The organism is Variovorax boronicumulans (genome assembly GCF_029892485.1).
Classification (GTDB): domain Bacteria; phylum Pseudomonadota; class Gammaproteobacteria; order Burkholderiales; family Burkholderiaceae_C; genus Variovorax; species Variovorax boronicumulans_B.
On sequence record NZ_JARXVG010000009.1, the window covers coordinates 57,672 to 113,176 of the forward strand.

Below are 55,505 nucleotides of genomic sequence, written 5' to 3' on the forward strand. Positions count from 1 at the left end.
CGCATCGAGGGCAGCGCGGTGCGCTGGCTGCAGACCACCTTTCTCGAAGACTGGACCTATGCCACCGGCGAAGACCCGCGCGGCATGGACGACACGATGGCCGCCATGCTGCCGCAACTCGAAGCCGGCGACATTCCCGTGCAGATCGTGACCAGCGGCCCGGACAACGCGCTCGAAGCCATCCACCGCATGCACGTCGAGGCGATCCATTCGGCCACGCACCGCGCCTGGCTCACCACGCCGTACTTCGTGCCGGGCGAGCCCGCGTTGATGGCACTGACGAGCGCTGCATTGCGGGGTGTAGACGTGCGCCTGCTCGTGCCGCGCCGCAGCGATTCGGCCATCGTGAGTGCCGCCGCGCGTTCGTACTTCGACGAGCTGATCGCCGCAGGCGTGAAGGTCTGGGAATACAAGGCGCGGATGCTGCACTCCAAGACCTTGGTGGTCGATGACCATTGCGCGATGATCGGCACCGCGAATTTCGACAACCGCAGCTTCCGGCTCAACTTCGAGGTCTGCGCGGTGGTCTACGGCCCCGCGCTGGCCCGGCCGCTGGCGGCGCAGTTCGAGACCGACCTGCACAGTTCCGGGGCGGTGCGCGCCAACCGGCCACAGAATTTCTGGCGTCGCCTCGGCGATTCCATTGCGCGCTTGTTTTCACCCTTGCTCTGAATGAACCACACCTTTCTCTGGCACGACTACGAAACCTTCGGCGCGGTGCCGCGCCGCGACCGGCCCTCGCAGTTCGCCGCCATCCGCACCGATGCCGAGCTGAACGAAGTCGGCGAGCCGCTGATGATCTATTGCAAGCCCGCGCCGGACTACCTGCCCAGCCCCGAGGCCTGCCTGATCACCGGCATCACGCCGCAGGTGTGCCTGGAGCGCGGCATTCCCGAGCACGACTTTGCCGCACAGATCGAGCGCGCGTTCTCGCAGCCCGGCACCATCGGCGTGGGCTACAACACCATCCGCTTCGACGATGAAGTCACGCGCTTCTTGTTCTGGCGCAACCTGATCGACCCATACGCGCGCGAGTGGCAGAACGACTGCGGCCGCTGGGACCTGCTCGACGTGGTGCGCCTCACTTACGCGCTGCGTCCCGATGGCATCGAGTGGCCGAAGAAGGAAGACGGCAAGCCCAGCTTCAAGCTCGAAGACCTGGCGCGTGCCAACGGCCTGCTGCACGAGTCGGCGCACGATGCGCTCTCCGACGTGCGCGCGACCATCGCGCTGGCCCGGCTGATCCGCGACAGGCAACCGAAGCTGTTCGACTTCGCTTTCGGCCTGCACAGGAAGGATCGCGTCGCGAGCGAGCTCGGCCTGCCCGCGATGCGCGAAACCGCCAAGCCCTTCCTGCACGTCTCGGGCATGTTCCCGGTCGAACGCGGCTGCCTTGCTGTGATGTGGCCGCTGGCGAGCCATCCGACCAACAAGAACGAGCTGCTTGCCTGGGACCTTGCTCATGACCCAAGCGAGCTGCGCGACCTCGATGTCGAGACGCTGCGCCTGCGGCTCTTCACCCGCACGGCCGATCTGCCCGAAGGCGTGGTGCGCCTGCCGGTGAAGGGCATCCACCTCAACAAGTCGCCGATGGTGGTGGGCAACCTGCGCACGCTCGCGCCGCCGATGGCCGAGCGCTGGGGCGTCGACCTCGACACCGCGATGCGCCACGCCGCCATCGCGCGCGACCTGCCCGACATGAGCGCGATCTGGTCGCAGGTGTATGCGCGGCCGAAGGAGGCCACGCCCGATGTGGACGAAGACCTCTACGGCGGCTTCGTCGGCAACGCCGACCGCCGGCGCCTGAATCAGTTGCGCGGACTCTCGGCCGGCGAACTCGCCAAGGACCGCACCGGCTTCGACGATGGCCGCCTCGAAGAAATCGTGTTCCGCTACCGCGCGCGCAACTGGCCCGAATCGCTGGCGCCCGAGGAGACCGAACGCTGGGAGGCGCTGCGCGTGGCGCGCCTGTTCCATGGCGAGGGCGGGGTGCGCACCATCGAGCAGCTGTTCAGCGAAGTCGATGCGCTGTCCGAAACGGCGGACGAACGCGGCGAGGAGATCCTCGGCGCGCTCTACGAATACGCGGAAGCCATCGCGCCCGAGGCCTGAACGTTCATGGCACACGCTGCTCCCCGTGTCCGTTCGATGCTGGTCGCGCTCATGCTGACCGCGCTCGCGGCCTGCAGCGCTTGCCTTCCGTGCCAACGGCTGGCGGAACCTGCGGCACCGGCTTCGATGCCTTCGAGCGCGATACGCTCTTCTTCGGCCGCGCCATCCCCGCCGGCGGTCAGGTATCGGATGCGCAGTGGGCCAGCTTTCTCGACACCACCGTGACCCCCGCGTTCCCGCAAGGCCTCACGGTGCTCGACGCCGTCGGCCAATGGCGTGGCGCCTCGGGCGGCGTGGTGCGTGAACCCTCGAAGCTCGTCGTTCTGCTGCATCCGCGCAATGCGAAGGACGACGCGGCCATCGCCAAGATCATCGACACGTACCGCAAGAATTTCGGCCAGGAGGCTGTGCTGCAGGAAAGGCAATCGGTCTGTGTCCGCTTCTGAAGAAAGCTCCATGAAGGACCACAACATTGTGCGCCGCCTGACAGCCGCGGATGCCGAGCCGCAGGCCATTGCGCTCGATGGCGCGCTGCTGCCCAAGGTGCACATGTGGTGCGACCTCGAGAATGGCGGATCGGCTTGCGCTACTCGGTCGGCTGCGCCGGCAGCCCGCTGAGGTCTTGCGACCAGCCGAGCGCTGACCGGCACCACTGCTGGCGGCGCGGCGGCAACCGGTCGCGCTCCGCCATGCTGCCGATGCGCAGCGAGTAGGTGGGTGGCGGGTCGATGTCGGGGCTCGAAGCAATCGGCGTTCCGCAGTTCTCGCAGAAGCTCTGGCGGCGGCGCGTTCCGCTCTCGGCCGTCTTGACATAGACCTTGGGCTGGCCGGTCAGCAGGTGGAAGCTCTCGGCCGGCACCGGCGCCGAGACACGATAGGCCGTGCCCGAGAGGACCTGGCAATCGGCGCAGTTGCAAAGGCTGACCTTGTCGGGATCGACTTCGGCCTCGTAGGTGATCCGGCCGCAATGGCAGGCGCCGTGGACTTTCATGTCGGGTCTCTCCAGGAATCGTTCATCGGGTTCGCACCATCATTTCGCCCCGTTCATCATGGGCTCAAGCCTTGGGAATCATCCAACTGCTCGAGGGCGCCCGACCCGGCAGGTGCAGCGCTGCCGTGGCGGCCGGCGTTTCCGCCAGCAGCTGGCCCTTGCGAAAGACCTTGAGCCGCGTCGCCCGCAGCCGGATCGCTTCGACGGGATCACGCGCCTGCAGCAGCACGAAGCTCGCGTCGCAGCCGGGCTCTATGCCGTAGCGCTCCAGGTGCATCACGCGCGCGGCGTTCGTCGTCACCGCCTCGAAGCACTGGCGGATGCCGGCCTGGCTCGTCATCTGCGCGACGTGCAGGCCCATGTGCGCCACTTCGAGCATGTCGCCCGAGCCCATGCCGTACCAGGGGTCCATCACGCAGTCGTGGCCGAAGGCGACGTTCACGCCGGCCGCCACCAGTTCGGGCACGCGCGTCATGCCGCGGCGCTTCGGATACGTGTCGTGGCGGCCCTGCAGCGTGATGTTGATGAGCGGGTTTGCGATGACGGCCACGCCGCTTTGCGCGATGAGCGGCAGCAGCTTGCTCACGTAGTAGTTGTCCATCGAATGCATCGAGGTGCAGTGCGAGCCGGTGACGCGGCCCTGCAGGCCCAGTCGCTGCGCCTCGAAAGCGAGCGTCTCGATGTGGCGCGAGAGCGGGTCGTCGGACTCGTCGCAGTGCATGTCCACCAGCTTGCCGCGCTCGGCGGCCAGCTCGCACAGCAGCTTCACGCTGGCAGCGCCGTCGGCCATGGTGCGCTCGAAATGCGGAATGCCGCCGACCACGTCCACGCCCTTGTCGAGCGCGCGCGTGAGGTTCTCGACGCCGCCTTGGGAGCGCAGCACGCCGTCCTGCGGAAAGGCGACCAGCTGCAGGTCGATGTAGGGCGCGACCTGGCGCTTGACCTCGAGCAGCGCATCGACGGCGAGCAGGCTCGCATCGCTGGTGTCCACGTGCGTGCGGATGGCCAGCAGGCCCTTGGCCACAGCCCAATCGCAATAAGCCAGTGCGCGCTCGATCAGCGCATCGGCAGTGAGCAGCGGCTTGAGCTCGCCCCACAGCGCAATGCCTTCGAGCAGCGTGCCGCTCTCGTTGACGCGCGGCAGGCCGTAGCTCAGCGTGGCGTCCATGTGGAAGTGCGGGTCGACGAAGTGAGGGGCGAGCAGCAGGCCCTCTGCGTCCAGCTTCTCGTGCGCCGGGGCGTCCAGGCCTTCGGTGACCTCGGCGATGAGGCCGTCCTGCACGGCGATCGACATGCCGGTGCGGCCGTCGGGGAGGGTGGCGTTGGTGACCAGAAGATTCAACATCGGAGGATCTGCGTGGGTGTGTATTCGGAGAGCGAGAGGGCTCTAATTTTCAGCTCAGAAATCTTTACGCCCGGGAGACAAAACGCAAGAACATGCTACCTATCCTCGGATGCTTTGGTACCCCTTGTTTATCACTTCATGCGAATTGACGGCAATCCGGTAGCGCTGCAAAGACCGCGGGGTTCCGGATCATGCGTCATCTGGTTGACGGGCCTGTCGGGCGCGGGCAAGTCCACCATCGCCAGCAGCCTGCGCGAGCGCGCAATGGCACAGGGCATGCCGGTGGCCATCCTCGACGGCGACGACGTTCGGCGCGGCTTGAGCCAGGGCCTGGGGTTCGGCCATGCGGACCGCCGCGAGAACATCCGGCGGATGGCCGAAGTCGCCCGCCTGCTGAGCGACCAGGGGCTGGTGGTCATCGTTGCGGCCGTGTCTCCGATGCGGGAGCAGCGCGCGATGGCGCGCAAAATCATCGGCACGGCCTTTCGCGAAGTCCATGTGCGCGCCTCCCTGGCCGTTTGCGAGCAGCGCGACGTCAAGGGCCTGTATGCGCGTGCGCGCCGCGGCGAGGTTGCCAAGTTCACCGGTATCTCGGACATCTACGAGCCGCCGCTCCAGCCCGACCTGGTCATCGACACCTCGAGCTGCGAAGTCGCCCAGGCCGCAAGCAGCCTGATGTCCGCCTTCGGCACATGGAGCCTGCGCGACGGGAGAAGATGAAGAACCATTTGCTCATAGCGGGGACGGGCCGCGCAGGCACCACATTCCTGGTGCAGTACCTGGCCGCATGCGGCCTGGACACCCAGCTCGCCCACCAACAGCGCCCTGGCTACGATGAGGACGCCAATGCGGGCCTGGAAGACCTGCTCGTGGGCAATGCCGATGCGCCCTACGTGGTCAAGTCGCCCTGGCTGTACGAGTTCGCGGAACGCCTGCTGGCTGACCCCGAGACCGTGGTGGACGCGGTCGTCATTCCCATGCGAAGCATCGTCGAAGCTGCGACCAGCCGCACGGTCAACGAGCTGCGCGCGCGGCATGGCAACGCAGCGCTGCCCGACGATTGCACGCGATGGGAGACCTGGGCGGCAACGCCGGGTGGCATCGTCTATTCGCTCAATCCGATCGACCAGGCAAGGCTTCTCGCGCTGGGGTTTCATGAGCTCCTGCATGCGCTCGTGAGGCGGAACATTCCGGTCGTGCTGCTCGATTTTCCGCGGTTCATCGAGGATCCGGACTATCTCTACGAGGCCTTGCGCCCGACCCTCGGCGACAGGCTCGATCGCACCTCGGCCTTGCGGGCGCACGTGCGGACGGCCGAGCCGTCGAAGGTGCGCATCGGCAAGGAGCTGGCGGCCGATGGCGCGCCGGGCCGTGGCGTCGATCCCGGTGCAAGGCTGGCGGGCATTGAATTCCCGAGCCATGCAACGCTCGACAGGACCGCATTGAAGCGGGCGCTCGACAAGACGGCCATACGCAACGCGCAACTCGAAGAACACCTCGCCGCGATGCAGGCATCGCGTTCATGGCGCATCACGGCACCGCTGCGCGGAATGACGCGGCTGATGCAGAGGTTGCGGCGAGCGGCGACGCCTTCGGTTCCATAGAAGCGGTCGGAACCGCAGCAGCGGGCCGTGCTTCAACGCGTGCGTTGCGCCCTGTAGCGGTATTGCCCCGCCGCAGGCCCGACCTCGATCGTCACGCGCCGCAGCTTGTCGTCATGCCCGGATGCCGCCTTCGCCGTCACCACGATGCCGCGCGGCGTGGCGCGGCAGGTGATGTCGGTGAGTGCGACCTCGGCGTGGTCGTTGTCGAGTTCGGCGATGGCGACCGTGTGCTCGGCATGCAGGCCGCCGTTGGCATCGCGCCCCATCCACTGCACATAGAGGAACGACTGCGCGTACTGGTCGGCATGGACCACGCGGTAGGTGCCTTGGTGATCTTTCCCCCAGGTGCCGCACAGCTGTACCCAGCTGACCGAATCGGGCGTCTTGAAGGTGTCGTAGCTGTAGTCGCTGCCCAGCGCATTCGCGCCGGTGCTGCCGAGCGCGAGCATCGTGGCGAGCAGGGTGGCAGCGGTGGTCTTCATCATCTCAACGTTCCCCTTTGCGATATGGCTTCATCAGCGCCTGCGGATAACTGGCCTTGCGCGCCACCAGCACCAGCGCGAGGATCGACAGCAGGTACGGCAGCATCAGGTAGAGCTGGTAGGGCAGCACGGCGTCGCCCGATTGTTGCAGCCGCAGTTGCAGCGCGTCGAAGAAGGCGAACAGCAGCGCGCCCAGCAGGGCCTTGCCGGGCCGCCACGAGGCGAACACCACCAGCGCCACGCAGATCCAGCCGCGGCCGTTCACCATGTTGAAGAAGAAGGCGTTGAAAGCCGAGAGCGTGAGGAACGAGCCCGCCATGCCCATCAGCGCCGAGCCCGCGACGATCGCCCCGGTGCGCGTGGCCGCGACCGACACGCCCTGGCTCTCGGCCGCCTGCGGGTTCTCGCCGACCATGCGCAGCGCGAGCCCGAGCGGCGTGCGGTACAGCACCCAACCGACCGCGGGCACGAGCAAGAGCGCGAACAGCGTGAGCGCGGTCTGTGCGTTGAGGATGGGCACGGGCAGCCAGTCCATCGGCGCAAAGGGTGTGATGGTCGGGGGCGTGTTCACCTTCGGAAAGCTCACGCGGTAGCCGAAGTAGCTGAGCGACGTCGCGAGCAGCGTGATGCCGAGGCCGGAGACATGCTGCGAGAGCGCAAGTCCCACGGTAAGAAAGGCATGCAGCAGCCCGAACACCATGCCCGTGAGTGCCGCCACGCCGACGCTGACCCACAGCGGCGCCCCGGCGTACACCGCGAGCCATCCGGTGAAGGCGCCCGCGACCATGATCCCTTCGATGCCGAGGTTGAGCACGCCCGCGCGTTCGCACAGCAGCACGCCAAGCGTGCCGAGGATGAGCGGCGTGGCGATGCGCAGCACCGCAACCCAGAAGGCGGGGTTGGAAAGAATGTCCAGCAGGTCCGTCATGGCGAATTTCTCCCTCCCCTCCCGGGGGAGGGTTGGGGTGGGGGCAAGCGGCGCTCGCATTGGAGTCCGATGCCCCCATCCCGGCCTTCCCCCGGGAGGGGAAGGAGCAAGACCGGGGAGAGGCGTGCCGTCATTTGAGTCGCACCCGGTACTGCGTCAGCAGCGTTGCCACCAGCACCGCGATCAGCGAGGCCGCGACGATCACGTCGGCGATGTAGGTCGGCACGCCCACCGCGCGGCTCATGGTGTCGGCGCCGACCAGCACGCCGGCCACGAACACGCCCGCAGCGATCACGCCCAGCGGGTGCAGGCCGGCCAGCATCGCGATCACGATGCCGGTGTAGCCATAGCCCGGCGACATGTCGAGCGTGACGTAGCTGGTGCGGCCCGCCACCTCGATGGCACCGGCCAGCCCGGCCAGCGCGCCCGAGAGCAGCGCCACCATCACCACGGTGCGCGTGACCGGCACGCCGGCGAACGCGGCGGCGCGTGCATTGGCGCCGACCGCGCGGATGTCGAAACCCAGCACCGTGTACTTGAAGATCGCCCACACGATCACCGCGAGCGACACCGCCCAGAGCAGCCCGGTGTGCACGCGCGTCTGGGCGATGAGCTTGCCGAGTTCTAGGTCTGGCTGCAGCGACACGCTCTGCGGCCAGCCCATGGCGGTCGGGTCTTTCATCGGCCCGTCGAGCAGGGCCGAGACGCCGAGCAGCACGATGAAGTTGATCAAGAGCGTGGTCACCACCTCGTCGACGCCGAGCTTGTTCTTCATGAGCGCCGGGCCGAGCAGCAGCAGGGCGCCGGCCACGGCGGCGGCCAGCATCATCAGCGGGAACAGCACCCACGGCGAGAGTTCGAAGCCCGTGCCGCCATGCATGCCGCCCACGGCCACGGCAGCGAGGGCGCCGGCGAACAGTTGCCCCTCCGCGCCGATATTGAAGAGCCGCGCCTTGAAGGCGACCGTCGCGGCCAGTCCGGTGAGGATCAGGGGGATCGCGCGCGTGAGCGTTTCGCTCCATGCGAACACAGAGCCGAAGCCGCCCTGCAGCAGCAGCGCGTAGGTGCGGCCGACCGGCGCGCCGGCCCACAGCACGAGCAATGCGCTCACGACCATGGTGAAGACGACGGCGCCGATGGGCGCCAGCACCAGTGCGGCGCGCGAGGTTTCGTGGCGTCGTTCGAGCCGCATCATGGCGCGCCTTTCGTGGTGGCGCCAGCCATCGCCAGCCCGATGGCTTCGCGCGTCCAGGCCGCGACCGGGCGCGCTTCGCCGAGATGGCCGCCATGCATCACGGCCACGCGGTCGCCAAGGGTGAGCACTTCGTCGAGATCGTCGGAAATCACCAGCACCGCCGCGCCGGCATCGCGCGCGGCGATGAGTTGCTGCTGCACATAGGCGACCGCGCCGATGTCCAGGCCCCACGTCGGCTGGTGCGCGACGATCAGGCGCGGCGCGCGGTTCGGGTACTTCTTGTTGTCGCTGCCTTTGGTTTCTTCCGCCTGCTCGGGCGCGAGCAGGGCGCGCCCCAGGATCAGTTTCTGCATGTTCCCACCGGAGAGCGAGCGGGCCGGTGCCATGAGCCCGGCGCCGCGCACGTCGAATGCCTTTTCGATGCGCCGGGCATGCAGCCGCGCGGCAGCACGCCGCACGAACACGGACCAGCGCGAGAACACCGGGCTGCGCAGCCGCTCCGACACTGCGTTCTCCCACACCGGCAGGTCGCCCACCACGCCGACCGCATGCCGGTCTTCGGGAATGCGCGCCACGCCGCGCTGCACCAGCCGGGCAGGCGAGGGTGGCAATGCGCGGCCCATCAATTGGGCCGTACCGGAGACGGCGCGGCGCGTGCCGCACAGCAATTCGGCCAGCGCCACCTGCCCGTTGCCCGAAACGCCCGCGATGGCGGTGATTTCACCGGCGCGCAGCGTGAGCGACACCTCGCGCAGCCGGTCCTGCCCACCGCCCTTGGCGGACGCGGTGCTCACATGGTCAAGCACGCAGACCGCGTCGCCCACTGTCTTGGCGGGCCGTCGCTGCGGCGCTTCGACCGCATGCCCGACCATCCACAGCGCGAGCTGCGCCTGCGTGGTGTCGGCCGTGCGCGCCTCGGCCACGAGCTTGCCGCCGCGCAGCACGGCGACGCGGTGCGACACGCGCAGCACTTCGCCCAGCTTGTGGCTGATGAAGATCACCGACAGGCCCTGCGCCACCATCTGCGCGAGCGTGGCGAAAAGCGCCTCGCTTTCCTGCGGCGTGAGCACGGCGGTCGGCTCGTCGAGGATCAGGATGCGCGCGCCGCGGTACAGCGCCTTGAGGATTTCCACGCGCTGGCGTTCGCCGACCGAGAGGCTGCCGATCTTCGCGTCGGGCTGTACCGGCAGGCCGAAGCGCTGTGCGACTTCGAGCAGCCGCGCGAGGGCTGCGGCGCGGCGCGACACCGGGCGCCACAGCGGCTCGGTCCCCATCATCACGTTGTCCAGCACGCTGAGGTTGTCGGCCAACGTGAAGTGCTGGTGCACCATGCCCACGCCCGCGGCGAGTGCGGCCTTGGGGTTGCCGGGCGGCAGCGGCGCGCCGAACGCCTCGATGCTGCCTTCGTCGGCGACGTAGTGGCCGAACAGGATCGACATCAGCGTCGACTTGCCCGCACCGTTCTCGCCGAGCAGCGCGAGCACTTCGCCGGCCTTCAGGTCGAGGGAGATGGCGTCGTTCGCGACGAGGGTGCCGAAGCGCTTGGTGATGCCCTGGAGGCGGAGGACGGTCGCGTGGGTCATGAAGGTCTTGCTCCTTCCCCTTCCGGGGGAAGGCTGGGATGGGGGCAAGCGGCGCCCGCAACACCACCGTGATCGATCGAGGGCCGCGGGCCCCCACCCCAACCCTCACCCGGAAGGGGAGGGAGAAAAACCAGCATCACTTCCACGCAGCCAGGAACGCCAGCATGACCTTGGCCGAGTTGTCGGCCGCGATGCCCATGAAGGTGCCCATCTCGTTCTCGCCGTCGCCGCCGCCCGCGAGGTCGCTGAGCGAGCGGAAGGCGATGTACGGCACGCCGTTGCTGTAGGCCACCATGCCCACGGCGGCGGTTTCCATGTCGAGCACGTTGGCCTGGAAGGTCTTGAAGGTGTATTCGCGGAAGGCCTTGTTGTCCATGAAGGCCTGGCCCGAGACGCCGTTGCCACCGATCACCAACTGGGGCTTGCGCGCGAGGCACTTGCCGGCGCTGCAGTTCGCCAGGTCGACGGTGCGGATGCTGCGGGCCGTCTCGAGCATCTTCGGATCGACCTCGAACCAGAACTTGCGCTCGATCTCCGGCCTGGCGGCCGAGCGGACCTCGACCGGACGCGGATGCACCATCCCGAAGTTGGGGAAGGTGGCGTCCTTGATGAAGGGCGGCGCGGTGTACTTGCCGGGCGCGGTTTCGCGCGCCATCAGCACCTCGAGGTACTGGCCCCATTGCGCGGGCACCGTCACGTCGCCGACGTGCAGCGACGGGTTCACGCCGCCCGCGATGCCGCTGAACACGATGCCGGCGACGCGAAAACGGTTGAGCACGAGCTGCGTGTTCATCGTCGCATTCGTCATGCTGATGCCCGAGAGGAACAGCACGACCGGCTTGCCTTCGAGCGTGCCGGTGGTGAACTCGACGCCGTTCACGCTGTGCTTCGCAGGCCCCTGCAGGCGCGCGAGCAGCAGCTTGAGCTCGGGCTCGAAAGCGGAGATCACCGCGATGCGCGGGGTGTCGTCCAGCCGGGTGCTGCTGTTGATGCTGACGCCGGTGCCCTTGTAGACACCGACGCAGCCCGCGAGCAGCACGCCGAGCACGGCGGCAAGAAGGGGGGCGCGGAGGCGCCGCAGAAAAGAGGTGTGGGTCATGAGTTGGGCGGTAGTTGAGGACGGTGCGCGGCGTCGGGTGCGGCAATCCACGCCTGCAGCGCCGCCACGCGCGGATGCCTGGGCGCGAGGCCGACGAAGGTCGTGTAGGCCGCAAGTGCCTTGGGGTCGTTGCCGGCCTGCAGGTGCGCATCGCCCAGGTTCAGGTAGGCGAGGGCGCGGCTGCCGTCCATGTCGATCGCCTGCTCGAACCAGCGCGCGGCCTCGGTCGGCTTGCCGCGCTTGAAGTACACGAAGCCCAGGTTGTTGGCCGCGAGCGCAAAGCGCGGCTGCAGCTTCAGCGCCTCGGTGAACGCGGCTTCGGCCTCGTCGTAGCGGCGCTCGCGGTACAACTGCAGGCCGCGGTCATTGGCGCGCTGGGCGGCCACGCGCGGTGCCAGCGGTGCCGCGGCCGGCATGGTCAGCTTGGCGTCGGTGCCGTCCAGGTTCTTCACCACCACTTCGACGGCAGCGGCCGCGCCGGGCTTGGGCGCCGCGGCGGCATGAACGGCCTGCTCGTTGGCCTCGTCGATGCGCTTGTTGACCCGGCTGGCGGCGGCATCGAGCTGCACGCTGTCGCCGCTGAGGCCTTCGCGCTCGACGGGCAGCGCGAACACGAATTCGCCGCCCTCCGAACCCGGCAGGCTGCCGAATGCCGGCGTCTGCCGCGCGATGGCCGAGACCGCAGGCGCCACATAGGCCGCGAGCTCGGTGCCGGTGATCACGCCGTCGCCGTTGAGGTCGGCCTTGCCCGACAGCGCCTGCAGCATCGTCCAGGTAAAGACCGAATGGCCGCCCGGGCCGTCGTCGGCCACCTGCTGGTCGGCGCCGCCGGCGGTGATCATCTGGCGGCCGATGCGGCGCGCGTTGTCGGTCAGGAAGTTCCTGCTGCCCTGCGGTGCACCGCCGCGCGTGAGGCCCAGGCCCGAGTAGCAGGCGTCCACCATGAACAGCACGTGCTTGGCCGACAGCGCCTCGGCCACCTCCTGCAGCTGCGGCATCGAGATGGCGTCGGCCGGCAGGTTGTCGAGCGCCGCATCGACCGGGACGATGTAGCCCACGTCGCGTCCGCTCGCGAGCTTGCGGGTGCTGCCGTGGCCGGCAAAGAACACCAGCACGCGGTCGTCGCGCTTCACGCGCTTGCCGTCGGTCAGCTTCTCGTTGAGCGTGCGCAGGATGTTGGCGCGCGTGGCCTCGCCGTCGTAGAGCGCCGTGACGTTCTCGGGCTTGAAGCCGAAGCGCGTGACCAGCATCTGCTCCATGGCCTTGGCGTCGAGCACCGCATGGTGCAGGCCGGGCCACTGGGCGTACTTGTCGATGCCGATCACCAGCGCGTGGCTCTCGCGGTAGAGCGTGTCGCCAGCGGCGGCAACGCCGTCGTCGGGTGGCAGCCGCTTGGGCGCATTGACGACGAACTTGCCGTCGCGCCAGGTGGCGAAGCGATAGCCGTCTGCCACCAGCTGGTCGAGTACCGTGGGCAGCGCCTGCACGGTGCGGCCCTGGATGTCGTGGAACAGGATCACGCCGCGCTTGGCCTTGTCGACCTCGGCCAGCACGCGGTCGGCGATCGACTTGGGCACCGGGTCGGCCCAGTCCATGGAGTCGACGGTCCAGAGCATCGAGCGCAGCTTGAGCGCTTCGACCGTGCTGAGCTTGTCTTCGTTGCGCGCGCCGTAGGGAAAGCGGAACAGCGTCGATTGCGTGCGGCCGGTAGCGTCGAGCAGCGCCTCGGTTTCGGTGGCCTCGTTGCGAACCGCGTCGTCGCTCATCTTGGCCATCATGCTGTGGCTGAAGCTGTGGTTGGCCAGCACATGGCCCGCGGCCAGCACGCGCTTTGCCACCGCGCCGTTGGCGCCGAGCTGGGCCTTGCCCTGTGCATCGAGCTTGCCGAGGTTCTGGCCGAGCTCGAAGAAGATGGCCGGCGCGTCGTAGCGCTTCAATATGTCGAGGATTTCGTCGGTGTGCCTGGCGTGCGGGCCGTCGTCGAAGGTCAGCACCACGGTTTTCGGGGGCAGCGAGGTACCGAAGATCTCGCGTGCGTCGCCGCCTTCCTTGTCCTTGGCACTGCCCGCGGGCTGGGTGTAGGGAACGATGGCGCCGAAGTCCTTGAGGATCTGTTCTCGCGAATACAGGCCCTGGAGCTTGGCCACGTAGTCGGCCCACTTCTCGCGCTTGGGTTCGATGCCGCGTTGCGCGAAGCGGCCGAACACGTCCTTGAGTTCGCGGTCGTAGGCCTGCTCGATTTCGGCAAGCACGGCCAGATCTTCGCTCGCGCGGCGGCCCAGCTTGAGCCCGGACAGCGACTGCGCCCGGCCATAGCGCGTGCTCAATTCGCCGAGGAATTCCTTGAACGCGAGGCGGTCGGCGTCGAACCAGCTCGGCTCGCTTTCGATGCGGTCCAGGAGCGCATTCAAGGCCGGCACCGTGGCAGGGTCGGTGGCCTCGCCGGCCTGGGCGATCAGCGCGCGCTGGCGCTCCTGCATGTCATGAAACAGCAACTGCCCGACCGCGCTGACGGCGCGCTTCTCGGCGGCGCCGAGTGCGCGCTCGCCGGTCATCAGCACGATCATCTGCCGGTGCGCAGCGAGCAGGGCGTCGGCACGCTCCTGCAACGCGGCCGGGATGCCGACCGGTGCCGCGACTGCGGACGCAGCGGGCGCCGAGGCTGCCGCGGCGGGTGCAGAGGCTGCCGCAGCGGGGGGCGCAGCAGCTTCTGCGGGCGCCGCCACGCTCGCCGAGTCCGGTTGGCATGCTGCGAGCCCGAGCACCAGCGCTGCAACGGCGAAACCATGGCTTGCGCTTCGCCATCGCGCGAGATTCACATGCATCCGGGGTTGCCTACTTCGCGGTGGATTTGGGCTGGCCGTCATCCACCTTCACGGTGAACTTGCCCGAGAGAATGTCGGCCTGCCTGGCCTTCACCTTCGCGACGATGTCGGCCGGCACCTTCTTCTCGAACGTGCCGAGCGGCGCGAGCTCCGAGCCCTTGTGCTTCATCTGCGAATAGACGCCGTAGTCTTCCGCCGCGAACTTGCCTTCCTTCACGAGCTTGATCGCGCGGTCGGCCGAAGGCTCGAAGTTCCACAGGGCCGAGGCGACCACCGTGTCGGGGTACTGGCTCTGCGTGTCGATCACGTTGCCGATGGCGAGCTTGCCCTTTTCCTTGGCCGCATCCGAGACGCCGAAGCGCTCGGCGTACATCACGTCTGCGCCCTTGTCGATCATCGCGAAGGCCGCTTCCTTGGCCTTGGGCGGATCGAACCAGCTGTTGATGAAGCTCACGCTGAACTCGACCTTCGGGTTCGTTTCCTTCGCGCCGGCCATGAATGCGTTCATCAGACGGTTGACCTCGGGAATCGGGAAGCCGCCGACCATGCCGATGCGGTTGCTCTTGGTCATTCCACCGGCCACCATGCCGCTCAGGTAAGCCGGCTCCTGGATGTAGTTGTCGAACACGCTGAAGTTGGGCGCCTGGGGCTTGAGCGACGAGCCCATCAGGAAGGCGACCTTGGGAAAATCCTTCGCGACCTTGCGCGCTGCCGCTTCCACGCCGAACACCTCGCCCAGGATCAACTGGTTGCCGCCCGTGGCGTACTCGCGCATCACGCGTTCGTAGTCGGCGTTGCTCACGTTCTCGGTGGCCTTGTATTCGATCTCGCCGCGCGCCTCGGCGGCCTTGAGCGCCTTGTGGATGCGACCCACCCATTGCTGTTCGAAGGGCACGGTGTACACCGCCGCCACCTTGAGCTTGGCCTGCGCAAGCGCGATGCCCGGCGCGCCGGCCGCAAGTGCTGCGGCGATGGCGACGGAACGAATGATCAACTGACGGCGTGCTGTCACGGTGCTTCTCCTCGAGGTATGGAAATCTTCTTGTCGCTGCCCGAGGGTCAGCGTGTGCTGGCCGCCGGGGCCTTACTTCGTGCCGAAGATGCGGTCGCCCGCGTCGCCGAGGCCCGGCAGGATGTAGCCGTGGCTGTTCAACTCGCGGTCGATTGCGGCGGTGTAGATCGGTACATCGGGGTGCGCCTTCTGCATCGTCGCCACGCCTTCGGGGCAGGTCAGCAGGCACACGAACTTGATCGACTTCGGGTTCAGCTCCTTCAGGCGCTCGACCGCGGCAACGGCCGAGTTGCCGGTGGCCAGCATCGGATCGACCACGATCACGTCGCGGTTCTCCATCTCGCCGGGCATCTTGAAGTAGTACTCGACGGCCGTGAGTGTCTTGGGGTCGCGGTACAGGCCGATGTGGCCGACGCGGGCGCCGGGCACCACGGTCAGCATGCCGTCCAGGATGCCGGTGCCGGCGCGCAGGATGGACACCAGCACCAGCTTCTTGCCGTCGATGACCTTGGCCTGCATGGTCTCCAGCGGGGTTTCGACCTCGATGTCCTGCATCGGCATGTCGCGCGTGACCTCGTAGGCCATGAGCATGCTGATTTCATTGAGGAGCCGGCGAAAGCTGTTGGTGGACGCATCCTTGCGGCGCATCAGCGTGAGCTTGTGCTGGACGAGGGGGTGGTTGACGAGGTGGACGTTGCTCATTGGAATTTTTTCTGGCGTTGCCGAAGTGAACCCGGGAGTCTAAAAGACGGTGCCGTCGCTCTCGATCAGAAGTGGTGGCGCTCCATCACGCAAGCGTTGTGCCAGCGCCCGCCCCGCCGCCCAGGTACCGCCTTCGAGCACGCAGGCCAGGGGCAGCTCTTCCTCGGTGCGGTCGAGCACCTTGCGCACGCGTGGCGCCACCTCGTCGAGCAGCGCCACGGTGAGCGCACGCCATTCGACGATGAACTCGTCACCGGCCTTCCAGCGGCGGGTGAGGAAGGCGGCATCTTTCGGCACGATCACGCCGCTGTCGATCAAGAGGCCGCCGTTGCGGTACTCGGGCAGGGCGGTGAGCGCGTCGAGGTGGCGCACCTTCACGCCGGCCCATTCGAAGGGTTCGAGCAGCGAGTAGGTGAGCCACTGCGATAGCTTGTGAAAGGGCATCCAGCCGTTGGTGAGACCGGGACCGCGTACCGCGCTGTGGCGCCAGCAGTCGCCCAAGGCCAGCGCGGGGTCGCCCGAGCCGATGCCGCCAGCGTTGTCGCTGCCGTCGATGGCGATGCTGTCCACCGCATTGGCCGAGGGCCAGATGCGCGAGAGCGTCTCCAGCAGCAGCGAGAGGATCTGGTGCGCGGTGATCTCCGCCGTGGGCGGCGCGGCCGGGCCCAAGGGGCCGATCAGCGCATCGAACAGGCCGCCCGGCCGGCCGTCGTCGCCGAAGTATTCGGGCTGCTCTGTCATCGCCTCGCCGAGCCGGCGCAGCAGCGTGGCGCGGCCTGAAAGGCCCACCAGCGGATTGACGTCGCTGACCTGGAAGGCGTCGCCGAGCCGGTCGGTCACCAGTCCCTTGAGCCCGGCCGCGTCGACCTGCAGCGGATGGTCGGGGTTGGACGAGAAGAGTCCGCTCGTGAAGGCATGGAAGCTCGCAATGCCCAGGCCTTCCGAACGCGTGTAGCGCTCGCCGGTGGCCGGCTCGGTGTAGTGCCAATCGGGGCCGGCGCCAGCGTCGAGGAGCACGCTCACCAATACAAGGTCGATGTGCGCGCGGGCGCGCTGCCGGGCGTCGATGCCTTTGCCGAGCAGCTGATCGAGTTGCTTCAGGCGATCGACGCCGCCGGCCTCGAAGTGGCGCCAGCGGCTGTGGTACGGGATCGTGTCCCACGGATAGCGCTCGCGCGTGACCTCGGCCACCGTGCGCGCCGCATCTTCGAGCGCGTCGTCGCTGCCGATGCGGAACCACTGCGATTCGCCGCGGCGCGCGCGCGCCAGCAGGGCAGCCGCACGTTCGCGGATGGCGGCGGTGGTGCGCAGCAGCGAGGCTGCGGCGGCCGGGTGGGCCGTGTCCACGGCGAATTCGATGGATGGGTCGACGGCGGTGGCACCGCCCGGCGTCCTGGAAAGCTTGTCGTCGTTGTTGCTGCTGCTCATTCGCTCAGTCCCCGGCCCTTGGCCTTCTTGAGTTCCTCGGCGTCCGGCACCGGGCCGGGCGTGAAGTAGCCGGCGGCCATCTTGGCGTCCATCTCGACGCGGGCGTCCGCCGGGATCAGTTCATCGGGAATGTTCACGCGCTCGCCGATCTCGATGCCCGAGCCGGTGATCGCGTCGAACTTCATGTTGCTCATCGACACGAGCCGATGGATCTTCTTGATGCCCAGCCAGTGGAAGACGTCGGGCATCAGCTCCTGGAAGCGCATGTCCTGCACGCCGGCCACGCATTCGGTGCGCGCGAAGTACTGGTCGGCCGTGTCGCCCCCCACTTGCCGCTTGCGGGCGTTGTAGACGAGGAACTTGGTCACTTCGCCGAGCGCGCGGCCTTCCTTGCGCGAGTAGGCGATGAGCCCCACGCCGCCGCGTTGCGCGCCCTGGATGCATTCCTCGATCGCGTGCGTGAGGTAGGGGCGGCAGGTACAGATGTCGGAGCCGAACACGTCCGAGCCGTTGCACTCATCGTGGATGCGCGCGGTGAGCTCCACCTCGGGGTTGGCCAAGTCGCGCGGGTTGCCGAAGATGTAGAGCGTCTGCCCGCCGATGGGCGGCAGGAACACCTCCAGGTCGGAGCGCGTGACGAGCTCGGGATACATGCCGCCCGTCTCCTCGAAGAGCGTGCGGCGCAGGTCGGTTTCGGAGCAGCCGAAGCGGCGCGCAACCTCGGGGAGATACCACACGGGTTCGATGGCCGCCTTGGTCACCATCGCGGCGCCGCCCGCCGTGAGGAAGTGGCCGTCGGCCTTCAGGCGCCCGCTTTGCAGCGCCTCGATCACCTCGGGCAGTATCACGTGGGCCTTGGTGATCGCGATGGTCGGACGGATGTCGTAGCCCGCGGCCAACTCGGTGGAGAACGCATCGGCCACCAGCGCCCCCCAGGGGTCGAGCGAGACGATGCGGCCCGGCTCGCCCCACTGCGGATAGGGGCCGATCACATCGGTGGGCGACGTGTTGGTGAGGTCGGCCTTGTGCTCGCGCTTCAAGGCGCCGGACGCCACCGCGAGCGCGCGGTACACGCTGTACGAGCCGCTGTGCGTGCCGATGACGTTGCGGTGCGCGCGTTTGGTTGTGGTGCCGACCACGGGGCCGCGCTCGGTGGCGGTGGCCGCGCCCCACTGGATCGGCAGTGCGCCGAAGCCGCCGGCATGCGAGGTCAGGCGGATGTGGCCGGTCGAGGAGGAAGGGTGCAGCGGAGGGAAAGGCTGGAGAGGCGAAAGCGGCGTGGTGCCAGCCGGCAGTGCGGAAGGGATCTCGGTGCTATCTACGGACATTGCAGGCCCTCAAAAAATGCAATGTACCGATCACGCGTGCGGCTGGCAAGCCGGGGCGGACCATGCCCCGCGTTCGTCGAACGGCGCGTGGTGCTCAGGCCGGCGAGGAGCGCAGGCCGTAGGTCTTGCCGCCGACGAACAGGTATTCGGCGCGCAGCACGGCCTCGCCTTTCTCGCCGGTGAAGGTGAAGCCGAGCACACCCACCTGGGTGCCTGGCTTGATCTCTTCGACGCCCCAGGCCTGCAGGCGCGTGAGGGGCGCGAGCTCGACCTGCCATTTACGGTCGCGCCGTGTCGGCAGTTGCGCCTTGGCCAGGAGCGCCGGGCCGTCGACCGATGTGGTCTGTCTGGGCAACGCGCGTTGCTTCAGGTCGGCGGGCAGCGTCGGGTTGTCGGGCAGCTCGAGCTCCAGTTCGCCGTGCGGGTTGCGCCACAGGACCTTGGTCGCGCGTCCCTCCAGGTACAGCGGGCGTTCCTGGTCGAAGCTGCTCCATCCATGGTGGGCCCAGGCGGGCAATGCGAGGCTCGTCGAGGCGGCAACGAAAAGGCGTCTTTGCATCATCCCGGTCTCCTTCGGTTCAGAAAGTTCAGAGGTAAGCGATCCAGCGCCCGCAGATGATGACAGCGAGCCAAAACCCCAAGGAGAGAAGGCATTGCATCCTGGCGAACCGGTCCAGGGCCGCGACGCCGCTGCGAAAGTGAAAGAGCGCCGCGTTGGCGCCGGCCAGCGCGATCAGGAGCATCTTGATGCGAAAGGCGGTGTTGGCCAGCAGTTCGTCGGGCTGGCCGGAGAACATCGTGAGCCCGGTGACCGCGCATAGGCCGAAGCCGGCCAGGGCGGGACGCAGCGTCATGCGTGCCAGCATCGGCGCGGGCAGCTCGCGGCCCATGCCCAGGGCGCGCAGCGCGAACACAAAAAGCCCGCCGAACAGCAGCGCGATGCCGACGATGTGCGCCACCTCCAGCGCCGGATAGGCCCAAGGGTGGGAGACGAGTCCGCTGAACATCGGCGCAGCTTAGCCCAAGGTACGGGCGAAGGGATTGCGGGCGCACGCACCTTCCGTGGCACGGCACAATCCAACGCACTATTTTTCGACCCGGCTGTAACCAGCCAGCCCGATGGCACGAACCCCTATAAGCAGCAGGATGCAGATGGGCGACGCGGAAGCGGCGCTGCGGAGCCTGTTCCTTCGGGGCCTCGATGGCGATGCGAACGCCTACCGCGAATTCCTGCAGAAACTCAGCGCGCACCTGCGCGCCTTTCTGGGCAAGCGCCTCTTTGGCTGGCCCGATGAAGTGGAAGACCTTGTCCAGGAATGCCTGCTCGCCATGCACAACCAGCGCCACACCTACCAGAGCGACCAGCCGCTGACGGCCTGGGTGCATGCGATTGCGCGCTACAAGATGATCGACCTCCTGCGCGCCAAGTCGGTCCGCGAAGACCTGCATGACCCGCTGGACGACGACCTCGCGGTGTTCGCCGATTCGGCCACCGAGGCCAGCGACGCAAGGCGCGACCTGGGCGGCCTGCTCCAGACGCTGCCCGAGCGCCAGCGCCTGCCGATCGTGCACGTGAAGATCGAAGGTCTCTCGGTGGCCGAAACCGCGAGCCTGACGGGCATGTCGGAGTCGGCGGTGAAGGTCGGCATCCACCGCGGGCTCAAGGCGCTGGCTGCGCGCTTCGGCCACGACTGGAGTGCCTCAGCATGAAGACCGACGATCTGGTCGCGATGCTGGCGAACGGCCCTGTGGCTGCGTCGCGCCATACGACGAGCCGGCGGCTCTGGCTGGCGATGCTGGTCGGCGTGCCGCTGTCGTTCGCCATCCTGTTCGCCGAGTACGGGCTGCGGCGCGACCTGGTGCAGGCCATGTTCTGGCCGATGTTCTGGGTCAAGGTGTTGTTTCCGCTGTGCATCGCCGCTGCCGGCTTCCTGATGGTGCAGCGGCTCGCGCGACCGGGCGTCGCGGTGCGGCGTGCATGGGCCGGCGCGGTGCTGCCGGTGCTCGGGGTCTGGGCGTTGGCCGTCGTTGCCTGGTTCAACATGCCGGCCGAGGACCAGATACCGTCGCTCATGGGGCAGTCGTGGCGCATCTGCGCGCTCAGCATCGGGCTGATGGCGCTGCCGGTTTTTGCGGCCACGCTGGTGGCGCTCAAGGGACTCGCGCCCACGCGGCCTGCGCTGGCGGGCGCCGCGGCGGGTGCGCTCGCGGGCGGTGTCGGCGCTGCGGTCTATGCGCTGCACTGCATGGAGCTCACCGCGCCGTTCCTGGCGGTCTGGTACGTGAGCGGGATCGCCGTGCCGGTGCTGGTGGGCGCCGCGCTGGGGCCGCGGCTGCTGCGCTGGTAGGCGCTGCGCTTCAGCGCTTCTTGCTGCCGAAGATCCCGCCGAGCACGCCGCGCAGGATTTCCTTGCCCACCGAGGTGCCCATGGTGCGCACCGCCGACTTGGCCATGGTCTGCACCAGGCCGTCGCGCTTGCCGCCGCGCGGGCCGGTGCTGCCGAAGATCATGTCGTTGAGCATGCCGCCCATCCCGGAGCCGGCTTCCTCGGTGCCGGCCTTGCCGGCCGGCGTCTTGGCCGCAGGCGCATCGGGCGCGGACTCGGCGCGGCCCTTGAGTTTTTCGTACGCCGATTCGCGGTCCACCGTCTTCTCGTATACGCCGGCGACGAGCGAGTTGGCAATCAATGCCTTGCGCTGGTCGGGCGTGATCGGGCCGAGCTGGCTGCCTGGCGGCAGCACGAACACGCGCTCGGTCACGCTCGGGCGGCCCTTTTCGTCGAGGAAGCTCACGAGCGCCTCGCCCACCGCCAGTTCGGTGATGGCAGTCTCGATGTCGAGGCCTGGCTTTTGGCGCATGGTGCTGGCGGCGGCCTTCACGGCCTTCTGGTCGCGCGGGGTGAAGGCGCGCAGCGCGTGCTGCACGCGGTTGCCCAGCTGGGCCAGCACCGAATCGGGAATGTCCAGCGGGTTCTGGGTGACGAAATAAACGCCCACGCCCTTGGAGCGCACCAGGCGCACCACCAGCTCGATGCGCTCCACCAGCGCCTTGGGCGCTTCGTTGAAGAGCAGGTGGGCCTCGTCGAAGAAAAAGGCCAGCTTGGGCTGGTCGGGGTCGCCGATTTCGGGCAACTGCTCGAACAGCTCCGACAACATCCAGAGCAGGAAGGTCGCGTACAGGCGCGGCGAGTTCATCAGCTTGTCGGCGGCCAGCACGTTGACTACGCCTTTGCCGCCCACGGTCTGCATGAAGTCGGCGATGTTGAGCATCGGCTCGCCGAAGAACTTGTCGCCGCCCTGGGTCTCGATCTGCAGCAGGCCGCGCTGGATGGCGCCCACGCTGGCCGCGCTGATGTTGCCGTACTCGGTGGTGAACTGGCTGGCGTTCTCGCCCACGTACTGCAGCATGGCGCGCAGGTCCTTCAGGTCGAGCAGCAGCATGCCGTTGTCGTCGGCGATCTTGAACACCAGGTTCAGCACGCCGGCCTGGGTTTCGTTCACGTCGAGCATGCGGCCCAGCAGCAGCGGGCCCATGTCGGACACGGTGGCCCGCACCGGGTGGCCCTGTTCGCCGAACACGTCCCACAGCGTGACGGGGCAGGCGGAGGGCTCGGGCACGTCGATGCCGCGTTCCTTCAGCGTGGCGGCCAGCTTGTCGCTGACGGCGCCTTTCTGGCTGATGCCGGTCAGGTCGCCCTTGACGTCGGCCATGAACACCGGCACGCCGATGCTGGAGAGCTTCTCGGCGATGGTCTGCAGGGTGACGGTCTTGCCGGTGCCGGTCGCGCCGGTGATGAGGCCATGGCGGTTGGCGAGGCTCGGGAGGAGAGCGCACTCGATGCTGTCGTGGCGGGCGATCAGAAGGGGGTCTGCCATGGAGGGCTCCGGTCGTATCGAAGCGGGTAGTCTAGGGCCTGTCCACCCTGTGCAAGGGGGTCGCGAAGCTCGTCACAGCCTGCCCCTCAAGGCGCGTGACGCCGTGCGTGCGTCCGCACGCACAAGGAGCGCAACGCCGAGGGGCGGGCTGTGACGAGCTTCCCTCCGGGTTGCTTTGCAAAGGGGCCGTCTGCGGCGTTGCCCGCGCTTGCAAGGCGCCGGCCTTGCAGCGCCCGGGCGCCTTGCAGCCAGCCCCTTTGCAAAGCAACGCGACCCCCTTGCACAGGGTGAACAGGCCCCAAGCAGCACTCCTATAATCCACGGCCGCACGATAGGTTCAGGAAAAAGTTTTCAGGAGGTTTTTTTGTCATCGACTGCTCAGCCCCCCATTCCCGCCACTGGCGATGCGTCAGAACAGTCGCCGATCGAAAAAGAACTCGCCGTACTGCTAGTGAACGCCCTCAATCTGGAGGTTGCGCCTGAGGACATCGTCCCCACCGATCCGCTGTACGGCGAAGGTTTGGGCCTGGACTCCATCGACATCCTCGAAGTCGCGCTCGAAGTCTCGCGGCGCTACGGCTTCCAGCTGCGTTCGGACGACGAACGCAACCAGCAGATCTTCCAGTCGCTGCGCACGCTCGCGACCCACGTCGCCCAGCATCGCGCCTCTCCCTGAACCCCATGTCACGATGGCGAATAGCACTCCTGCTGATGGTGGGAGTGGCCTATGCCGGCCTTTCCCACTGGATGACCTTGTTCCACGCCACCGAGCCGTGGGCGGTCGTGGTGCTGCTCGGCCCGCTGTGGCTTGCGGCCATGGGTTTCGCCGCCAGCTGGTTCGGCCGCTGGGGCTTTGCCGCCGCAATGGCATTGGGCATCGGCGGCTTTGCGCTCGTCTTCCTGGGTGAAGCGGGCGATCCGAACCGTCTCTATGTGCTGCAGCACGTGGGCATCAACGGCGCGTTGTGCGGCTGGTTCGGCTCCACATTGCGCGGCCGCGGGCTGCCGCTGATCGCGCAGTTCGCGCAGCGCGTGCATCCGCTCAAGGGGCACATGCTGTCCTACACGACGCATCTCACGCAAGTCTGGACCGTGTATTTCGCGGTGGTGGTCGTCTCGTCGATCGTGGTCTACCTGACGATGCCGTTCTCGGCCTGGTCGCTGCTGGCCAATGTGCTGTCGCCGGTGTCGGTGGCCCTGCTGTTCGTGGGCGAGCACCTGGTTCGCTACAGGCTGCACCCCGAGTTCGAGCGCACGCGCCTGGTCGATGCGGTGCGCGCTTTCTACGGCACCTCGACGATCGACAACGGCGCCGGCCCCCGGTGACACAGGCGCAGCCCGCGTGACGACAGACAACCCCCTCCTGCCCCTGCTCGCGGACCGTGACCCCGACGCCCCCCTGGCCTGGCGTGCCGGCGTGCCCGTGAGCACCCGCCAGTTCCTGGCCGACGTGGCCCGCTTCGCGCCGGTGCTGCCGGCCGACGGCCCTGCGGTCAACCTTTGCGTCGACCGCTACGCCTTCGCCGTCAGCCTCGGCGCGGCGCTGGTGCGCGGCCATGCGAGCCTCTTGCCGCCCGACGCGCGGCCCGACACGCTGGCACGCCTGGTCGAGAGCCACGGCACCCGCCTTTTCGCGCTCACCGACGACACCAAGCTCCAGACGCCCGGCATGCAGCGCGTGCTGATCGAAGACCGCTCCAGCCTCGAAGGCGACGCCAGCGCGGCCGTGCCCGCGTTCGACGGTGCGATGCACGCAGCCAGCCTGCTCACCTCGGGCTCCACCGGCGCGCCGCAGCCGCATGCCAAGGCGTGGCGCACGCTGGTGGGCGACGTGGCCGTTGCGGTCGAGCGGCTCTGCCGCGTGCTTGAACGCCCCACGCTCAAAGGACTGACGCTGGTGGCGACCGTGCCGGTGCAACACAGCTACGGCCTCGAATCGTCGGTGCTGCTTGCCATGCTGGGCGGTGCGATGTTCGAGAGCGGACGGCCATTTTTCCCGGCCGACGTGGCACAGACGCTGGCCTCGGTGCCGCGCCCGCGCGCGCTGGTGACCACGCCGTTCCATCTCAAGACGCTGCTGCTGTCGGGCATCGAACTGCCGCCGGTGGACCTGATCCTCTCGGCCACCGCGCCGCTGTCGCCGCAGCTCGCGCTGCAGGCGGAGCAGGCCATGGGCGCGGTGCTGCTCGAGATCTACGGCAGCACCGAGTCGGGCCAAGTCGCCACGCGCCGCACGACCGAGAGCGAAATCTGGGAAAACTTCGGCCAGATCCGCGTGCATGCGGAGCCGGGCGAGGGCGACGGGCCCGAGCGCTTCATCTTCGAGGGTGACTTCCTGCCCGAGCCCACACCCATGGCCGACGTGCTCGAACTGCTCGATGACCGGCGCTTTCGCCTGTTCGGCCGCGCGAACGACCTGATCCACGTGGCCGGCCGGCGCAGTTCGCTCGCGCACCTGAACTACCACCTGAACAGCATTCCCGGCGTCGACGACGGCGCTTTCTGGCTGCCCGACGAGGTGGCCGACGGCGTGGTGCGGCCGATAGCCTTCGTGGTGGCGCCCGCGCTGACGGCGGGCGCGATCATCGCCGCGCTGCGCCAGCGGCTGGAGCCGGTGTTCGTGCCGCGCCGCGTGGTGCAGGTGAAGTCTTTTCCGCGCGAAGGCACCGGCAAGCTCACCGTGCGGGCGCTGCGCGAGTTCGCGCTGGCGCAGCTCGCGGAAGACGACACGCCAGTGCAGATCGCACATACGGTGCCCGTCGACCATCCTTCTTTCGCCGGCCATTTCCCCGGCCAGCCGCTGTTGCCCGGTGCGCTGGTGCTGGCAGAGGTCATGGAAGCCATCCAGCGCGTGCCGGCGCTCGTCGCGCGGCTCGGCGCGACGCCGACGCTCGCGGCCGCCAAGTTCCTGGCGCCCGTGCGGCCCGGCACCACGCTCTCCATCGAGCTGCAGCCGGAGGCCGGAACGGGCCGCGGCGTGCGCTTCGACGTGCGTTGCGACGGCGTGGTGGCTGTCACCGGCCGCTGGACTGCTGTGCAAGAGTCTGTGTGATGAAGCACACAGACGCCGAAACGCGCGCCGTCAACGCGGCGGCCCGGACTGCACAGACCACGCAGAAGGGCGGCTGGACCCAGGCGCCCGAGCGCAGCAACATGCTCGCGCTGCGCTTCATCTGCTTCATGGCCCTGGTGTGCGGGCGCCACGTCACGCGGCTGCTGCTGCCGCCGATCAGCCTGTATTTCCTCTTGTTCGCGCCCGCGCCTCGCCGTCAGATCAAGCGCTACCTGTTCCGGGCCATCGGCCCGCACGCGGGATGGATCGACGGCTATCGGCTGCTGCACGCGTTCTCCTCGACGGTGCTCGACCGGGTGTACTTCCTGCGCGGGCGCATGGACCTCTTCAAGCTGACGATCGAAGGCAACGTGCCGCTCGAGACCGAAGCGAACGAAGGGCGGGGCGCGTTCATGCTCGGCGCCCACGTGGGCAGCTTCGAGGTCATGGGCGCCTGCAAGCACCGCACGCGACAGCACGATCTGCGTCTTGCGATGCTGATGTATCCGGACAACGCGCAGCGCATCACCGCCATCCTCAACGCCATCGCGCTGCCAGAAATGCGGCCCCACGTCATCGCGCTGGGCCGGCCGCACTCGATGCTTGCGCTGCGCGACTGGCTCGACAGCGGAGGGCTGGGCGGCATGCTGGCCGACCGCACCCTGCCGGGCAGCGAGGACCAGCCCTCGCACCACCGCGGCAACAACATCGTGCTGCCGTTCCTCGGTCAGCCCGCCACCTTCAACGACGGGCCGTTCCGGCTCGCCGCGCTGTTGCGCCGCAAGGTGTTCTTCATGGCCGGCCTCTATGGGGGCGGTGCCCGCTACGATATCCGGTTCGATCCGCTGGCCGACTTCACCGAGCCGGCGGCCGACGCCGCGGACCGCGAGCGGCGCATCCGTGCCGCCGTCGAGGCCTACGTCGCACGCCTGGAGGCGCTGTGCCGCGCTTATCCGTACAACTGGTTCAACTTTCATGATTTCTGGCTCGAAGATGCGGCTTGACCGACTTTGCAGGGTGTTCTTGTTGGCGCTGGCTTTCTGCGCCGCGCCGGCGTGGGCGTTCGACCTGCCCGAGCTGATGGGCCTCCTGGCCAAGCAGAAGAGCGGCGAAGCCCGCTTCACCGAACAACGCTTCGTGCACGGCCTGGAAGGCCCGCTCGATGCGAGCGGCACGCTGAGCTTCGATGCACCCGACAAGCTGGTGCGCCGCACGCTGTCGCCGCGCATCGAGACCATGGCCGTGGACGGCAACACGCTCACGCTGTCGCGCGGCGGCCGCAACCGCACGCTGGCGCTGGACAGCATGCCCGAGCTGCTCGGCCTGGTGGAAGCCATGCGCGGCACGCTCAGCGGCGACGGCGCGACGCTGCAGCGCTACTTCAAGAGCACGGTGACGGGCGCACCGGCCAAATGGACGCTCGACCTCACGCCGATGGACAGCCGGCTCGCCGCGCAGGTGCGCAGCATCCGCATCAGCGGCCGCACGAGCGACGTGCTGGGGCTGGAGATGGAGTTCGTCGGCGGTGACCGCTCGGTCATGAACATCTCGCCGAACGCGCCCGCATCCACCAACGCGGCCCCGTCCGGCGCGGCCGGACGCACCACACCGTGACTGCGGTAACGGCGCCGCAGGCGGGCGGCCCGCCGAGCTGGCGGCGCAGGGCGGCCGTGCTGCTGGCGTGGTTGCTGGTGCTGGTGTGCGGCGCGGTGGTCATCGCGCGCACGCAGATCGGCGCCGATCTCTCGGCGTTCCTGCCCAAGAGCCCGGACCTGCGCCAGCGCGTGCTGATCGAGCAGCTGCAAAGCGGCGTTGCCTCGCGCACGCTGATGCTGGGCATCGAAGGCGGCAGCGCCGAGCAGCGTGCCGCGGTGTCGCGTGCCACGGCCAGGACCATGCGCGAGAGCCAGCTCTTCGACCTGATCCAGAACGGCGACGTCGGCGACTGGAGCGAGGCCGGCGCCTGGGTGCTCCAGCACCGCTACCAGCTCTCGCCGGGCGTCACGCCCGCCCAGTTCACCGCCGAGGGCCTGCGCGACGCGATCAACGAAACGCTGTCGATGCTCGGCACGCCGGCCGGCAACGTGATCAAGCCCTTGCTCGACCGCGACCCGACCGGCGAGACCCAACGCATCGCCATGGAACTGGTGCCCGCGAGCTCGCCGCGCAGCGAAGACGGCGTGTGGATGTCGCGCACCGCGCCGCGCGCGCTGATGATCGCCACCACGCGCGCAGCCGGCAGCGACCTCGACGCGCAGGCCGTGGCTATCGCGAAGGTGCACGCGGCCTTCGAAGCCGCCACCCGCGACATGGGCGAGGCGAAGCCGAAGCTGCTGCTGAGCGGCCCGCCGGTGTTCTCGGTGATGAGCCGCGACAAGATCAAGACCGAAGCCATCCACCTGGCGATCGTCGGCGGCATCGTGATGGGCGTGCTGCTGCTGCTGGCCTTTGCGTCGCCGCGCGCGCTGCTCATCGCCTTCCTGCCGGTGGCGACGGGCGTGGTGATCGGCACCGCGAGCGTGAGCCTGGTGTTCGGCTCGGTGCACGGCCTCACGCTGGGGTTTGGCAGCACGCTGATCGGCGAGACGGTGGACTACGCCATCTATTACCTGATCCAGGCGCGCGGCGCGACCGTGGCCGGCACCGGCTGGCAGCGCTGGCGCGACCTGAACTGGCCCACCGTGCGGCTCGGCTTGCTGACCTCGGTGTGCGGCTTCGCGGCGCTGGTGTTCTCGGGCTTTCCCGGGCTTGCGCAACTGGGCGTGTTCTCCATCGCCGGCCTGGTCGCCGCCGCGCTCGCCACGCGCCATGTGCTGCCGATGCTCGCACCCGATGGTGCGACCGGCATGGGCATGCGCAGGTACATGGCGCAGGTCGCCGGCATGCTGGTGCGCGGCCTGCCGCGCCTGCGCTGGCCGCTCGCCGCGCTCGGCGTGGCTGCCCTCGGGCTGGTGCTGTGGCAGGGCGGGCACCTATGGCGCGCCGACCTGGGCGCGATGAGCCCGGTGCCCAAGTCGGCCCAGCAACTCGACGAGACGCTGCGCAGTGACATCGGTGCGAGCGACGGCGGCGTGCTGGTGGTGGCCTACGGCAACGACGAGCAAGCCGCATTGCGCAACACCGAAGCGGCCGCCGCCAAGCTCGATGCGCTGGCCGACTCGGGCGAACTCATCGGCTACGAGGCCGTCACGCGTGTGCTGCCCAGTGCGGCCACGCAGTCGGCGCGTATCGCGAGCCTGCCTGACGCTGCAACCCTGCAAGCCAGCCTGGCCGAGGCCACGAAGGGCCTGCCGCTGCCGGCCTCGCGGCTGGCGCCGTTCCTGGCCGATGTCGAGGCGGCGCGCAAGCTCGCGCCGGTGCAGCGCGCCGACTTGACCGACGGGCCGCTCGGTTCCGTGCTGAACACGCTGATGTACCAGCGCCCGGGCGGCGGATGGGCGACGCTGCTCGTGCTGCACCCCGGCCCGAAATTCGACCAGGCCCGGCTCGAAGCCGCGCTGGCGGGCGCGACCGACGTGCAGGTGGTCGACGTTGGCCGCGAACTCGCGAGCCTGTATCAGCGTTATCTGCACGAGGCCTTCGTGCAGGTGCTGCTCGGCGCGCTGGCGGTGGTGGTGCTGCTGGGCATCTACCTGCGGTCGTGGCGCCGGCTGCTGGCCGTCTGCCAGCCGCTGGTGTTCGCGGTGATGCTCACGCTGGGCGGCATGGCGCTCGCGCAGGCGGCGCTCGGCATCCTGCACCTGGTGGGGCTGCTGCTGATCGTGGCGGTGGGCTCGAACTACGCGCTGTTCTTCGACCAGCTGCGCACCACGGGGCGGGCGGACGAAGACACGCTGGCTTCGTTGATGCTGGCCAACCTGACGACGGTGGTCTCGTTCGGCCTGATTGCGATATCGGACATCCCGGCTTTGTCTTCGATCGGTCGCGTGGTCGCGCCCGGAGCGCTGCTGGCGCTGCTGCTGTCGGCGGCATTCGCCCGGCACGTGGCACCGCCGCCCGCGTCGCCCGCCCAGCGCACCTGATGGGAAAATCCGCCGCCATGTCTTCCGCAACCGCCCCCACCGAATCCTGGCCCTGGCCGCCGGCCATGCGCGCCAGCGCGGCCTGGCATGTGGCGGCCCTCGGCGCGGGCGTGCTGGTGCCGGGCGCGTGGCCGTGGGCCATCGGCGCGATCGTGCTCAATCACGCGCTGATCACCGGCGCCGGGCTCACGCCGCGCAGCAACCTGCTGGGCCCCAACGTCACGCGGCTGCCCGAGGCGGCGGCCGCCCGTCGCGAAGTGGCGATCACCATCGACGACGGACCGGAGCCCGAAGTCACACCCCGCGTGCTCGACCTGCTGGACGCGCACGGCCAGCGCGCCACCTTCTTCTGCATCGCTGAGCGTGTGCTGGCACACCCGGAACTGTCGCGCGAGATCGTGGCGCGCGGCCACAGCATCCAGAACCACACGGCGCAGCATCGGCACAACTTCTCGTTCCTCGGGCCGCGCGGCTTCGCGAGCGAGATCGCGCGGGCGCAGGACATCCTGACCGAGGTCACCGGCCAGCGCCCGACCTGTTTCCGCGCGCCCGCCGGGCTGCGCAATCCGTTTCTCGAACCCGTGTTGCACCGCCTGGGCCTCTCGCTCGTGAGCTGGACGCGGCGCGGTTTCGACACGCGCGAAGGCGACCCCGCCAAGGTGATGGCGCGCCTCGCCCGCAACCTGCAGGCCCGCGACATCCTGTTGCTGCACGACGGCAACGCCGCGCGCACCGCCGAAGGACAACCCGTTTTGCTGGAGGTATTGCCCTTGTTGCTCGAACGCCTGCGCGCCGATGGATTGCGCGCCGTGACCCTGTCCGAAGGGATGAAGCCGTGAGCGCCGTGATGTCGTCGCCGTCGACAGACAACGCATGGCGCGAGTTGCACGAAGCCGCGACCGTTCCCTACAAGAAGGGCGGCACTTTCGCCTGGCAGTTCGCACGCGGCAAGCTGGGGCGCGATCCGGTGTTTCGCGGCCTGCTCGAACGCGGGCTGATCGGTTCGGAGCATCGGCGCGTGGTCGACATCGGGTGCGGGCAGGGTCTCTTCGTGAGCCTGCTGGCGTCGATGAGCACGATGCAGAAGCAGGGGCGCTGGCCCGCTTCATGGCCGGCCACGCCGGCGGCTGCGGACTACACCGGCATCGAACTGATGCCCAAGGACGTGGCGCGCGCCGAGGCGTCGGTCGGCCATCTGCAGCCGACGCCGCGCCTGGTGTGCGCCGACATGTGCTCGGCGGCCTTGCCCGATTGCGACCTGGTCGTGATCCTCGACGTGCTGCACTACGTGGACCTCACGGCACAAGAGGGCGTGCTGACGCGGGTGCGCGATGCGCTCCGGCGCGGCGGCAACCCGAAGGCCCGCCTGCTGCTGCGCGTGGGCGATGCATCGAGCCGGCGCGGTTTCGCGATCAGCCAGTGGGTCGACCACACGGTGACGCGCATCCGCGGCCACAAGGTCTCGCCGACCTGGGGCCGTCCGCTCGCCGAATGGATGGCGCTGCTGCAGCGCCTGGGTTTTCGCGTGCAGAGCATTCCGATGAGCGAAGGCACGCCCTTCGCCAATGTGCTGCTGGTGGCCGACCTGGAGGCCACTGCTTGACGGCGCCGCAAACGCTCGACCGCGCAGGCATTGCGCAGCGTATTCCGCATAGCGGCGGCATGTGCCTGCTGGAGCGGCTCGAGAGCTGGGATGCGGAGGTGATCCGCTGCAGCACGACGACCCACAGGCTTGCGGACAACCCGCTGCGCACGGCCGGCGGATTGCTGGCCCCGAACCTCATCGAATACGCGGCGCAGGCCATGGCGCTTCACGGCGGATTGCTGGCTGCCGAGGGCAGCAGGCCGTCGGCCGGCTTTCTGGCGAGCGCACGCAATGTGCGGCTGGCCGTCGCGCGGCTCGACAACATCGAAGGGGCGTTGCACGTGCAGGCCCGGCGCCTGTCGGGCGACGAGCGGCAGGTCCTCTATGAATTCGCGGTGAACGCCGAAGACGGCCGCGCGTTGGCCGAGGGCCGGGCCGTGGTGGTCCTGAACACGCCGCTGGCAACAGAAAGCACCGCATCATGAGTCTCGAAGGAAAACGCGCACTGATCACGGGCGCCAGCGGCGCACTCGGTGCGGCCATGGCCGAACGGTTTGCGCGGGATGGCGCGACAGTGCTGCTGCATGCCAATTCGCGGCCCGAAGCGGTCGAGCAATTGGCAGCTTCGATCACGGCGGCAGGCGGCAGGGCGGAATGCCATGTGTTCGACCTGCGCAGCGACGAGGCCTCGGCCGCCGCGTGCGCGCGCATCCTGGAAGGCGGGGCGGTCCAGATCCTCGTCAACAACGCCGGCGTGCATGACGACGCGGTGCTGCCGGGCATGCGCGCCGATCAGTGGCACAAGGTGATCGACGTGTCGCTCAACGGCTTCTTCCGTGTGACGCAGCCTTTGTTGCTGCCGATGATGCGCACGCGCTGGGGGCGCATCCTGAACATCTCGTCGGTGTCCGCGATCACGGGCAACCGGGGGCAGGTCAACTACGCCGCGGCCAAGGGCGCGCTCAACAGTGCGACCAAGGCGCTGTCGCTCGAAGTGGCGTCGCGCGGCGTCACGGTCAATGCGATTGCGCCGGGGATCATCGCTTCGCCGATGGCGGATGCGGTGTTCGATCCGGCCGTCATCAACCAGATGGTGCCGGTGAAGCGGGCGGGAACGCCGCAGGAAGTGGCCGCGCTGGCGTCGTTCCTGGCCAGCGATGAAGCGGCCTATATCACCGGGCAGGTGATCTCGATCAATGGCGGGATGATCTGAGGCCGCTGCCGGGCGTTACAGCGGCAGCGTGTCGAACGCGGCGTAAGCCGTAGCCAGCCAAGACTTCACGCGCTGGCGTTCCAGCAGGCCCAGCGCATGCGCGCCTTCGCGATCGTTCACGGCTTTCCAGAAGCTCGTGTTCTGCGCATCGATCTTCCGCATGCTGGCTTCGTGCAGACGCGGCAATGCAATGACCCGCGCGCCGTTCGCATTCGCCTTGGAGAGCGACTGCGAGGCCAGCAGCATCCCGAAGTCGCTGCCACGGCCGTAGTTCTGCACCACGATGTAGTTGGGCCGGTTGCCGAAGGTGTCGATCAGCGTGCCGAGCAGGTCGGTGGAGTCCTTGCCATCGTCCAGCACATGCCAGAAATTGACGGTCACGCCGATCTCGGCGAAGACGTCGAACAGGTCCGACTCCTTGATCCAGCGCGACAGCGGCGCCAGCGTCTGGGCCGCGAGGTCGACGATCACGCTTTGCTTCGGATTGCTTTCGAAGCCGTTCACGACCGTGTCGAGGCCTTCGTAGCTGTCGACCACGACGGGCGAGGCAAAGCCTTCGTAGAAGCGGGTGAACGAGCTGTGCGAGCGGTCGGTGTCGAAGCCGGTGAAAGGGCGACTGCGGTCGATGAAGTACTGCGCCAGGACGCGCGCCGTGACCGACTTGCCGACACCGCCTTTTTCGCCGCCGATGAAATTGATGGAGCTCATGAGTTGCTGCTGCCTCGAATAGGTTGAGGGGTGAAAGGCCGGATCATTCTAGGGGCCGTGTTTTTCTGGTTGCCTATTTGCCGCGCTTGGCCATGCCTTGTAGCAAGGGGTGTGCCTGCAAGCGCTGCTGCAGCCGCTTTTTCCATGGCGCGGGCAGCGTCGAGGCGTCGATCATCCCGGGCCAGAGGCTGCGCGCAAGCCGTGCGGTGTCGGCGACCACACGCCGCACCAGCGGTTCGTGCAGGCCGGTCGAGAAGCAGAAGGCGCGCACGTTGGCGGGCGTGAAGAGGGCGGTGCGCCGGGGGGCTGCGGCGTTCGTCGGAAGGAGGGGAAGCGCATGGCCGTCGACGCCCTGGATCGCTGCGTACGCGACGATGTCGTAGGCCGGCGCGAGCCGCGGCGCGATGCCGTCGGCATACAGCACGCCGAAGTTCTTCAGGTGGGCATCGGGGTTGCCGAGCAGGTCGTTCACCGCGAGGCGCCGCACGAGTTCGAGCACCGCTTCTTCGCCCAAGGAGGGGAAGGCCCGCATCGCGAGCGCCATGTCCAGGTAGCTTGCGCTGTACTTGTGCATCGGATCGACGGCGAGCACCTGCGCGAAGTCCTCGAAGTGGATGCGGCGCGCGCCGTCGCGGTCGAAGCGCGTGACGGCCAGGAATTCGGGCTCGTCGGGCAGCGCATAGCTGTGTTCGGCACTGATGGCAGAGAGCGGTGCCAGTTCGGCATCGCACACCTCGACGCCCGCGGCGCGCGCCATTTGCAGCGACAGCATCTCGAGCTGCGGCATGTGCGGCCGGCCGGCCACGGGCAGCTTGGCGATCACGCGGGTGCTCGCGCCGGCCCGCGTGCGCGCCACGTAGCGACCGCCCTGGCGGCGCAGGCCCAGCTTGGGCTGCACGCCGGACACCGAGATGCCCTGGGGCATTGGCAACTCGACCACCGACATCTCGAGCGCATCCTGGTCTTGCGTGATGAGCCGCTGCAGCGTGCCGCGGTCCACCGACACCGGCTTGGCGCTAATTGCGCCGGGCAGGTCGCCCCCGCAGGCCGCGAGCAGCTCGAAGTGGTCGGTCTCGCGGCAGCCGCGCAACTGCGCGATGTGGCTGCGCAGCACGCCCTCGGGCAGCAGGTTCTGGAAGAAGCGCGGGAGCTGTCCACCCTGGGCGTTGAAGAGCGGGTTCTTCACGTCGCTCCAGAGCGCCGCCTGCGTGGCGGGATCGCTCGCCACCATCGAGAGAGACAGCACCTCCGCCGGAGGCGCGGCGATCAGCTCGGGCTCCGCCACGAAGCGGCACAGGTCGGCGTACTGGAAGAGCTTGCCGAAGCGCCGCGTGCCGAGTGAGATCTCGAGGATCTTGACGTTCATGGCGAGCGGCGCTTGTTGTTGGTGTAGGGCGGCGGGGCCGGAGCCTGCGCGACCGCATGGCCCACGCGGGTGGCGACGGGGCGGTAGCCGGGATCGGTGGCCGCGGTTTCGCCGAAACCCTTGGGCGCCAGTTGCAGTTCGAGCCCGAGCGCATCGACCAGCGCGAGCAACGAAGACATCTGTGGATTGCCTTGGAAGCTCAAGGCATTGCGCACCGAGCGTTCTGTGAGCCCAGAACGCAGCGCAATCTCGGCGGTCGAGAGGCCCGCCGCGTCGCGCCGCGCGGCCAGGGTGGTAATGAGCTCCTGTTTGTTCACGGAAATATATTACCGTAAATGTCGTTCGGGGAAACATATTTCCCCAACCATCAATGCTGTTCAGAAGGTTATTTCGGCAGCAGCGTGAAAAAGGGCATGACCACGCCCATGACCCAGTTCTGCCCGAAATCGAGTGCCGTGCGGCGGTATTTCTCGTCGGCCTGCGCAGCCAGCAGATCGAGCCGGGCCACCACTTTCGACAGTTCTCGGTCTGCCACGAGGTTGCGGCCGCGCTCGCTGACCTCGGTGGCCAGCAGCAGCGGCTGGCCGTCGGGGCCGGTCTTGGAGGAGATCAGCCAGAGCGAGATCTCGAAGTTGCGTGCGGCCCGGTAGCTGTTCTCGGCATCGACGCCGTCGATCATGGTCTGCTCCCAGGTGCCGCCGTTGGCCTGCTTGAGCATCGAGGCCCAGCCGACCACCAGCGCCGCGACGCGGTCGCTCTGGTAGGCCTGCGGTCCGGTCTCGAACGCCAGCCGGATCGCGTCGATGCCGGTGGCGCCGCGCAGTTCGGCGAGGTCGGGGCCTTTCAGCACCGCGTCCCAGGCGCGCTGGATGGCCTCGTCCATGCTGGCTGCCGACTTGCGCCATTCCCGCGGGTTGCGCCGGTAGAGGGTGGTCTGGACCCGCCGGATCGACTGCAGGTTGTCGCGCAGCGAAAGGTTCGCGATGCGGTTGGCGCCGGACTGCAACCATTCCTGGTTGGCATAGGGCTCGGCACGCTCGGTCGACCGACTCGCCGCGCAGCCCGCCAAGCCAAGCAAGGAGGCAACGCCGGCCAGAAGGCAGGTGCGTCGCGCGGCAAGGGGTAAAACAGGAGAAACACTCATGCCCTGACGTTATCATCCACGGCTGGGGCGGCGGCTCGCTTCAAGCTGCGGGCCCGTGCAATTTTTCTTACAAATCAATACCTTGGCGTTAACGTCAAGGCAGGCCGACAAGTCGTGCGTCTCAATTCCATCAAGCTCTCGGGCTTCAAGTCGTTCGCCGAACCCACCAACTTCCTGCTGCCGGGCCAACTGGTCGGCGTAGTCGGGCCCAACGGTTGCGGCAAGTCGAACATCATGGATGCGGTGCGCTGGGTGCTTGGCGAGTCCCGCGCCTCCGAACTGCGCGGCGAGTCGATGCAGGACGTGATCTTCAACGGCACGACCACCCGCAAGCAGGCCAGCCGTTCGAGCGTCGAACTGGTGTTCGACAACGCCGACCACCGCGCCGGCGGCCAGTGGAACCAGTTCGGCGAAATCGCGGTGCGGCGCGTGCTCACGCGCGACGGCACCAGCAGCTACTACATCAACAACCAGCCGGTGCGCCGCCGCGACGTGCAGGACGTGTTCCTGGGCACTGGCCTCGGGCCCCGTGCCTACGCCATCATCGGCCAGGGCACGATCAGCCGGATCATCGAGTCCAAGCCCGAGGAACTGCGCCTGTTCCTCGAGGAAGCCGCCGGCGTCTCCAAGTACAAGGAGCGCCGCCGCGAGACCGAGAACCGCCTGGGCGACACGCGCGAGAACCTCACGCGCGTCGAAGACATCCTGCGCGAACTCAACGCCAACCTCGAGAAGCTCGAGAAGCAGGCCGAGGTGGCCGCGCGCTACAACACGCTGCAGGGCGACGCCACCAAGAAGCAGCACCAGCTGTGGTTCCTGAAGCGCAGCGAGAGCGATGCCGACCAGGCCAAGATCAAGTCCGATTCCGAAAAGGCGATCAACGACCTCGAATCGCGCACCGCAGACCTGCGCCGCATCGAAGCCGAACTCGAGACCGTGCGCCAGGCCCACTACGCGGCCGGAGACCAGGTCAACCAGGCGCAGGGCAAGCTTTACGAGGCCAGTGCCGAAGTGGGCCGGCTCGAAGGCGAGATCCGTTTCGTGGTCGAAGGCCGCCAGCGCGTCGCGCAGCGGCTGGTGCAACTGCGCGAGCAGATGGGCCAGTGGGGCACACGCCGCGAAGAGGCCGAGACCGAGATCGAGACGCTGGCCGGAAGGGGTGTCGACGCCGAAGAGCAGGCGATCCTCCTGGCCGCCCAGCTCGAAGAACACGACGCGCGCATGCCCGAGCTCGAAGAAGCCGTGCAGCGCGCCCAGAACGAAGCCAACACCCAGCGCACGACCGTGTCGCAGGTGCAGCAGCAGATCCAGGTGCTGGCCGCCGACCAGCGCAACATCGAAGACCAGAGCCGCCAGCTCACGCAGCGCAGCGAACGCCTGCGCGCCGATCAGAACGCGCTGGCCGCACCCGACGAGGCCCGCCTGCTCGACATGCAGGAGCAATTGGCCGCCGCGCAGGAAACCGCCAGCGAAGCCGAGGCCCGTTTGCACGAGCTGCAGGAGGCCGTGCCGCAATTGGACGACGACCGCCGCGCCAAGCAGCAGGCCGTCAACACCGAAGGCGCGCGCCATGCCGAGTTCTCGGCGCGGCTCGAAGCGTTGCGCGCGCTGCAGGAAAAGGTCAAGACCGACGGCAAGCTGGCCCCCTGGCTCGCCAAGCACGGGCTGGACGGTCTGCAGGGTCTGTGGAGCCGCATCCACATCGAGCAGGGCTGGGAAAGCGCGCTCGAAGCTGCCCTCCGCGAGCGTCTGGGCGCGCTCGAAGTCAGCCGGCTCGACATGGTCCGCGCCTTCGGCAACGACGCGCCGCCGGCCAAGCTGGCGTTCTACAGCCCGCCATCGGCCGGTGCGCCGCAGGGCGTGGCGACGCTGCCGCGTCTGTCGAGCCTTCTGCGACTGAATGATGCCGGCCAGCAAGCCTTGCTGAACGACTGGCTCCATGGCTGCTACACCGCCTCCAGCTTCGAAGAAGCGCTGGCGCAGCGCGCCACGCTGCAGCCGGGCGAAGTCATCTATGTGCAGAGCGGCCATGCCGTGTCCTCGCACAGCGTCAACTTCTACGCGCCCGATTCCGAGCAGGCCGGCCTTTTGGCCCGCCAGCAGGAAATGGAAAACCTGGAGCGCCAGCTCCGCGCCCAGACGCTCATCAACGAAGAGGCACGCACCGCGCTAATCCGCGCCGAAGCCGCTTATGGCGATGCCGCACAGCGCCTTGTGACCGCGCGCCGTGAAGCAGCCGACACCCAGTCGCGCGCACACGAACTGCAGGTCGAGACCCTGCGCATGACCCAGCTCGCCGAGCAGACGCGTGCGCGCAGCCAGCAACTGGCTTCCGATCTCGGCGAAGTCGATGCGCAGCTCGAAGAACTGCAGGAAAAGCGCATCGCCGCCGAAGGCCGCTTCGAAGAACTCGACATGCAACTGGCCGACAGCCAGGAGCGTCACGCGCAGCTCGACGAGCGCGTGATCGAAGCCGGCCGCGCGCTGAATGCCAGCCGCGAGCAGCACCGCAGCCTCGAACGCCAGGCGCAGGAGGCCACCTTCTCGCAGCGCACGCTCGAAGCCCGCCGCGCCGAACTGAATCGTGCGATCGAGACTGCATCGCAGCAGATCGTGGCGCTCACCGACGAAGACGAGCGCGCCCGCGCCGAGCTGGGCCGGCTCTCCGATGCCGCCGCACAAGCCGGCCTGCAGGATGCGCTGTCACTCAAGCTCGAACGCGAAACCGCGCTCGGCGCATCGCGCAGCCAGTACGACGACCTCACGCTCAAGCTGCGCGCTAGCGACGAGCGCCGCCTGCAGCTGGAGCGCGAGCTCGATCCGCTGCGCCAGCGCATCACCGAATTCCAGCTGAAGGAACAGGCCGCGCGCCTGGGTGTAGAGCAGTACCAGCAACTGCTGGAAGATGCCGGCGCCGACCTCGAAGCCATCGCGCAATCCATCGAGACCGACAAGGTGCGCCTCACGGGCCTGCAGAGCGAAATCGACCGCCTCAACCGCGAAGTGGTCGCGCTCGGTGCAGTGAACCTGGCAGCGCTCGACGAACTCGCGATCGCGAGCGAGCGCAAGACCTTCCTCGATGCCCAGTCGGCCGACCTGAACGAGGCCATCGGCACGCTCGAGGACGCCATCCGCAAGATCGACGCCGAAACGCGCGACCTGCTCGGCGGCACCTTCAAGATCGTCAACGAGCACTTCAGCCGCATGTTCCCCGAGCTCTTCGGCGGCGGCAATGCGCGGCTGGTGATGACGGGCGACGAAATCCTCGATGCCGGCGTGCAGGTGCTCGCGCAGCCGCCCGGCAAGAAGAACCAGACCATCCACCTGCTCTCGGGCGGCGAGAAGGCGCTCACGGCCATTGCGCTGGTGTTTGCGATCTTCCAGCTCAATCCGGCGCCTTTCTGTTTGCTGGACGAAGTGGACGCGCCTCTGGACGATGCCAACACCGAGCGCTATGCCAAACTCGTGACCGCCATGAGCCGCGAAACCCAGTTCCTTTTCATCAGCCACAACAAGATCGCCATGGAAATGGCCGAGCAGTTGATCGGCGTCACGATGCAGGAGCAGGGCGTTTCGCGTATCGTCGCGGTGGACATGGAAGCCGCGGCCTCCATGGTCGAGGCCGCTTAGGTCGAGCGGCGCGCATGAGCAATCTCACTCTCGCACTCTCCATTCTTGGGGGCCTCGTTCTCGCGGCCGTCGTCGGCTACGAAACCTTCATGTCGCGCCGCAACGCGCCACGCCAGCCGGACGCGGTAGATGTGGCGCAGGCCGACATGGAGCGTTCGATGGACTCGGGCGACGGCGTGGAGCCGATGCTGCACGTCGATCCGAACCAGCTCTCGGCGCAGGACCGCCACGAGCCGCTGTTCGACCCCGACCTGCCGGCGCCCAGTGGTGTTCCGGTCGCCACCGGCGAGCGGCGCGGCGGGCTCGATCCGCTGATCGACGTGATCGCCCCGGTGTCGCTGGACGGCCTCGCCTCGGGCGACGCCGCCATCGCGGCCATGCCGCCGACCCGGCGCGCGGGCAGCAAGCCGGTCGCCATCGAAGGCCTCAATGAGCACACGGGCCAATGGGAGCCTCCGGTGGCCGGCCAGCGCTACAGCGCGTTCCAGGTCGGCGTGCAGCTGGCCAACCGCACGGGCGCGCTCAACGAGATCGAATACTCCGAGTTCGTGGTCAAGGCGCAGGCCTTTGCCGATGCGGTCAACGGCTCGCCGGAGTTTCCCGAGATGCTCGACGAAGTGGCCCGCGCCCGCGAGCTCGATCAGTTCGCGAGCGCGCACGATGCGCAACTGGGCTTCGTGTTGCGCGCGCTGCATGCGGCGTGGAGCCCGGGCTATGTGCAGCAGAACGCCGCGCGGCTCGGCTTCGTGGCCGGCATCATTCCGGGACGCATGGTGCTGCCGACCGGGGAGATCGGGTTGCCGCCGATCTTGGGGCTGGCGTTCGATACCCAGGCCGCACTGGCCGACGACCCTGCGCAATCGGCCATCCGCGAACTCAGCCTGAGCCTGGACGTGCCACAGGTGGACCGCGCCGAAGAGCCGTTCCGCCGCATGCGCGAAGCCGCTGCCACGCTCGCGCGTGAGATGGACGGCGTCGTGACCGACAGCGACGGACAGCTGCTGCGCGACGAGACGATGGACGTCATCGGCAACGACCTCGAGCAGCTTTACGACACGCTCGACGCGCGCGATCTGGCGGCCGGTTCACCCTTGGCCCGCCGCCTCTTCAGCTGATCCGATTTTTTCGGGAGACACCCACATGACGACGCGCGACGAAGCGGCACGCGAAGCCGCCGCACTGAGCGAACAGCTCCACAAGCACGCCCACCTCTACTACGTGCTCGACGCGCCCGCGCTGCCCGACGCCGAGTACGACAAGCTGTTCCAGCGCCTGCAAGCGCTGGAGGCGGAGTTTCCCGAGCTGCGGACCCCCGATTCGCCGACGCAGCGCGTGGGCGGCAAGGTGCTCGACGGCTTCACCAAAGTACGCCACAAGGTGCCGATGCTGTCGATCCGCACCGAGACCGACATCACGCCGGCCGGCGCGAGCGCCTTCGATGCGCGCGTGCGCAAGGAACTGGGCCTCGCCGAAGACGGGCCGCAGGTCTCGTATGTGTGCGAACTCAAGTTCGACGGTCTTGCCATGAACCTGCGCTACGAGAACGGCGTGCTGGTGCAGGCCGCAACGCGCGGCGACGGAGAAGTCGGCGAAGAGGTCACGCAGAACATCCGCACGGTGCGCGAGATTCCGCTGCGCCTGGCCGGCAAGGCGCCGCCCGTGGTCGAGGTGCGTGGCGAGGTCTACATGAAGCGCGCCGATTTCGATGCGCTCAACGAGCGTCAGCGCGAGAAGATCGCGGCCGGCCAGAAGAACGAGAAGGTGTTCGTCAACCCGCGCAATGCGGCGGCCGGCGCGGTGCGCCAGCTCGATCCGGCGATTGCCGCGGCGCGGCCGCTGAGCTTCTTTGCATACGGACTTGGCGAGGTCACGCCCGCCGCGGAGGGCGGGCCGGATTGCCCGACGCAGTTCGATTGGCTGCAGCAGTTCCATGCCTGGGGTTTTCCCGTGGCCACGCAGACCGCGCGGGCGACCGGTGCCATCGAGCTGATCGCGTTCCACGAGAACATCGGCCGCCAGCGCGATGCCTTGCCCTATGACATCGACGGCGTGGTCTACAAAGTCGACAGCGTCGAGCTGCAGCGGCAGCTGGGTTTCGTCTCGCGCGAGCCGCGCTGGGCCGTGGCCCACAAGTACCCCGCGCAGGAGCAATTGACCGAGGTGCTGGGCATCGAGATCCAGGTCGGTCGCACGGGCAAGCTCACGCCGGTCGCCAAGCTGGCGCCCGTGTTCGTCGGCGGCGTGACGGTGACCAATGCCACGCTGCACAACGAGGACGAGGCGCGGCGCAAGGACGTTCGCGTGGGCGACACGGTCATCGTGCGGCGCGCGGGCGACGTGATTCCCGAAGTGGTCGGGGTGGTGCCCGAGAGCCTTGCGAAGCCGGAGGGCGAACGCGGCCCGGTGTTCACCATGCCGCACCAGTGTCCCGTGTGCGGCTCCGATGCCGTGCGCGAAGAGGAAGAGGTCGACTACCGCTGCACAGGCGGCCTGTTCTGCGCAGCGCAGCGCAAGGAAGCCATCCTGCACTTCGCGGCGCGGCGCGCGGTCGACGTCGATGGCCTGGGCGACAAGCTGGTCGAGCAGTTGGTGGATGCCAACCTCATCCGCACCTTGCCCGATCTCTACAAGCTCGGATTCACCACGCTCGCGGGCCTGGACCGCATGGCGGAGAAGTCGGCCAAGAACCTCGTCGATGCGCTCGAGGCCTCCAAGAAAACCACGCTGCCGCGCTTTCTGTTCGGCCTGGGCATCCGGCACGTGGGCGAAAGCACGGCGAAGGACCTGGCCAAGCATTTCGGCAAGCTGGACGCCATCATGGACGCGACCGAAGAACAACTGCTCGAGGTCAACGACGTGGGCCCCGTGGTGGCGCAAAGCCTGCGCACCTTCTTCGACCAGCCGCACAACCGCGAGGTCGTCGAGCAGTTACGCGCCTGCGGGCTGAACTGGGAAGAGGGCGAGCCCGCAGCCCGCGCGCCCAAGCCTTTGGCGGGCCTGACCTTCGTGATCACCGGTACCCTTCCTACGCTGGGCCGCGACGAGGCGAAGGATAAATTGGAGGCAGCCGGTGCAAAGGTCGCCGGCTCCGTCAGCAAGAAGACCCATTACCTCGTGGCCGGCGAAGACGCCGGCAGCAAGCTCGACAAGGCCCGGGAAATCGGAGTGGCCGTGATCGACGAGGCGCGCATGCTGGAGATTCTCGAGAACGGCGTCAAGGAGTGAGGTTCGGCGGGGCCGCCTCTTTACCGGCCGTTACGTGACTTCATCGCAGCGCAGTCAACAGGGTCTACAACCTGACGTTGAAAGAAGACTGAAGGCCAACAAGGAGCCCCTCATGCAGAAAATTCGCGTTCTTGGTGCCAGCATTGCCCTCGGTGGCGTTGCGCTGCTGACAGGCTGCGTGGCAGTCCCGGGCGATCCGTATTACTCGGGGGGCTACTCCGGTGGTTACTCGGAGCCGTACTACTCCGAGCCGTCGCCTGTGGTCGTCGCGCCAGCGCCGGTCTACATCCAGGGCGGGGGCTATTACGAGCGTGGCCGCTATTACGACCGTCGCCCGTATTACGGCCGTCCTGGCTATCCGGCCGTGCGTCCAGGCTACCCCGCGGTGCGGCCGGGCTATCCCGCTGCACGCCCGCCGGGCGCTGGCTGGGGCGGTGGTGGTGCACGCCCGCCTTCCGCCGGTGGCGGCGTTCCTGGCATCACGCCTTCGCAGCCGCAGCAGATGCCTCAAGGCCGGGCGCGGCTGTGGACCTCGCCAGACTCGAAGAACTCGAACCAGGCCCCTCCGTGATCCCGGCGTGAGGCTGTCGCGATAATCGCGCGATGGCCATTCGCGAAATACTCAAGATGGGCGACCCCCGGCTGCTGCGCATCGCGCAGCCGGTCGCCGCTTTCGACACCGACGAGCTGCACCTCCTGGTGCGCGACATGTTCGAGACCATGCATGCGGTCAACGGCGCCGGCCTCGCGGCACCGCAGATCGGCGTGGACCAGCAACTCGTGATCTTCGGCACCGACATCGTCAACCCCCGCTACCCCGACGCGCCGCCGGTGCCCCGCACCGTGCTGCTGAACCCCGTCATCACGCCCATCGGCGAGGACGAGGAAGAGGGCTGGGAAGGGTGTCTTTCGGTGCCGGGCCTGCGCGGCGTGGTGCCGCGCTTCGCCAACATCCGCTATACCGGCTTCGATCCGTACGGCGATCCGATCGATCGGGTGGCCAGCGGGTTTCATGCGCGTGTGGTGCAGCATGAAGTCGATCATCTGCTGGGCAAGCTGTACCCGATGCGGGTGCGCGATTTCTCGCGCTTCGGCTACACCGAGGTCTTGTTTCCGGGCCTCGATGCGGCCGACGACGACTGATCCGAACCCGGCCGTTACTTGTTGCTCAGGCCGAAGCGGCCGCCGCCCGTGAAAGCCAGAGAGATCGCCGCGAACAGGAACATGCCCTGCAGTTCCAGCGCCCAGCCGCCCTGGCCGTTCAATGCGCCGAGGTCCTTGCGGTGCACCAGCCAGATCGCCACCAGCATGTTGATCGCCACGACCACCGCCGCCGGCCGCGTGAACAGGCCGACGATGAGCAGCACCGGCGCCAGGATTTCACCGACATAGACCGCATAGGCCAGGAAGGCCGGCAGGCCGTGCGAGGCGAGCATGCCGCCGATGCCATCGACACCCTTGGTGACCTTGGCCACGCCGTGCAGCAGGATGAGGATGCCCAGCGCGAGGCGCAGAACGAGCTTGCCGGTGTCGTCGGACTTGAACATTGTGTGGTTCCTGTTCGGGAGAGTTGATAAAGGGCCGTATGGTATTGCGGTATCGCAGCGCGACCGGGCATATGCATCCAACAGACTGTTCTTTGGCGTCCCGCGGCGGCGGCCCGTACACTGGCTTTTGTTGAATGTTGAGGAGAACACACCCATGAAGAACCGATTTCGCCCGGCGCTGATCGCCGCCGCATCCCTGGTCGCTCTCGCCACCGCCGCGCCAGCCTTCGCAGGCAAGACGCTCGACGCGGTCAAGCAGCGCGGCACCGTCAAGTGCGGCGTGACCAACGGGGTCGCGGGCTTCTCCGCACCGGACACCCAGGGCAACTGGTCGGGCCTGGATGTAGACACCTGCCGCGCCATTGCCGCGGCCGTGCTCGGCGATGCGAAGAAGGTCGATTTCGTGCCCCTCAATTCGCAGCAGCGCTTCTCGGCCCTGCAGGCCGGCGAAATCGACATCCTCGCGCGCAACACCACCTGGACGCTTACCCGCGACGCCTCGCTCGGCTTCAACTTCACCACCATCACCTACTACGACGGCCAGGGCTTCCTGGTCCCCAAGAAGCTCAAGGTGACCAGCGCCAAGCAGCTCAAGAACGCCACCATCTGCACGCAGTCGGGCACCACCAACGAGAAGAACGTCTCCGACTACTTCCGTGCGCAGAACATCCCCGTGAAGACCGTCGTCTTCGAGAGCTTCGAGGCCTCGTTCAAGGCCTTCTTCTCGGGCCGCTGCCAGGCCTTCACCACCGACGCATCGGCGCTGGCGGGCCTGCGCAACAAGGAAGCGCCGAACCCCGACGACTACGTCATCCTGCCCGAGCTGATCTCCAAGGAGCCGCTCGCGCCGCTGGTGCGCCGCGGCGACGACGAATGGTTCGCCATTGCCAAGTGGGTGCCCAACGCGCTCATCGAAGCCGAGGAAGCCGGCGTCACGCAGGCCAACGCCGACGAGCTCAAGGCCAACAGCAAGGACCCTGCGCAGCAGCGCCTGGTCGGCACGGGTGAAGACCTCGGCAAGCTGCTGGGCCTCGACAAGGACTGGTCGTTCCGCGCCATCAAGGCTGTAGGCAACTACGGCGAGGTGTTCGAGCGCAACGTCGGGCCGAAGTCGGTGCTCAAGCTGCCGCGCGGTTCGAACAACCTCTGGAACAAGGGCGGCCTGATCTACGCACCACCGGTTCGATGAGCCGGGGGGCCTCGCGCCGCGGCGCCTGGCTGGCCTGGGTCGTCCAGGCGCTGCTGGTGCTGGCCGTCGTGGCCGGCGCCGTCTGGGTGGTGCTCCACGCGCTCGACGTGCTGCGCGCGCGCGGCGTGCGCTCCGGCTTCGACTTTCTCACCGAGCCCGCGGGCTTCTCGATCAGCGAGGGCTGGCTCGATTTCGACGCCAGCCAGCCGTTCTGGCGCGCCTTCCTCGCGGGGCTGATCAACACGGTGCGGGCGGCGGTGCCCGCGGCGATTTTCTCGGTCGTGCTCGGCACCCTGATCGGCATCGGCCGGCTTGCGCCCCATGTGCTTTTGCGCGGCATCTGCACCGCATATGTCGAACTGCTGCGCAACGTGCCGCTGCTCGTGCAACTGCTGATGCTGGCCTTCGCGATGGCCAATCTGCTGCCCGACCCGACCGAGCCCGTGCGGCTGCTGCCGGGCGTGTGGCTCAGCAAGGGCGGGCTCAGCGTGCCGTGGCCCGTGGCGGGCGAGGGCGGTTGGTGGCCTACGCATTTCGAATGGCCCGAGCGCGGGGATTTCAGTGTGAGTGGCGGCGCGGCGCTGAGTCCCGAGTACGTGACCATCGTCGCGGGCCTGACCTTCTATTCCGCCTCGTTCGTCGCGGAGATCGTGCGCGCTGGCATTCTCTCGGTCTCGCAGGGGCAGGTGCTGGCGGGGCAGGCGCTGGGGCTGTCGTCGGTGCAGCAGCTGCGCATCGTGATCCTGCCGCAGGCGCTGCGGGTGATCGTGCCTTCGCTCACCAACCAGATGCTGAGCCTCGTCAAGAATTCGTCCCTGGCCGTGGCCGTCGGTTATCCGGAACTGGTGTCGGTCGCCAACACCACCATCGGCTCGAACGGCCGGGCCTTCGAGTGCATCGCGATCATCATGGCGGTGTACCTGCTGATGTCGCTCGTGATCTCCTTCGGCATGAACCGCTACAACGCGCGCGTGGCTTTGCGGGGCTGGCGATGAGAAACGTCGCGCAAGGCCCGATTGCATGGCGCAGCGAACTCTGGGGTTCGCCCTGGCGTGCGCTCGCGACGGTGGCGCTGATCGCGCTTCTCGCCTGGGTCGGCTATCACATCGTCGACTGGGCCGTGGTGCACGCGGTGTTCCGCCCCGATGCAGAAGCCTGCCGCACGGTGCAGCACGGCGCCTGCTGGGGCGTGGTGGCCGAGAAGTGGCGGCCGATGCTGTTCGGCCGCTTTCCGTATGAAGAGCAATGGCGCCCGGCCATCGCGGTGGTCGTGCTGTCTGCCGTCACCATGCTGAGCGCCTGGCCGCGCAGCTGGCGCTGGTGGCTGGTGCCGCTGTGGCTCGTTGCACTGCTGCTGTTCGTGCTGCTGATGCGCGGCGGCGTCATGGGCTTGAGTCATGTGCCGACGAGCCGCTGGGGTGGCCTGCCGCTGACCATCGGGCTCGCGGTCGTGGGACTGGCGCTGGCCTTTCCGCTCGCGCTGCTGCTCGCGCTGGGCCGTCGCTCGGGCTGGCCGGTGGTGCGCACGCTGAGTGCGAGCTACATCGAGCTGGTGCGCGGCGTGCCGCTGATCTCGGTGCTGTTCATGGCGTCGTTCCTGCTGCCACTGTTGTGGCCGGCGGGCTGGCAGCCGGACGTGCTGGTGCGGGTGCTTGCGGGCCTCACGTTGTTCGTCGCGGCCTATCTTGCCGAGATCATCCGCGGCGGCCTGCAGGCCGTGCCGCGCGGGCAGACCGAGGTGGCGATGGCACTGGGCTTCGGGCGCTGGCCGGTGCAGCGCGACATCGTGCTGCCGCAGGCCCTGCGCCTCGTCGTGCCCGCGCTGACCAACAGCGTGGTCGGCACGCTGAAGGACACCTCGCTGGTCACCGTCGTGGGCCTTTTCGAGCTGACCGGTGCGCTGGGCCTCGCGCTCGGCGGCGACCCGGTCTGGCGGCCGTTCTACCTCGAGGGGTATCTCTTCATCGCCGCCGTGTACTGGGTGCTGTGCTTCGGGCTCTCGCGCTACAGCGTGTGGCTGGAGCGCAGGCTGGCGAGTGCGCCGACCTGAGCCGCATCAGGCGGACTGTCGTCCTGCAGTCCGAGCGCGACCGCCTTGGGCTGCGGCGCCTTCGTCACGAGGCTCACGGCAACGACGACCGCGGCATTGATGGCCATCGCGATCAAGCCGGCCTCCCACTGCGGCACCGTCGCGGCCCAGAACTTCGCCGCGAAAGGCGCCAGCAGCGCGACGAAGCCGGCCACGAGCCCGGCCAGCACGCCGATGGCGCTAGTACGCCGCCACAGGAAGCCCAGGAACACGCCGGGCGCGAGCATGCCGATGGCCGAATATGCATCGAGCAGGATCTTCACCAGCGAGCCTTTCTGGCTCACCGACAGCCACACGGCGATCGCTGCAAAAACCACCAGCGAGCCGCGCGACAGTGCCAGTGAAGCGTGCTCGCTCAGGCCGCTCCTGAATGGCCGCACCACGTTGCGCGTGAAGATCGACCCGGCCGTCAGCAGCAGCAGCGACCCGGGCGCCAGCGCCAGCAGAAAGCCAGTGCCCGCCAGCAGCCCGACCGTCCACGCCGGATAGCGGTCGGACACGAACTGCAGCAGCGCCGCGTTCAGATTGCCGCCCGGCGGCTGCGTCTGCGCCAGCAACGCCGCAAAGCCCAGCAGGATGATGAAGAAATAAGCCAGCGAATACAGCGGCTGCCAGATCGCGTTGCGCCGGATCGCCGTCGCGCTGTGCGCCGTGTACGACATCTGGAACAGGTGCGGGAACACCCAGTTCCCCAGCGCGATGTTGATGGCCGAGGTCATGAGCCAGATCGCGGTGGTCGGCGAGGTGGCGTCCAGCCCCGGGAACTTGCCGATGCCCGGGTGCTTCGCCTCCGCCATCGAGAACAGGTCGAGCAGCGAGGCCGCGCCCACCTTGCTCGCCACGGTGACGCTCAGCAGCACCACCACGACCACCATCAGCACGTCCTTCACGCCCGCGGCGAAGGCGGCGGAACGCACGCCCGCGACGAAGACGAACGCGATCATCAGAACCCCTGCGCCGATGGTCGCGGCTTCGCTCGTGATGCTGTTGCCCAGCGTGAGCTGCACGATCAACCCGAGGCTCACAAGCTGGATCTGCACGTAGACAACGAGCGATGCGATACCGACCACGCCGGTCAGCACGCCCAGCCAGGGCGCCTCGTAGCGCGCGGCGAAGAAGTCGGATTGCGTGAGCAGCTTGCCGATGCGCCCCGCGCGCCAGATCCGCGGCATCAGCCAATAGCCGACCGCGTAGCTCATCGAGACCGAGCAGAACGCGAGATACGCCGGCGCGCCCAGGGCCCAGGCGTAGCCCGAGATGCCGAGCACCGCGAAGGTCGTGTAGACCTCGCCCGCGTTCATGAACCAGAAGATCAGCGTGCCGAGGCTGCGCCCGCCGACGGCCCAGTCGCCGAAGTTGTTGGCGCGGCGTGTGCGGCGGCCGTAGGCGATGGCGCCCGCCACGGTCGCGAGCAGGATGGCCAGGACGATGGCGAGCTTCATGGTGCGCCGTCCTCGTGGGTCTTCAGGCTGTGGGCGAGGAAGGCAGCTTCCTCTGCTTCCACTCCGGCTTTGGCATCGAGGCGGAACACGATCGCGATGACGACGCTGGTCAGCACGATGCCCGCCATCTGCCAGAACATGGGGAAGGGCAGTCCGAATGGGGTGAGCGCGACGTCGTTCACGGCGGGCGCGAGGCAGGCCTGCCAGATGAACGGAAAGACCAGCAGCCAGCGGTGTCCGAGGCGTCGCCGGGTGGGAGGTGTGGGGGGATGCGGGTCGGCCATCTCGATGCTCCTATAAAGTATTACTGCACGATCTGGCCGCGGAGTGTGCAGAGAAAATGCACAAAGCACAAGTAGGTTCGGCGGCAATATTCGCTTGAAATGCTGGAGGAATTGCAGAGAACTCTAGCGCTTGACGTGCACCAGAACCGTACATACCATCCCGGTCGTTGTGCTGTGTGAATGCACAAACAAGAAGCAAAGGAAGACCCAGCCCATGATCGGCGACCGACTGAAGGAATTGCGAACGGCCCGCGGCCTGTCCCTGCGCGAACTGGCCGCGCAGGCGGGCGTCTCCGCGACGCTGCTGAGCCAGATCGAGCGTGCCGTCACCGATCCCAGCCTGGAAACCCTGCGCCGGCTCGCCGGTGTGTTCGGCGAATCGGTGTCCTCGCTGTTCTCGGAGCCGACGCCGCCCACGGTCTGGATCAGCCGCCCGAACCAGCGCGTGATGCTCACCGCGCCCAAGGGCCAAGTGGCCTACGAGCGCCTGACCGCCGGTGCGGGACAGCTCGAGGTGCTGCGCGCCGTGCTCAAGCCGGGCCAGATGTCCGCCGACGAGCCGCGCGGCCACGAATCGGCCGAATGCGTCTACGTCGTCGCGGGCGCGCTGGTGGCGCAGGTCGCGGGCGTCGACTACGCGGTGAAAGCCGGCGAGAGCATTTCCTTCGACGCGCGGCTGCCGCACCGCTACCTGAACGCCTCGACCGCGGCGACCGAAATCATCCTGTCCGTCACCCCACCGAACCCCTGAACCATGACCCGCACGACAACGGCTGACGACGGCACCTTCACGCTCTACGACCTGCGCGTCGAAGTGGTCGCGCCCGAAGGCGCGAAGCTCTATTGCAACGCCAAGGTCGGCGACTACTTCGAGCTGCGCGGCGAGATGCTGCACCTGCCCGAGGGGCAGGGCTTCTCGATCTATTCGCTGGGCGCCTTGCTGCCGCTGCTCGCGGCCAAGCAGCGCCCCACAGACGCCAACGACTGGATGAGCACCGACGCCGAGGTGGCGTGCCCCGATCCGCATTGCCCCTCGCGCTTTCGCATCACGCGCACCGCGACGCGCGTTTTCCGCCACGCCGACACCACGGCCGTGGTCCACCCATCGAAGACAAACCCATGAGCCAACCGCAACGCATCGACCTCGCGCCGAACTATTCGATTTCCCGCCTGCTGAAGGGCGGCTGGCAACTGGCCGGCGGGCACGGCGGCATCGACTGCGCCACGGCCATCGCCGACATGGCCGCCTACTACGAAGCCGGCATCACCACCTTCGATTGCGCCGACATCTACACCGGCGTGGAGGAGCTGATCGGCGACTTCCGGCGCGAGCACATCGCTCGCCACGGCAGCGACAGCCTTGCGCGACTGCGCGTGCACACCAAGTTCGTGCCCGACCTCGCGACGCTCGCGCAGATCGACAAGCGCCAGGTCGAGCAGACCATCGATCGGTCGCTGCAGCGCCTGGGCGTCGAGCGGCTCGACCTCGTGCAGTTCCATTGGTGGGACTACGGCGTGCCGCGCTACGTGGAAGTGGCGCACTGGCTGCAGGAGCTGCAGCGCGTCGGCAAGATCGAGCTGCTGGGCGGCACCAATTTCGACACCGCGCGGGTGCGCGAACTGGTCGATGCCGATGTGCCGCTGCGCAGCATGCAGGTGCAGTACTCGCTGCTCGACCAGCGGCCGCAGCCGACGCTCGCGCCGTACTGCGCGGCGTCGGGCATCCAGCTGCTGTGCTACGGCAGCGTGGCCGGCGGGTTTCTTTCGGAGCGCTGGCTCGGTGCGAGCGAACCTCAGGAGCCGTTCGAGAACCGTTCGCTGGTCAAGTACAAGCTCGTCATCGATGACTTCGGCGGATGGGACCTGTTCCAGCAATTGCTGCTGCAGCTGCAGAAGGTGGCGCAGCGGCACGACACCTCGATTGCCACGGTCGCGATGCGCTGGGTGCTGCAGCAACCGCAGGTGGCGGGCGTGATCGTCGGCGTGCGGCGCGGCGACCATCTGGCGGACCACCTGAAGGTGCTGTCACTGCAGCTCGATGCCGAGGACATCGCCACGCTCGATACGGTGCTGACGCAGCGCCAACCGCCGAGCGGTGATGTGTATTCGGTCGAGCGCGACATCGAAGGCCGCCACGGCCGCGTGATGAAGTACGACCTCAACAAAGAGCCGCATTGAGCCCTGCGATTCAGGGCTTGGAACGCGGCACCAGTTCGGGATAGCCGGTTGCTGGATCGTGCTCGCGGGCGAAGTGCCATTCGGGCAGCCACGCGATCAGGATTTCGGCCGTGGTGCGCACGGTGCAGCCCGGCGCAACATGGCCGCCGCGAACCTGGCCCGCGCCATCCGACACGCTGATGTGCAGATGAGAGCCATCCGGCGAAAGCGAGCCGGACAGCGTGAGGATTTCAAGATCGCCTTCGAGCACAGCAGCGCTTTCCACACCGGCATACCGGATGCGCGCGCCGCGGAGGCTGCCGATGCCGGAGACCACGAAGGCCGCTTCGATACCACGTTGCTTCAGCGCCGCATCGAGCGCGGCGCGCAGATCGTCGCCCGGGTTCAGGCGCAGCGCGTGGGCTTCCATGCCGGCAGCCCTGGCTTCAGCTCGACAGCGCCTTGTCCACCAACTGCTGCGCCTCTTCGAGGATGCGCGCAAGGTGCTCCGCCCCCTTGAAGCTCTCGCCGTAGACCTTGTAGATGTTCTCCGTGCCCGAGGGCCGCGCCGCGAACCAGCCGTTGGCGGTGACGACCTTCACGCCGCCGATGGCCGCGCCGTTGCCGGGCGCATGGCTTAACACGGCTTCGATCTTGTCGCCCGCCAGTTCGGTCGAGCTCACCTGCTGCGGTGACAGGTTCGACAGCTTCTTCTTCTGCTCGACAGTGGCCGCTGCATCCACGCGGTCGGACACCGGCTGTCCCAGCGCCTGCGTCAACTCCGCATAGCGCTCGCCCGGGTCTCGTCCGGTGCACGCGGCGATCTCGGCCGAGAGCAGGGCGGGCACCATGCCGTCCTTGTCCGTGGTCCATGCGGAGCCGTCGTGGCGCAGGAAGGTCGCACCCGCGCTTTCTTCGCCGCCGAAGCCGAGCGATCCATCCACAAGCCCATCGACGAACCACTTGAAGCCCACCGGCACTTCGTAGAGCTTGCGGCCGAGCCGGGCAGTGACGCGGTCGATCATCTGGCTGCTCACCACCGTCTTGCCGACAGCCGCACCCGCGGGCCATTGCGGACGGTGCGTGTAGAGGTAGTCGATCATCACCGCAAGGTAGCTGTTCGGCTGCATCAGGCCCGCGCTGCGCGTGACCACGCCGTGGCGGTCGTGGTCGGTGTCGCAGGCGAAGGCGATGCCGAAGCGGTCCTTCAGCGCGATCAGCTTGTGCATCGCGTCGGGCGAGGACGGGTCCATCCGGATGCGGCCGTCCCAGTCGAGCGACATGAAGCGGAAGGTCGGATCGACCTCCTGGTTCAGCACCGTGAGGCGCTGGAGCTTGTAGCGCTCGGCGATGGCCGGCCAGTAGTGCACCCCGGCACCGCCTAGCGGATCGACGCCGAGGTCGATCTGCACGCCGCGGATCGCATCCATGTCGAGCACCTGCGCGAGGTCTTCGACGTAGGTGTTCAGGTAGTCGTGCCGGTGCGTGGTCGAAGCCTTCAGGGCCTGCGCGAGCGGCATGCGCTTCACGCCTTCGAGCTTGTTCGCCAGCATCTTGTTGGCGGCGGCTTCGACGGCGGAGGTGATGTCGGTGCCGGCAGGGCCGCCGTTGGGCGGGTTGTACTTGAAGCCGCCGCTCTCGGGCGGGTTGTGCGAGGGCGTGATGACGATGCCGTCGGCCAGCCCCGTGGTGCGTCCGCGGTTGTAGACCAGGATCGCATGCGACACGGCGGGCGTCGGCGTGTATTCGTCGTCCTTCGAGAGCATCAGCTCGACGCCGTTGGCCGCCAGCACTTCGACCGCGCTGCTGAAGGCGGGCGTGGAAAGCGCGTGCGTGTCGATGCCGAGGAACAGCGGGCCGTCGATGCCTTTCTGCTTGCGGTAGTCGCAGATCGCCTGGCTGATCGCCAGCACATGCCATTCGTTGAACGCATCGTCGAACGACGAGCCGCGATGGCCCGAGGTGCCGAAGGCCACGCGCTGCGCAGGCACGGATGGGTCGGGCCGGCCCGTGTAGTACGCCGAGATCAGGCGCGGCACGTTCACCAGCAATTCGAGGGGGGCAGGTTTGCCTGCGAGGGGATTGGTTTTTTGACTCATTTCTTGGGTGCCCAGTCGTCGATTTGAATGAGGTCGCCGATCCGTTCGATCGTGATGTCGGCGGGCGCGTAGGCGGCAATGGCCTGCGCATCGAGCGCGTAGTGGCCTTGCCGCACGAAGACGGTGGTGAGCTTCGCTCCCCAGATCGCCTTCATGGCGGAGAGCAGGCGCAGCTTGTCGTCCACCATCACGTAGTGCGCGGCGGGGTGGCACTCCTCGATGGTGTCGAGCATCTGCTCCTTGTGCACATAGATCAGCACACGGCCTTCGACCGCGTCCCACAGGCCCGAGCGCTGCACCTTGCGTGGCTGGAACACCACATCGCCGTCGGACAGGATCACCGTGGGGCCGTGGCGCCGAAGATGCGTCAGTGCATCGAGCGCGCCCGGATAAAGGCGGTCGGTGAAGGGATAGTCGATGAGAAAGCTGGACATCAGCAGCAGCCGCGAATCGCTCATGCCGCGCCTGCTTTCCTCGGCCCGGTAGCGCTGCAGCGCGCCGAGGTAGTCGACGTAGCCGAGCTCGCTGCGCAGCGTCTCGAAGGCGGTCCAGTAGCGGCTGGCGCTCTCGGTGCCGAAGGCTTCGTCGAGGTGGGCGCGCAGGTCGCCGACGACGCGGTCGTTGTCGAGCAGGGTGTTGTCGACGTCGACCAGGAAAACGGTGTCGGGGTGCTGTGTCATGAAGGGTGCGCCCATCGGGCCGGAGCTGCATGCATCGCTTTCAGCATACGCCATCGAAAAGGCGGGACCGGTACGCATCGCGAATTAGTTGATGCTTTGGGTTCGGCTGGCTTACCCTGTGCGCGGCACGTCGTTTTTGGCGAATAAGCTTCAGCCCAGTCTCAAGGAGCAAAAAAGTATGCGCATGAAGAATGGTCGAAGCTGGCTTTGCCTGTCGACGCTGGCCCTGGTGCTGGCGGGCTGCGCGGCCCCACCCAAGGACAGGCCGCTGACCTCCGAGGTGCCCGAGCCGCCGAGCTTCGCGCCGCCGCCCGAAAGCTGCCAGGCCGCGGCCGCCCGCTTCGGGCTCGGGTTGCAGGCGAGCCAGTCGCTGCTGCAGGAGATGCTGCAACGTGCGGGCGCCAAGACGGGCCGCACGGTGCCGGCGACAGAAACGGCGAGCCCGGCGCAAGACCCCAGCCGGCTCAACCTGCAGGTCGACCCCACCGGCCGCATCGTCGGTGTCTATTGCGGCTAGGGGCCGATCCAGAGAACGGCAACGGCCTGCGATCTTCCGGAGTTCAAACTTTTGCCGAACAAGCGCTCACACGGTTCCACCTCGCCCGAAGAAGAGCTGAAACGCCTTCCCGCCGACGAGGTGCTGTCGCCGCTCATTGCGGACTGGGCGCGTGCGGGCAAGCGCCTGGCGCTGGTCTGCGACATCGACCTGGATCGCTTCGGCGAGCTCAACCAGCGCTTGGGCATGGCCGGCGGCAATGCCGCGCTGGTCGAAGCAGCCGGGCGGATCAAGGCGCAGCTGCCGCGCGAGTCGCTGGTGGCGCGCATCGGCGGCGACGAGTTCGCGGCCGTGTTCGCCGGCCTGGGGCCGCCGCAATGCCACGAGGTGCTCGAGCGCATCCTCGTGGCGCTGGCCGAACCCTGGGAGTGGCGGGGCCAGACCGCGAGCCTCGCCGGAAGCCTCGGCGCCCGGCTGCTGGACAGCACCGGCCCGGCGCCCGAGGCCGCCTTGCGCGACGCGCAGCACGCGGCCTTCTTCGCCAAGCGCGCGGCCGATGGCAAGGTGCATTACTTCGATGCGCCGAAGGCCCACGCCGACGCACAGGTCGTGCGCGAGCGCCAGCGCATCCAGGAAGGCCTGGCGCAGGGCGAGTTCTTCCTGTGCTACCAACCCAAGGTCGACATGCGCCGCGGCGTCGTGGTGGGCGCCGAGGCGCTCATCCGCTGGCGGCACCCGGAGCGCGGATTGCTGCAGCCGATTCATTTCGTGCCGCTGCTCGAGGACGACGTGCTGGCCGAGCAGGTCGGCCAATGGGTCATCGGCACTGCGCTGCGGCAGCTGTACGACTGGCGCGCCGTGGGCCTGCGCATGTCGGTCAGCGTCAACGTGAGTCCGCTGCACATGATGCGCCACGACTTCGTCGAGCGGCTCGAGGAGCAACTGGTGCAGTACCCCAAGCTCGGCGCCGGCGCGCTGGAGCTCGAGATCCTGGAGACCACCGCGATCAGCCAGTTCGCCACCGTGGCCCGTTTCGTGGACGCCTGCCGGACGCTGGGCGTGGCGGT

56 protein-coding genes (2 of these 56 cut by a window edge) are annotated in these 55,505 nt (G+C 67.9%); 31 read left to right on the plus strand and 25 right to left on the minus strand.

Annotation, left to right across the window (positions count from 1 at the left end; genetic code table 11):
* The 4 genes from cls to M2282_RS20555 form a co-directional block, all read left to right on the plus strand.
* Positions 1–672: the 3' portion of a cardiolipin synthase gene (cls, locus tag M2282_RS20540; protein ID WP_280810614.1), read on the plus strand. Its footprint begins 774 nt before the window's first position; the window shows 672 of its 1,446 coding nt (coding positions 775–1,446); its start codon lies beyond the left edge, outside the window; its stop codon occupies positions 670–672.
* A complete protein-coding gene (sbcB, locus tag M2282_RS20545; protein ID WP_280810615.1) occupies positions 673–2,112 on the plus strand; it encodes an exodeoxyribonuclease I in 1,440 nt (479 codons plus the stop codon).
* A gap of 89 nt (positions 2,113–2,201) precedes the next feature.
* Positions 2,202–2,558, plus strand: a complete 357-nt coding sequence (locus M2282_RS20550; RefSeq protein WP_280810616.1) for a DUF3574 domain-containing protein — start codon at positions 2,202–2,204, stop codon at positions 2,556–2,558.
* Positions 2,559–2,568: 10 nt separating this feature from the next.
* The gene (locus tag M2282_RS20555; protein WP_280810617.1) at positions 2,569–2,730 is read left to right on the plus strand and encodes a hypothetical protein; all 162 of its coding nucleotides are present in this window, start codon (positions 2,569–2,571) and stop codon (positions 2,728–2,730) included.
* Here M2282_RS20555 and M2282_RS20560 read toward each other — a convergent pair.
* A complete protein-coding gene (locus M2282_RS20560; protein ID WP_280810618.1) occupies positions 2,699–3,103 on the minus strand; it encodes a GFA family protein in 405 nt (134 codons plus the stop codon). The genes M2282_RS20555 and M2282_RS20560 overlap by 32 nt on opposite strands.
* 64 nt (positions 3,104–3,167) lie before the next feature.
* Positions 3,168–4,448 carry an amidohydrolase family protein gene (locus tag M2282_RS20565; RefSeq protein ID WP_280810619.1) on the minus strand — a complete coding sequence of 427 codons (1,281 nt, stop codon included), beginning with the start codon at positions 4,446–4,448 and terminating at the stop codon, positions 3,168–3,170.
* Between the two features lie 138 nt (positions 4,449–4,586).
* Between M2282_RS20565 and cysC the strand changes: the two genes are divergently transcribed.
* Entirely contained in the window at positions 4,587–5,168 is a 582-nt protein-coding gene (gene cysC, locus M2282_RS20570) for an adenylyl-sulfate kinase (protein ID WP_280810620.1), read from the plus strand.
* A 50-nt stretch (positions 5,169–5,218) separates the two neighbouring features.
* Positions 5,219–6,052 (plus strand): hypothetical protein, encoded by an 834-nt coding sequence (locus tag M2282_RS20575; RefSeq protein ID WP_280810621.1) that lies wholly within the window; start codon positions 5,219–5,221, stop codon positions 6,050–6,052.
* 32 nt (positions 6,053–6,084) lie between these two features.
* On the opposite strand, the gene M2282_RS20580 is transcribed toward M2282_RS20575, so the two are convergent.
* The 12 genes from M2282_RS20580 to M2282_RS20635 all read right to left on the minus strand — a co-directional run bounded on the left by M2282_RS20580 (position 6,085) and on the right by M2282_RS20635 (position 19,641).
* Complete coding sequence (locus tag M2282_RS20580; protein WP_280810622.1) at positions 6,085–6,537, minus strand: hypothetical protein; 453 nt, start codon at positions 6,535–6,537, stop codon at positions 6,085–6,087.
* 1 nt (position 6,538) lies between these two features.
* Positions 6,539–7,462: an ABC transporter permease gene (locus M2282_RS20585; protein WP_280810623.1), complete on the minus strand. Its 924-nt coding sequence runs from the start codon at positions 7,460–7,462 to the stop codon at positions 6,539–6,541.
* A gap of 130 nt (positions 7,463–7,592) precedes the next feature.
* A complete protein-coding gene (locus M2282_RS20590; protein ID WP_280810624.1) occupies positions 7,593–8,654 on the minus strand; it encodes an ABC transporter permease in 1,062 nt (353 codons plus the stop codon).
* Positions 8,654–10,240, minus strand: a complete 1,587-nt coding sequence (locus M2282_RS20595; RefSeq protein WP_280810625.1) for an ABC transporter ATP-binding protein — start codon at positions 10,238–10,240, stop codon at positions 8,654–8,656. Before M2282_RS20595 ends, M2282_RS20590 begins: the two co-directional genes overlap by 1 nt.
* A 136-nt stretch (positions 10,241–10,376) precedes the next feature.
* On the minus strand, positions 10,377–11,339 hold the full coding sequence (locus M2282_RS20600) for a 5'-methylthioadenosine/S-adenosylhomocysteine nucleosidase (RefSeq protein ID WP_280810626.1): 963 nt from the start codon (positions 11,337–11,339) through the stop codon (positions 10,377–10,379).
* A complete protein-coding gene (locus tag M2282_RS20605) occupies positions 11,336–14,065 on the minus strand; it encodes a polysaccharide deacetylase family protein (protein ID WP_280810627.1) in 2,730 nt (909 codons plus the stop codon). Before M2282_RS20605 ends, M2282_RS20600 begins: the two co-directional genes overlap by 4 nt.
* 109 nt (positions 14,066–14,174) lie before the next feature.
* Positions 14,175–15,176: a BMP family protein gene (locus tag M2282_RS20610; RefSeq protein ID WP_013541662.1), complete on the minus strand. Its 1,002-nt coding sequence runs from the start codon at positions 15,174–15,176 to the stop codon at positions 14,175–14,177.
* Between the two features lie 72 nt (positions 15,177–15,248).
* Complete coding sequence (gene upp, locus M2282_RS20615) at positions 15,249–15,878, minus strand: uracil phosphoribosyltransferase (RefSeq protein WP_007837874.1); 630 nt, start codon at positions 15,876–15,878, stop codon at positions 15,249–15,251.
* 39 nt (positions 15,879–15,917) lie between these two features.
* Positions 15,918–17,306, minus strand: a complete 1,389-nt coding sequence (locus M2282_RS20620; RefSeq protein ID WP_280810628.1) for a URC4/urg3 family protein — start codon at positions 17,304–17,306, stop codon at positions 15,918–15,920.
* Entirely contained in the window at positions 17,303–18,634 is a 1,332-nt protein-coding gene (locus M2282_RS20625; RefSeq protein WP_280810629.1) for a GTP cyclohydrolase II, read from the minus strand. Before M2282_RS20625 ends, M2282_RS20620 begins: the two co-directional genes overlap by 4 nt.
* Before the next feature lie 94 nt (positions 18,635–18,728).
* Positions 18,729–19,196: a DUF6152 family protein gene (locus tag M2282_RS20630; RefSeq protein WP_280810630.1), complete on the minus strand. Its 468-nt coding sequence runs from the start codon at positions 19,194–19,196 to the stop codon at positions 18,729–18,731.
* Positions 19,197–19,221: 25 nt separating this feature from the next.
* The gene (locus M2282_RS20635; RefSeq protein ID WP_280810631.1) at positions 19,222–19,641 is read right to left on the minus strand and encodes a hypothetical protein; all 420 of its coding nucleotides are present in this window, start codon (positions 19,639–19,641) and stop codon (positions 19,222–19,224) included.
* A gap of 145 nt (positions 19,642–19,786) precedes the next feature.
* Between M2282_RS20635 and M2282_RS20640 the strand changes: the two genes are divergently transcribed.
* On the plus strand, positions 19,787–20,344 hold the full coding sequence (locus M2282_RS20640; RefSeq protein WP_280810632.1) for a sigma-70 family RNA polymerase sigma factor: 558 nt from the start codon (positions 19,787–19,789) through the stop codon (positions 20,342–20,344).
* The gene (locus tag M2282_RS20645) at positions 20,341–20,982 is read left to right on the plus strand and encodes a DUF1109 domain-containing protein (protein ID WP_280810633.1); all 642 of its coding nucleotides are present in this window, start codon (positions 20,341–20,343) and stop codon (positions 20,980–20,982) included. The genes M2282_RS20640 and M2282_RS20645 overlap by 4 nt, the downstream gene beginning before the upstream one ends.
* A 10-nt stretch (positions 20,983–20,992) precedes the next feature.
* On the opposite strand, the gene M2282_RS20650 is transcribed toward M2282_RS20645, so the two are convergent.
* Positions 20,993–22,510, minus strand: coding sequence for a helicase HerA-like C-terminal domain-containing protein (locus M2282_RS20650; protein WP_280810634.1), 1,518 nt, complete (start codon positions 22,508–22,510; stop codon positions 20,993–20,995).
* A gap of 364 nt (positions 22,511–22,874) precedes the next feature.
* On the opposite strand from M2282_RS20650, the gene M2282_RS20655 reads away from it, so the two are divergent.
* The 10 genes from M2282_RS20655 to fabG all read left to right on the plus strand — a co-directional run bounded on the left by M2282_RS20655 (position 22,875) and on the right by fabG (position 32,382).
* Complete coding sequence (locus M2282_RS20655) at positions 22,875–23,186, plus strand: phosphopantetheine-binding protein (protein ID WP_280810635.1); 312 nt, start codon at positions 22,875–22,877, stop codon at positions 23,184–23,186.
* Between the two features lie 71 nt (positions 23,187–23,257).
* Positions 23,258–23,836, plus strand: coding sequence for a hypothetical protein (locus M2282_RS20660; RefSeq protein ID WP_280810636.1), 579 nt, complete (start codon positions 23,258–23,260; stop codon positions 23,834–23,836).
* A gap of 16 nt (positions 23,837–23,852) precedes the next feature.
* Entirely contained in the window at positions 23,853–25,562 is a 1,710-nt protein-coding gene (locus tag M2282_RS20665; protein WP_280810637.1) for an AMP-binding protein, read from the plus strand.
* Positions 25,562–26,566 carry an acyl-CoA synthetase gene (locus M2282_RS20670; RefSeq protein WP_280810638.1) on the plus strand — a complete coding sequence of 335 codons (1,005 nt, stop codon included), beginning with the start codon at positions 25,562–25,564 and terminating at the stop codon, positions 26,564–26,566. Before M2282_RS20665 ends, M2282_RS20670 begins: the two co-directional genes overlap by 1 nt.
* A gap of 13 nt (positions 26,567–26,579) precedes the next feature.
* Entirely contained in the window at positions 26,580–27,176 is a 597-nt protein-coding gene (locus M2282_RS20675; protein WP_280810639.1) for a LolA-related protein, read from the plus strand.
* Positions 27,173–29,584 carry an MMPL family transporter gene (locus M2282_RS20680; protein WP_280810640.1) on the plus strand — a complete coding sequence of 804 codons (2,412 nt, stop codon included), beginning with the start codon at positions 27,173–27,175 and terminating at the stop codon, positions 29,582–29,584. The genes M2282_RS20675 and M2282_RS20680 overlap by 4 nt, the downstream gene beginning before the upstream one ends.
* Entirely contained in the window at positions 29,584–30,423 is an 840-nt protein-coding gene (locus tag M2282_RS20685) for a polysaccharide deacetylase family protein (RefSeq protein ID WP_280810641.1), read from the plus strand. The genes M2282_RS20680 and M2282_RS20685 overlap by 1 nt, the downstream gene beginning before the upstream one ends.
* Before the next feature lie 8 nt (positions 30,424–30,431).
* A complete protein-coding gene (locus M2282_RS20690; RefSeq protein WP_432422921.1) occupies positions 30,432–31,187 on the plus strand; it encodes a class I SAM-dependent methyltransferase in 756 nt (251 codons plus the stop codon).
* A complete protein-coding gene (locus M2282_RS20695; protein WP_280810643.1) occupies positions 31,184–31,654 on the plus strand; it encodes a hydroxymyristoyl-ACP dehydratase in 471 nt (156 codons plus the stop codon). The genes M2282_RS20690 and M2282_RS20695 overlap by 4 nt, the downstream gene beginning before the upstream one ends.
* Positions 31,651–32,382 carry a 3-oxoacyl-ACP reductase FabG gene (fabG, locus tag M2282_RS20700; protein WP_280810644.1) on the plus strand — a complete coding sequence of 244 codons (732 nt, stop codon included), beginning with the start codon at positions 31,651–31,653 and terminating at the stop codon, positions 32,380–32,382. The genes M2282_RS20695 and fabG overlap by 4 nt, the downstream gene beginning before the upstream one ends.
* Before the next feature lie 15 nt (positions 32,383–32,397).
* On the opposite strand, the gene M2282_RS20705 is transcribed toward fabG, so the two are convergent.
* From M2282_RS20705 to M2282_RS20720, 4 genes are all read right to left on the minus strand, one after another.
* On the minus strand, positions 32,398–33,090 hold the full coding sequence (locus tag M2282_RS20705) for a mobilization protein (RefSeq protein ID WP_013541643.1): 693 nt from the start codon (positions 33,088–33,090) through the stop codon (positions 32,398–32,400).
* Between the two features lie 73 nt (positions 33,091–33,163).
* Positions 33,164–34,456, minus strand: coding sequence for a type II toxin-antitoxin system HipA family toxin (locus M2282_RS20710; RefSeq protein WP_280810645.1), 1,293 nt, complete (start codon positions 34,454–34,456; stop codon positions 33,164–33,166).
* Entirely contained in the window at positions 34,453–34,773 is a 321-nt protein-coding gene (locus tag M2282_RS20715; RefSeq protein ID WP_280810646.1) for a helix-turn-helix domain-containing protein, read from the minus strand. The genes M2282_RS20710 and M2282_RS20715 overlap by 4 nt, the downstream gene beginning before the upstream one ends.
* Before the next feature lie 68 nt (positions 34,774–34,841).
* A complete protein-coding gene (locus M2282_RS20720) occupies positions 34,842–35,600 on the minus strand; it encodes a hypothetical protein (protein WP_280810647.1) in 759 nt (252 codons plus the stop codon).
* Positions 35,601–35,714: 114 nt separating this feature from the next.
* Here M2282_RS20720 and smc point away from each other — a divergent pair, with 114 nt between their 5' ends.
* From smc to def, 5 genes are all read left to right on the plus strand, one after another.
* On the plus strand, positions 35,715–39,230 hold the full coding sequence (gene smc / locus M2282_RS20725) for a chromosome segregation protein SMC (protein WP_280810648.1): 3,516 nt from the start codon (positions 35,715–35,717) through the stop codon (positions 39,228–39,230).
* Between the two features lie 14 nt (positions 39,231–39,244).
* Complete coding sequence (locus M2282_RS20730) at positions 39,245–40,345, plus strand: cell division protein ZipA C-terminal FtsZ-binding domain-containing protein (RefSeq protein ID WP_280810649.1); 1,101 nt, start codon at positions 39,245–39,247, stop codon at positions 40,343–40,345.
* Between the two features lie 25 nt (positions 40,346–40,370).
* Entirely contained in the window at positions 40,371–42,455 is a 2,085-nt protein-coding gene (ligA, locus tag M2282_RS20735; protein WP_280810650.1) for an NAD-dependent DNA ligase LigA, read from the plus strand.
* Positions 42,456–42,567: 112 nt separating this feature from the next.
* Positions 42,568–43,026 carry a hypothetical protein gene (locus M2282_RS20740; protein WP_280810651.1) on the plus strand — a complete coding sequence of 153 codons (459 nt, stop codon included), beginning with the start codon at positions 42,568–42,570 and terminating at the stop codon, positions 43,024–43,026.
* A 32-nt stretch (positions 43,027–43,058) separates the two neighbouring features.
* The gene (gene def / locus M2282_RS20745) at positions 43,059–43,598 is read left to right on the plus strand and encodes a peptide deformylase (protein ID WP_013541635.1); all 540 of its coding nucleotides are present in this window, start codon (positions 43,059–43,061) and stop codon (positions 43,596–43,598) included.
* Positions 43,599–43,612: 14 nt separating this feature from the next.
* Here the strand turns inward: def and M2282_RS20750 are convergent, their stop codons facing one another.
* Positions 43,613–44,002 (minus strand): DoxX family protein, encoded by a 390-nt coding sequence (locus M2282_RS20750; RefSeq protein WP_280810652.1) that lies wholly within the window; start codon positions 44,000–44,002, stop codon positions 43,613–43,615.
* 154 nt (positions 44,003–44,156) lie between these two features.
* Here M2282_RS20750 and M2282_RS20755 point away from each other — a divergent pair, with 154 nt between their 5' ends.
* Genes M2282_RS20755 through M2282_RS20765 form a run of 3 tightly spaced genes read left to right on the plus strand, consistent with a single transcriptional unit; the run spans position 44,157 to position 47,241 of the window.
* Positions 44,157–45,191, plus strand: a complete 1,035-nt coding sequence (locus M2282_RS20755; RefSeq protein ID WP_280810653.1) for an amino acid ABC transporter substrate-binding protein — start codon at positions 44,157–44,159, stop codon at positions 45,189–45,191.
* The gene (locus M2282_RS20760; protein WP_280810654.1) at positions 45,188–46,186 is read left to right on the plus strand and encodes an amino acid ABC transporter permease; all 999 of its coding nucleotides are present in this window, start codon (positions 45,188–45,190) and stop codon (positions 46,184–46,186) included. Before M2282_RS20755 ends, M2282_RS20760 begins: the two co-directional genes overlap by 4 nt.
* A complete protein-coding gene (locus tag M2282_RS20765; RefSeq protein ID WP_280810655.1) occupies positions 46,183–47,241 on the plus strand; it encodes an amino acid ABC transporter permease in 1,059 nt (352 codons plus the stop codon). Before M2282_RS20760 ends, M2282_RS20765 begins: the two co-directional genes overlap by 4 nt.
* On the opposite strand, the gene M2282_RS20770 is transcribed toward M2282_RS20765, so the two are convergent.
* Both M2282_RS20770 and M2282_RS20775 read right to left on the minus strand, forming a co-directional pair.
* Positions 47,196–48,722, minus strand: coding sequence for a sodium:solute symporter family protein (locus M2282_RS20770; RefSeq protein WP_280810656.1), 1,527 nt, complete (start codon positions 48,720–48,722; stop codon positions 47,196–47,198). The two genes, M2282_RS20765 and M2282_RS20770, sit on opposite strands and share 46 nt — an antisense overlap.
* Complete coding sequence (locus M2282_RS20775) at positions 48,719–49,006, minus strand: DUF3311 domain-containing protein (RefSeq protein ID WP_280810657.1); 288 nt, start codon at positions 49,004–49,006, stop codon at positions 48,719–48,721. Before M2282_RS20775 ends, M2282_RS20770 begins: the two co-directional genes overlap by 4 nt.
* A gap of 214 nt (positions 49,007–49,220) precedes the next feature.
* Here M2282_RS20775 and M2282_RS20780 point away from each other — a divergent pair, with 214 nt between their 5' ends.
* Genes M2282_RS20780 through M2282_RS20790 form a run of 3 tightly spaced genes read left to right on the plus strand, consistent with a single transcriptional unit; the run spans position 49,221 to position 51,184 of the window.
* On the plus strand, positions 49,221–49,757 hold the full coding sequence (locus M2282_RS20780; protein WP_280810658.1) for a helix-turn-helix domain-containing protein: 537 nt from the start codon (positions 49,221–49,223) through the stop codon (positions 49,755–49,757).
* 3 nt (positions 49,758–49,760) lie between these two features.
* Entirely contained in the window at positions 49,761–50,129 is a 369-nt protein-coding gene (locus M2282_RS20785) for a TIGR04076 family protein (RefSeq protein WP_280810660.1), read from the plus strand.
* Positions 50,126–51,184, plus strand: a complete 1,059-nt coding sequence (locus M2282_RS20790; RefSeq protein WP_280810661.1) for an aldo/keto reductase — start codon at positions 50,126–50,128, stop codon at positions 51,182–51,184. Before M2282_RS20785 ends, M2282_RS20790 begins: the two co-directional genes overlap by 4 nt.
* Positions 51,185–51,194: 10 nt before the next feature.
* Here the strand turns inward: M2282_RS20790 and M2282_RS20795 are convergent, their stop codons facing one another.
* The 3 genes from M2282_RS20795 to M2282_RS20805 are packed head-to-tail and all read right to left on the minus strand — an operon-like array spanning position 51,195 to position 53,942.
* A complete protein-coding gene (locus M2282_RS20795) occupies positions 51,195–51,593 on the minus strand; it encodes a PPC domain-containing DNA-binding protein (protein ID WP_280810662.1) in 399 nt (132 codons plus the stop codon).
* Positions 51,594–51,609: 16 nt separating this feature from the next.
* Entirely contained in the window at positions 51,610–53,262 is a 1,653-nt protein-coding gene (gene pgm / locus M2282_RS20800) for a phosphoglucomutase (alpha-D-glucose-1,6-bisphosphate-dependent) (RefSeq protein WP_280810663.1), read from the minus strand.
* Entirely contained in the window at positions 53,259–53,942 is a 684-nt protein-coding gene (locus tag M2282_RS20805; RefSeq protein WP_280810664.1) for an HAD family hydrolase, read from the minus strand. The genes pgm and M2282_RS20805 overlap by 4 nt, the downstream gene beginning before the upstream one ends.
* 184 nt (positions 53,943–54,126) lie before the next feature.
* Between M2282_RS20805 and M2282_RS20810 the strand changes: the two genes are divergently transcribed.
* Entirely contained in the window at positions 54,127–54,459 is a 333-nt protein-coding gene (locus tag M2282_RS20810; protein WP_280810665.1) for a hypothetical protein, read from the plus strand.
* Between the two features lie 51 nt (positions 54,460–54,510).
* On the plus strand, positions 54,511–55,505 hold the 5' portion of the coding sequence (locus M2282_RS20815) for a putative bifunctional diguanylate cyclase/phosphodiesterase (protein ID WP_280810666.1). It continues 382 nt past the right edge of the window; 995 of the gene's 1,377 nt are visible here — the first part of the coding sequence; the start codon lies at positions 54,511–54,513; the stop codon falls past the right edge of the window.

What these genes read in the sequence shown, in the direction of transcription:
- def (WP_013541635.1), top strand. Translation starts at nt 43,059, where the DNA reads ATGGCCATTCGCGAAATACTCAAGATGGGCGACCCCCGGCTGCTGCGC.
- M2282_RS20780 (WP_280810658.1), top strand. Translation starts at nt 49,221, where the DNA reads ATGATCGGCGACCGACTGAAGGAATTGCGAACGGCCCGCGGCCTGTCC.
- M2282_RS20730 (WP_280810649.1), top strand. Translation starts at nt 39,245, where the DNA reads ATGAGCAATCTCACTCTCGCACTCTCCATTCTTGGGGGCCTCGTTCTC.
- M2282_RS20625 (WP_280810629.1), bottom strand. Translation starts at nt 18,634, where the DNA reads ATGTCCGTAGATAGCACCGAGATCCCTTCCGCACTGCCGGCTGGCACC.
- M2282_RS20650 (WP_280810634.1), bottom strand. Translation starts at nt 22,510, where the DNA reads ATGGCAGACCCCCTTCTGATCGCCCGCCACGACAGCATCGAGTGCGCT.
- ligA (WP_280810650.1), top strand. Translation starts at nt 40,371, where the DNA reads ATGACGACGCGCGACGAAGCGGCACGCGAAGCCGCCGCACTGAGCGAA.
- M2282_RS20555 (WP_280810617.1), top strand. Translation starts at nt 2,569, where the DNA reads ATGAAGGACCACAACATTGTGCGCCGCCTGACAGCCGCGGATGCCGAG.
- M2282_RS20720 (WP_280810647.1), bottom strand. Translation starts at nt 35,600, where the DNA reads ATGAGTGTTTCTCCTGTTTTACCCCTTGCCGCGCGACGCACCTGCCTT.
- M2282_RS20585 (WP_280810623.1), bottom strand. Translation starts at nt 7,462, where the DNA reads ATGACGGACCTGCTGGACATTCTTTCCAACCCCGCCTTCTGGGTTGCG.
- M2282_RS20635 (WP_280810631.1), bottom strand. Translation starts at nt 19,641, where the DNA reads ATGTTCAGCGGACTCGTCTCCCACCCTTGGGCCTATCCGGCGCTGGAG.
- M2282_RS20785 (WP_280810660.1), top strand. Translation starts at nt 49,761, where the DNA reads ATGACCCGCACGACAACGGCTGACGACGGCACCTTCACGCTCTACGAC.
- M2282_RS20590 (WP_280810624.1), bottom strand. Translation starts at nt 8,654, where the DNA reads ATGCGGCTCGAACGACGCCACGAAACCTCGCGCGCCGCACTGGTGCTG.
- M2282_RS20740 (WP_280810651.1), top strand. Translation starts at nt 42,568, where the DNA reads ATGCAGAAAATTCGCGTTCTTGGTGCCAGCATTGCCCTCGGTGGCGTT.
- M2282_RS20630 (WP_280810630.1), bottom strand. Translation starts at nt 19,196, where the DNA reads ATGATGCAAAGACGCCTTTTCGTTGCCGCCTCGACGAGCCTCGCATTG.
- sbcB (WP_280810615.1), top strand. Translation starts at nt 673, where the DNA reads ATGAACCACACCTTTCTCTGGCACGACTACGAAACCTTCGGCGCGGTG.
- M2282_RS20775 (WP_280810657.1), bottom strand. Translation starts at nt 49,006, where the DNA reads ATGGCCGACCCGCATCCCCCCACACCTCCCACCCGGCGACGCCTCGGA.
- M2282_RS20620 (WP_280810628.1), bottom strand. Translation starts at nt 17,306, where the DNA reads ATGAGCAGCAGCAACAACGACGACAAGCTTTCCAGGACGCCGGGCGGT.
- M2282_RS20705 (WP_013541643.1), bottom strand. Translation starts at nt 33,090, where the DNA reads ATGAGCTCCATCAATTTCATCGGCGGCGAAAAAGGCGGTGTCGGCAAG.
- M2282_RS20805 (WP_280810664.1), bottom strand. Translation starts at nt 53,942, where the DNA reads ATGACACAGCACCCCGACACCGTTTTCCTGGTCGACGTCGACAACACC.
- M2282_RS20790 (WP_280810661.1), top strand. Translation starts at nt 50,126, where the DNA reads ATGAGCCAACCGCAACGCATCGACCTCGCGCCGAACTATTCGATTTCC.
- M2282_RS20640 (WP_280810632.1), top strand. Translation starts at nt 19,787, where the DNA reads ATGGGCGACGCGGAAGCGGCGCTGCGGAGCCTGTTCCTTCGGGGCCTC.
- M2282_RS20600 (WP_280810626.1), bottom strand. Translation starts at nt 11,339, where the DNA reads ATGACCCACACCTCTTTTCTGCGGCGCCTCCGCGCCCCCCTTCTTGCC.
- upp (WP_007837874.1), bottom strand. Translation starts at nt 15,878, where the DNA reads ATGAGCAACGTCCACCTCGTCAACCACCCCCTCGTCCAGCACAAGCTC.
- M2282_RS20670 (WP_280810638.1), top strand. Translation starts at nt 25,562, where the DNA reads ATGAAGCACACAGACGCCGAAACGCGCGCCGTCAACGCGGCGGCCCGG.
- M2282_RS20755 (WP_280810653.1), top strand. Translation starts at nt 44,157, where the DNA reads ATGAAGAACCGATTTCGCCCGGCGCTGATCGCCGCCGCATCCCTGGTC.
- M2282_RS20580 (WP_280810622.1), bottom strand. Translation starts at nt 6,537, where the DNA reads ATGATGAAGACCACCGCTGCCACCCTGCTCGCCACGATGCTCGCGCTC.
- M2282_RS20810 (WP_280810665.1), top strand. Translation starts at nt 54,127, where the DNA reads ATGAAGAATGGTCGAAGCTGGCTTTGCCTGTCGACGCTGGCCCTGGTG.
- M2282_RS20710 (WP_280810645.1), bottom strand. Translation starts at nt 34,456, where the DNA reads ATGAACGTCAAGATCCTCGAGATCTCACTCGGCACGCGGCGCTTCGGC.
- M2282_RS20795 (WP_280810662.1), bottom strand. Translation starts at nt 51,593, where the DNA reads ATGGAAGCCCACGCGCTGCGCCTGAACCCGGGCGACGATCTGCGCGCC.
- M2282_RS20595 (WP_280810625.1), bottom strand. Translation starts at nt 10,240, where the DNA reads ATGACCCACGCGACCGTCCTCCGCCTCCAGGGCATCACCAAGCGCTTC.
- fabG (WP_280810644.1), top strand. Translation starts at nt 31,651, where the DNA reads ATGAGTCTCGAAGGAAAACGCGCACTGATCACGGGCGCCAGCGGCGCA.
- M2282_RS20560 (WP_280810618.1), bottom strand. Translation starts at nt 3,103, where the DNA reads ATGAAAGTCCACGGCGCCTGCCATTGCGGCCGGATCACCTACGAGGCC.
- M2282_RS20565 (WP_280810619.1), bottom strand. Translation starts at nt 4,448, where the DNA reads ATGTTGAATCTTCTGGTCACCAACGCCACCCTCCCCGACGGCCGCACC.
- M2282_RS20660 (WP_280810636.1), top strand. Translation starts at nt 23,258, where the DNA reads ATGACCTTGTTCCACGCCACCGAGCCGTGGGCGGTCGTGGTGCTGCTC.
- M2282_RS20765 (WP_280810655.1), top strand. Translation starts at nt 46,183, where the DNA reads ATGAGAAACGTCGCGCAAGGCCCGATTGCATGGCGCAGCGAACTCTGG.
- M2282_RS20760 (WP_280810654.1), top strand. Translation starts at nt 45,188, where the DNA reads ATGAGCCGGGGGGCCTCGCGCCGCGGCGCCTGGCTGGCCTGGGTCGTC.
- M2282_RS20750 (WP_280810652.1), bottom strand. Translation starts at nt 44,002, where the DNA reads ATGTTCAAGTCCGACGACACCGGCAAGCTCGTTCTGCGCCTCGCGCTG.
- M2282_RS20690 (WP_432422921.1), top strand. Translation starts at nt 30,432, where the DNA reads ATGTCGTCGCCGTCGACAGACAACGCATGGCGCGAGTTGCACGAAGCC.
- pgm (WP_280810663.1), bottom strand. Translation starts at nt 53,262, where the DNA reads ATGAGTCAAAAAACCAATCCCCTCGCAGGCAAACCTGCCCCCCTCGAA.
- M2282_RS20645 (WP_280810633.1), top strand. Translation starts at nt 20,341, where the DNA reads ATGAAGACCGACGATCTGGTCGCGATGCTGGCGAACGGCCCTGTGGCT.
- M2282_RS20685 (WP_280810641.1), top strand. Translation starts at nt 29,584, where the DNA reads ATGGGAAAATCCGCCGCCATGTCTTCCGCAACCGCCCCCACCGAATCC.
- cysC (WP_280810620.1), top strand. Translation starts at nt 4,587, where the DNA reads ATGCGAATTGACGGCAATCCGGTAGCGCTGCAAAGACCGCGGGGTTCC.
- M2282_RS20770 (WP_280810656.1), bottom strand. Translation starts at nt 48,722, where the DNA reads ATGAAGCTCGCCATCGTCCTGGCCATCCTGCTCGCGACCGTGGCGGGC.